The organism is Butyricicoccus faecihominis (assembly GCF_014648015.1).
Lineage (GTDB): Bacteria > Bacillota > Clostridia > Oscillospirales > Butyricicoccaceae > Agathobaculum > Agathobaculum butyriciproducens.
The window spans coordinates 203,816-261,486 of record NZ_BMQH01000002.1 but is presented as its reverse complement, the minus strand read 5'-3'; the positions used below and the strand labels follow the sequence as shown (position 1 = coordinate 261,486).

Below are 57,671 nucleotides of genomic sequence, written 5' to 3'. Positions count from 1 at the left end.
CGATTCGGACATTGCAGATAGTGCCGGTCCTGCGTCTTGGAGGACCGAAGCGTATAGCCGCAATATGCGCACCGTGCTTTGCGTGCGAAAATACCAATTTTTCCATCACTGAACGGTCTGCTGCGCTCTGCTCGCCGCCGACATACCTTGTCCCACAGTTCCTGGTCAATAATCGGCTCGTGCGTACCACGCACAACATACCACTGATCTTTCGGACGCGGCTTACACTGCTTGGTTTTATACGACACACTGCCATACTTGCCCTGCACCATATTGCCGATGTAAATTTCATTTTCCAGCATATCCGCAATCGCAAAGTATTTCCACAAGGTGCTGTTTTTGCTCACCGCCTGCTTGTAGCGTAAGCCATGCTGTCGTTTGTACTCGGTGGGATTGGGAATCCCGCGTGTGTTCAAAATACGGGCGATCGAAGTTTTCCCATATCCCTGTGCAAATAGATTGAACACCTCACGGACTACTGCTGCCGCTTCTTCGTCTATCAGCAAATGCCCTTTGCGGTCAGGGTCTTTGCGGTAGCCGTACAGTGCAAACGCACCGATATGCAAACCGTTGACACGGCGGTTGGTCAGTACGCTGCGAATGTTATCCGACATATCTTCCAGATACCATTCGTTTACAAGACCGTTGATCTGACGTGATTTCTTGTTGCCCTTATTGTCCGTATCCGCATTATCTACAATGCTGACAAAACGGATACCCCAGATGGGAAACAGACCGTGGATATACTTTTCCACCAGTTCCAATTCACGGGTAAAACGTGACTGTGTTTTGCAGAGGATAATATCGAACTTGTGCTGTTCTGCGTCTTTCAGCAGCCGCTTAAACTGCGGCCGCCGCCTGTCTGCACCAGTATAATCATCATCACTGTAAATCTGATAAACTTCCCACCCCTGTTCTTCTGCATACTGCACCAGCATTGCTTTCTGATTCTGAATGCTGCCCGAATCATCGGTCGCACATAGCTTGTTTTTATCTTCCTCGGATAAACGGCAATAAATTGCTGCTTTTTTCATGTTCTATCCCTCATTCAGATAAGAACAAGCTGTTTCCTACTTTTATTGTAACGCATAACTGCACTTTTGTCATTGCCTTTTCTCCGTAATTTTCGTTTCTGTCCGTTCGATACGATTGATCATCTCTACCCATTTCTCTGTAAATCGTTTCCGGTCGCAGGTTTCCCCTCCATTCTGAAAAACGTGTGTGCAAACCGCTTTGATCTGCTGTTTTGCCATACGGCTTCACCCTTCCTTTCAGAATAGCCTATGTTGCTCTCTGCTAATGCAAAACCCGCCTGCTGCAAAACAGGCGGGTTTTCTCATTCTACTCTCAAATCCAATATTCGTTGCGGTCGCTGTCCATAATGAAATCATGTTCGTGCGAAACCTCGGTCACAACAGACGAGGGCGCATCCGCCCATGTGCGGAGATTGCCGCTGTAACCGGAAACATCCGGCGAGGTATCACGTCCGGTAATCTGGCAGATTGCCTTTGCGAACGTCAGACGAGATACATCACCGCTGAGACCGATATTCGTTCGCGCCGCGTAGGCCACCAGCGAGTTCAGTTGACCAGACGCAGCCCAGATACGCAGGTAGCCGTTCTTCGAGATCGTATAGTTGATCTCGTAATCGTCACCCTCGTCCATGCGAGTGGTATCAAATGCGGACGCAGGCAGAACGCCGATGGACACGAAATACTTTGCTTCTTCCGGAATATCGTACTTGTATTTCGGAACGGTAGTCGTGCCGCGCGGCAGCCAAGTGTTGCCGCCGTTAGCAATCAGACGATATACAACCGTGCAGGCTTCCTGCAGGGATACGCGGTCGTTGGGACGCCATAAGCCGTCCGCGTAGCCACCGAACAGCTGATAGTGAATATCCGTCAGCACCGGCGTACCGGACGAAGCAGACGAAACGACTTCAATCTCCGGCGAACGGCCCGAAGCGGAACCGTTGTCACCCGTGGCCGCGGCAAGGTTCGTGTACGTCTTGCCGCCCGCATCGGTCTTAAACTCAACCGTGATTTTCACCACGCGCTTTTCGTTCGGCGCAATGTCACCGAGCTCCAGAGTAAACACTTTGTTCCGGAAACTCCATTTGCTGTTCAGAACGCCGTCCACATAGACGTTGTTCTTCAAAACCGGCGTTACCAGTGTGGTGTCCAGCGTATCTTTGAGAATAACCCGTTTCCACATCTGGTTGGAATCGTTGCCAACCGTGATGGTAAAAGTGGCACGTTTACGGTCTGCTGAAACGCCGGAGCCTACATTCACCACAGTTTTATCAACCTCTTTGGTTACATAAAACGCTGCGGCATCGTCCGGCTGTTCTGCCGTGTCAGGAATCGTTACACCCTTATCCATTGCAGTGCCATGACCGTTATCGCCATCAAGCGAAGCAGTGTTGGTAATCGTTGTACCAGCCGCACTTTCAAGCACCTGCACGTCAAAAGTGATTTCAGCCGATTCGCCCGGTTCGAGATCACCTACGAGCACAGACAGCGCGTTGCCGCTGAGATTGTAAAGTGCGAACTCATTGTTGAGATACACGCCACCGACCAGCTTCACGCCGGTCGGGAGCGTATCGGTCATTACGACATTCTTCCATGCGGCAGTTGCCTTGTTGCCATTCTTTGCGATAACGGTGTAGGTGAAAGTATCGCCTACATTGGCAGTCGTAACGCTTGCAGACTTGTTGACAATCGGAGCAGCTTCGCCCTCGTCAATCTGAACGCCGCCGTCCGGCATGGGCGTTTCCTTGCCGTTATCATCGAGGATAGCGGTATTGACAATGAACTTGCCCTGCGAACCATCATCTACGATTACATCGAAGCTAAGAACGGTCTGTGCGCCTGCTGCGATAGCATCCGGCGTGAACGTAATTGTTTTCATCGTAGCATTGTACGAATAATTGACCGTTGCCGAACCATTCTCCTGCACGTTTCCTGCAAAACTTACGCCGTCAGGCAAAACGTCAATCACTTTCATGTTCTCCCAGTCTGCGGTAGCTGCTGCACTGTTTTCCAGGCGAATGGAGTAAGTGATCGTATCACCAACTGCTGCGGTGGTCTTGTTTGCGGTCTTGCTGCTCGCATGACCATCTGCCGTACCATCTTCAATATCCACACCGTTATCTGTACCGCTCTTGTCCGGCGTATTGCTGCCGCTGACGAGGGCGGTATTTTCAATGTGCATACCGTAGGCATCGCTGTTGACGGTTACATCAAAACAAATCGCCTTGGTCTGGTTCGGCGCAATCTCACCGAGCGATACGGTCAGGGTCTTGCCGGTATTGTCGTACTGATATTCTGCGGAGTAGCCGTCTACGGTTACATTGCCGCGGAAAGTCAGTCCGTTCGGAATGGTATCGGTCATAACCGCGTCACGGATATTCACATCCGCGCCGGTCGCATTCGCCGCGTTTACAGTGTAGGTGATCGTATCACCGACCTTTGCGGTGGTCTTGTCTGCGGACTTGGAAACGGTCAGCAGCGCGTCACCGTCCGCGATTGCTACGCCATCGTCCTTGTCCTGCACCGGGTCTGCATTGTCAGAGGTCAGCGTTGCAAGGTTCTGAATGGTGGTGTTGTACGCGGATTCGTTCACCGTTGTGGTAAAGCCGATGATCTGCTTTGCGTCCGGCTCAATCGTGCCGACATTGACGGTCAGCAGGCGGGTATTTTCATCGTAGGTGTAATCGTTGGTATTCTTGCCGTTCAGCGTGACAGAACCGTATTCAAAGGTCAGTCCAGCCGGAAGAACATCGGTGATAACGCCGTTCTCAACCGGAACAGTTGCGATATCGTCATTCTTTACGGTCAGCGTGTACGCGATCTTATCGCCAACGCGGGCAGAGGACTTGTTCGCAGACTTGTCGATCTGCGGCTTTGCCTTGCCGTCACCAACGGTTACGCCGTTGTCCTTGCCGCTGGTGTCCGGCGTGTTGTCGGACTTCATAACAGCGGTGTTGTAAATGGTCTTGCCATAAGCGGCGGTGTTGACTACTGCGACGAAAGTTACCGTTGCACTTTCTTCCACGCCGAGATCACCAACCTTGACGGTCAGAACGCGGGACGCTTCATCATAGCTGTAATCGTTGGTCAGCTTGCCGTTCAGCGTAACCGAGCCATACTGAATATCCAGTCCGTTCGGAATGGTATCGGCCAGCACAGCGCCCTTGATTGCCACACTTGCGAACTCGCCGTTTGCCAGCTTGATGGTGTAAGTCACCTTATCGCCAACATTGGCAGCGAACTTGTCCGCAGTCTTGGTGACTTCCGGCTTGGTCTTGCCGTCACCGATCTCAACGCCCTTGTCCTTACCCTCGGTGTCCTTGATATTATCGCCGGAGAGGACAGCGGTGTTGTGTACGGTCTTGCCGTAAGCCGACTTGCCCACGGTCACGGCGAAAGTTACAGTGCAGGCAGCGTTCGGCTTCAAATTGCCGATCTGCACAGACAGCTTGCGGCCGGTGTTGTCGTAGCTGTACGGATAGGACTTGCCATCCACCTGCACACTGCCGTCTACGAAGTCAAACTCAGCCGGAATGGTATCTGCCATTTTAGCGTTTTCGATCTCGTAAACAGCACCGTCACCGTTGCCAACCTTGACGGTATAGGTGATCTTGTCACCGACATTTGCGGTTTCCTTATCCGCAGTCTTGGTCACATACGGCGCGGTATCGCCCTTTTTGACATACACGCCATCGTCCTTGTCCTCGTAAATGTTGGTTTTCTTGCCGTCCGCAGCGGTCACATAACCGTTCGTACCCTTGGCAACAGCGGTGTTGTAAATCGTCTGATTGTACATATCGCCGTTGATCTTTGCCTTGAAAGTGACGGTTACGGTCTTGCCAGCAGCAATATCACCGAGGTTTACGGTCAGCGTACCGTTCTTGACGGTATGGGTAGCCGCTACATTGTTCACATAGACGCTGCCCTCGATAAAGGTCATGCCGGACGGGATTTTATCGGTCAGCACGACGCTTTTCCATGCGGAGCTTGCTTTCTTATCGTTCGCCAGCTTGATCGTGTAGGTGATCTCGTCACCTACCTTTGCGTCCTTGACGCTTGCCGTCTTTTCGATAGATGGGAGCGCGTCACCGGTGCTGTACCGGTAAGTGATCGTGCGGATATAGCCGCGATACTCATACGCCGGAATGGACTTGGGCGCGGATTCTGCCTTGCCTGCTGTAGTGACGGACTTAGCGATTTCCTTGCCGTTCGTATCCACGAATTTTTCAACGATGATGTTGTACTTGCCATCGTTGTACTTCGCGTCATGCCATTCTTCGGCGGTATGGGATACCGTAGCTTCCATGAGGTCTGTATAGCCCCAGAACGATTCTGCAAGATCGTTGTACGGATTCTTGACATTCAATGCTTTCAGCTTTTCGCGGGTAACAATACGGTTGATCATGCTGTTTACCAGCGTTACGGTTTCGGTTCGGGTGATCTCCTTGTCGGGATGGAAAGTGCCGTCCGGGTATCCCTGAATCCAGCCTGCTTCACTGGCAGCATTGATATAGCTATATGCCCAGTGACCTTTCTCTACATCGGAGAAAACCTTGCCACTGGTGTATTTGAGGTTCTGGAAACGCGCCGCCAGTACAGCAAACTCCGCACGACTAATGGGCGCGTTCGGTGCAAAGCTATCCTTGGACTTGCCCTCCAGCAGACCGATATTGTACAGCGTTTCGACAGGCTCATAGAACCAGTTCTTTGCGTTTACATCCTTGAAAGTGCCGTTTGACATACGCCGCGTAAAGCTGGGATAATCACCGTCATACAGGCGGTAGAAGATCATAGCCGCTTCGGCGCGTGTCAGATCACCGTTCGGGTGTACGCCCTTGTCGGGATAACCGATGATGTAGGTCAAGTCCTTATGCGAATACACATACTCAACACTTTCGGTATAATCCGCGTAGGTGTAGTTTGTGATCGTCTGCGGGGACTTTTCCTCGTGCGTGACGCTGTATGTCTGCTTTGGGACAATCTCCTTGCCGTTTTCTGCATCAAGATATTTTGCCGTCACCGAGGACAGCGTGCTTGCAGACTTCGTACTTGCGGCAAACGAACTTGGGATAATCGTTGCCGCCATCGCCAGCGACAGTCCCGCTGAGGTGATTCGCTTTATAATCGACATTGTTTCACTCCATTTCCATTAAGCTCAACTGCCCCGGCAGCACACCATCCTGCAGCCACCAGTGCAGCACTTCTTCCCCGCTCTGCCAGACAGCAGGCAGTTTTCTGTGTCGGCGTTCCGCAAGCATACGTTCAAATGCGTGCAGATACGCCCGCTCGTAGGTCGGATACCGGCCAAACTCAAACTGCCGTCCGGCACGACCTGCCAACGGACAGCCAATGCAACCGACCCGATGAAAACCGCGCTCGTACAGCGGATTGACCGGGATATGCTCGGAACGAATGTAGTCCCACACTTCTCTGTCCGTCCAGTCCACGATTGGATTGCAAATGCGCTTTGCCTGCAAGCGGCAGTTCTCGAACAGCCGCCGTGTATCGTCGTTATCGTTGCTGATCGTGATTCTGCGGCTTATGTCGGCGGATTGTTTTTCGTAAATACCGCGGTTCTTGCGGCGCTTGGCGCTTTCCGCCCAGCGGACGCCTGTTGTTATCATGCGACCTTTGCCGCCCTGCTCTTTGAGCACGGAACAGCAGTATCGCACAACGCGCGTCGGCGGCATGAGTTTTTGCGGTATCAATCTCCACATGGTCACTCGAGCACCCTTGAACATTGGCAGGTTGACGGTACACTTGATACTCTCGTTCTCCAGCCGCCGGAAAGTTTCGCGCACATGGTAGACGGTTTCCGGCGCGTCAACCGAGGTATGATTATGCTGTACCTCGTACCGGATACCGGCCGCCCGCGCCAGCGCAAGACAAACATCGCTGTCCTTGCCGCCCGAAGTGGTTATAACGAGCGGTGCATGGTAGTAGGTTTCGCTCATTTCAGCGGCCAGCCGCAGACGAGCGATTGCCTGCTGTTCTTTATTCATTGCGTCCCATCAGCTTAAAATAGGCTTTCGGGCGTTTCGGCAGTTTCGTCCAGAAAATACAGCGACCGTACAGATCGTGAACAAAACTCTCACGGCCTAAGTAAAGCTGTACGTCCATTTTGCCGTTCGGATACAGGCACAGAACCCGATGGCCGCGTTCCGGCAGTATCTTATTTGCATTTTTCCATTCCATAGATGACCTCCAAAGGAAACCGGAGGAATTCATGCGATTCTTCCGGTTTGTGATTATTCTGTTGTCCGGATTTTTACACTATCATATATATCATCACCTCGCATTTCTCTGTCAGCCTATTTGTCCTCACCCCCGGCCGCCGGGAAACATCAGGCGGCCGGCGGCGTACCGACCTCACAGGCATTGCACCTATCTCGTTGTCCGATCTCATAGCCTGCGACGCTTTTAACGCTCGGACTGTGACTGATCGGGAGTATCATTATCATCTGTGCGGGTCGTCGCCTTGTCGGGAGCCGCCCGACAGTTCGCGGCTTTACACCGCAGCTCTCCGCACAGAATTTGTACCTGATGTTTGATGTTCAGTTGCCAAGGAGCAGTGAGAGAAAATACTTATTCCTCTCACTAATTCCCCCGCTGTAACGGCCAGTGGAAACCGTCTTTTTCAGTCTTTTGAAAAATATTTTTTCATATTGCGCAAAATACGGTCTCTCCGCTTTCGTACCATTGTGTGCGAAATACCAAGCCGCTGTGCATACTCACGTACAGAAATGCCTTTATAGAACAATGTGTTGATCAACTGACGGTCCGAATCTTCTAACATATCCAACACGGCAGGCACCTTGAGCAATTCCCGTTCAAACGCATTGCTTTCTTCCTGTTCCATGAACCATTTCTCAGCACCGGGCGCGGTCTCACGAATCAGCTTTTCAAGTGATACACCTTCTTCTTCAAACTGTTCCAGCGAAAGTTCGTGCTGCGCCGGAATATCCTCACCAACATATCTTGCACGTCGGTCTACCTGTGCGTATGTAGCAAATATCTCGTCTGAAACCTCTACATCCTGTCCGAACACGGTAATGATGTTTGCAACTACGTTGCCGTCCTTATCTTTAACCCGCTTATAGTTGCGGTTTTTCTGCCAATTTTTCATTTTCAAGCTCCAATCTCAAAGTTTTTGTTTGAGATTGGAACTTATGGATAGCGGGCAATGCAGGCTTGCCAGGAATCTATAAATGAGCGAAATACCCTGCACTTTTTGATTTTAGGGCAAAAAAATAAAGCCTTTCGCATAGCTATTAAGCTATAAAAATGGCTTTGCTTCATAAAACATTTTACAAATCAAAACGCTACTGACAACACCCTTGATTAGGATTGCAGTAGCGTACTGATCAAATTTTACAGATTTGAATTTTTTATTTCAATATTTGTACATCCGCCCACATATTATCGCTCACGAAGGCATTCTGAAACTTCCGGCTGATACGATTCAAACAGACAAGTAGTGCCCATAGAAGCGGTTGCTGCAACAATTGCCAGTGCAGTAATAATCTGACCACCATGCACAATACACCAGTTGATATACCTTTCTTCATGTAGTACAAATGAGCACATTACCAAAATTACAATATTCAGAATTGCCGAAACGATCAATTCTAAACCGTACGCACAGATTTCCAATTGTTCATCCGATACAATAATTCCCTTCTTTTTGAGATAATTACAATAAGAATCGACAAACTTCTTCATAAAAATACTCTATTCTCGCTTATTCACTTCACTATACCTGATATTCCTTATTATATCGAGCCCTTGATGTATTTCAATGTCCTTGCAGAGTTTAGTCATGTTTTTGCAGTAATTAGTTGAAAAGATAGTATAACTATTATAAAATAATAGTATTAATCGCTTCTAATTGGTATCCATACTACTTAGAATAATAGTATCGCTATACCTGAGGTGATTATAAATGACAGGTCTTGGAGAAATTATTCAAGCCAAACGAAAAGAGTTAGGGTTGACGCAAGAGCGTCTTGCTGAGAAAATCGGAAAAACCGCCGGATATATCGGCCAAATTGAACGCGGACTCAGTTATCCATCTTATCCGGTTTTATTACAGTTAATTGAAACATTAGAACTTGATGTACAATCTTTATTCTGCACATCAACACTCGAAGAAAGCGCAAAACTGAAGCAAGAATACGCACAACTCTATTCCAAACTCTCAAAGAAACAGCAACAATTAGCCCTTGGAATGTTAAAACTTATTTCGAGATGTGATTTTTAACAGGAGTATTTATGCGAATTGCAATTTGTGATGATGAAGATCAGGAACGGCTCAATATCGAAGCATTAGTCAAGCGATATGCCCCCGAATTATCTATTGTCCTTTTTTCCTCAGCAGACGAACTGCTGGCAGCAGCGAAGACGACATTTTTCCCATTGATTTTCCTGGATATTGAAATGGATGATACAAATGGCTTTGATGCTGCAGAAGAACTTATGTCAGGAAGCGCAAAACCACTTATTGTTTTTGTAACCAAGAGCACCGAATATACGATTCGTGGTTATGACGTGGCTTTTCATTATCTTGTAAAACCTCTTAATGAGGCAAAGTTCCACGAAGTTCTAAAGCGCGCTTTGCGTCTGATTATTCCGCAGTATTTTACATTCTCCTCGAACGGCGAATTGTATCGTATCCCTGTACAAGAAATTCTGTATTTCGAGTCTCGTAATTATATGCTTTTCGTTCATACACAGCAGCAGATTTACAAAGCTCGCTTGAGCCTGAAAGAGGTCGAACCCCAATTATCATCAGCCAATTTTCTTCGTATTCATGCCAGTTTCTTAATCAATCTGCATCATGTAATTCACATAACAAAAGACGATATAGAAATGCAGGACCATCAACTCATCAAAATCAGTAGAAACCGAAAGAAAGATGTCATTGCAGCTTTTACAAAGTTTGCGAGGGAAAACATATGACTTTGCTAATTGAAGCCCTCAGTGGTGTATTAGACACTTTTCTACTCTATCTTTTTGCATCCGGATTTTACTCAAAATATCGCAGCACTAAGTACAAAGGACATTTATACTTACTTGTGGGTATTTTTATTATCGTGATGAGCTGTATCCATATGCCGGGCATACTTCGTATCGTGCTGAGCTGGAGCATTATCAGTGTATCAACATATGCGATTTTTGAATCCACTGTTCGCAAGGCACTTTTAACTTCAACAGCATTTATAACCCTCAGTGTGTTGGTTGACGTAATATGTGAATATCCTTTTTATCTCTCCGGCATTTCACGAACGGTTATCCTCGGACAGGGGTTAGCACGCTGCATATTTATCATCTTTGCAAAGCTGATAAACTTACTGCTCATTCTTTTTATTGTCACACTGTTCGGCAAAAAAGGTTTACTTGATATTCCATTCACAGAATTGCTCCCACTCACGACCTGCCAGCTCGTCAGTGTATTTATCTGCATTGTATCATTGGAATTGGTCGGAACCGTATCGCACTTTCTTTTAATATTATTAACACTTTCTATTGCCGGAATTTTGTACATCAACATTGTATTCTTCGTATATATGCGATCTATTCGTACAAATTACGAAAACGAGCAGCAGCGGCGTTTGGCTGAACAGCAACTCGAAACTCAGCTGTCTTATTACGAACAGATGAAATCCGCTAACGAGCAAACGCGAAGCCTGTGGCATGATATAAAAAAGCAATTAACTGCTGTTACTGCATTAGTCAAGGACAGTGATGTATCACAAGCAGAGTTATATCTCGAAACCATTACCAAATCATTTAATTCGCTTAGCAAAATCGTTGATGTAGACCATCCGGTTATTAACGCAATTTTGAATGATGCACTGGGAAAATCCTCGCTTGCCGGTATTACTTTAAAAATCGACGTTTTTGTTTCCCCTCAGCTTGCCCTGTCCCCGCTGGTTTTAAGTGTTATTCTCGGAAATACATTGGATAACGCAATTCGCGCATGCAGCGGTGTATCTGCCGATACGCCTAAAATCGTAAGTTTAACTTTAAGACAAAAGGACAGTATTCTGTATTACCGCATTTCCAATCCCTATGACCCAGAATTTTCTTCTAAGAAACGCGAGGGTATTCATGGTTATGGGCTGAAAAACGTCAGTTCCACAGTAGAACAAATCGGCGGCACAATGCAAATCAATCAGGAGAATAATCAATATACTGTAGAGATTATTTTGAATTTGTAAAATCATGGACGACAGTTTTAAAAGCTGTCGTCCTTTCTTTGTGCATTTTACTGCACCAGACCTACCAAACTCTGCACTCCTATTGCGTGCTTTTCTGCACGATGTATAATACAGATACACAAATCGTTTAAGGAGGTAGTTCATATGAAAAAGCGTTTTCGCATCCCGATTATCGGCCTGATTTGCTGCCTGTTGCTGGGTACGATTGCTTTCGCAGTCAATGGCCGCAAGATCACTGCAACCTATGGAGGTATCACCATTTACCTGAACGGCCAGAAACAGGTAGCTACCGATGTAAATGGCAAGGTGGTAGAACCGTTGATCTATCAGGGTACGACTTATGTGCCGATACGTGCCGTCAGCGAATGGCTGGGTAAGACGGTTACATGGCAGGGCAGCACAAGTTCGGTTTTCATCAACGATTCTGTCTTTTCGGACAACGAAGTTGCAGCTGCTGAAAATGTAATCAGCGAGTTCTTTACACTGTTCGGCGATAAGCAATATCAGAAGATGGCTGCGTTGTGTACCGGCGATGCCGCAGGTTTTGATTACAGCTCCGGCGTATTCGGTATGAAAGAGGCAAAGTTGAAATCCTGCACCTACAACGGTGATTACTCCGCAAGAGAAAAGAAACTCGTTTTTGAGTGTTCTTTTGCAATGAAACCCGCCGCAAACTCGGTGTATGACCCTAATCAAACCAACACAACCTGCTTGATTTATGTCAAAAAAGTCGGCAGCCAGTTCTTGATTGATGAATTTGCAAGCGGTTTCTAAACCATCATTCATACACCAGATAATAAAAGGAAGAAATGGTTGTCACACCAACTCGGCGACAATCATCGAGAGTGCACTTGCATATGGAGGGATAAAATACGATGATGAATAAGTTTCAAAAAATGATGAGCGGCACACTCGCGGGCTGCCTGATGGCGTCCGCGCTGATGATGAGCGCAGGCGCAGCAAATGTGCAGACCTATATACCATCGGGTACGGTGCAGGCAGCTGCACAGAATACGGCGCAGACCCGCACCGCCGTAAAAATCAATCCGCAGAGCGCGGACATCTATGCAGAGGGCATTCCGGCTGCCTTCCCGAGCGAGGACGGCAAGACGGTTTACACGGCGCTGAGCTACAACGGCTCGACCTACATGCCGCTGCGCACGGTTGGCCGCTGGATGGGCAAAAATATCTCGTGGGACGGTGCATCGCGCACGGTGTTCCTGTCGGGTACTACGGAAAAGTCGTATCCGTGTGCGGATGACGATGCGTACCACAAGGAAGGCGTGAAATATGTCGGTGCGACCAGTCATGCTACGCTCGATAAGGGCGTAAAGGTCCTCGTGGACGGCAAACAGCAGACCTTCAAAAACCAGAAGGGCGTGACCATTTATCCGCTGTTTTACCAGAATTCCATCTATCTGCCGCTGCGCAACATCGGTGAGCTGACCGGCATGGACGTAACGTGGTACAGTGCCAAGGCGGAGAATGACGTGAACGCCATCTTCCTGCGCATGCCGCTGAGTGACAGCAAGCGTGCCGAAATGGAAACCTACGCGACAAATCTCATGAAGCAGCTGCTTGATATGCGGACGGATACGCAGAAGATCAAGAATTGTGCGTCTGCGGTGAAAAACGGCGGCTATACCGACTATGTAGTTACCGATAAGGCAACCGCCATGGCGGCGCTGGACTCCATCAAGCGCAAAGCGCAGACCATCCGCAGCGGCATGACCGAGCAGGAGAATCCGATCCGCTACTACAACAGCAGCCTGATGAACGAACTGGATTTCCTCATCGATAACGCGAACGCCGTGATGGACCGCGTGAAGAACGGGCGGGTCGTGCTCGGCAGCAGCAATCCGGATACGAGCGTGGTCGATCAGACCGCTGTCATGTTCGGCGCTGATAATACTATGCTGGACTGCGAACGCATGGTTCGTATGCTGCGGCAGAACATGGATAGACTTTTTTAATGCAAACCAAGACCATAAAAAGCTGAGGATTACCTCAGCTTTTTATCTATCCGACAATTTTCCAATTCCCATCTACCAGTTTCAGCGCAAGTTCAAACTGCGAAATTTGCGTCATTTTCATAACATTATCCAGTATGCTACTGTCACAGTTACCATTACAGTATCGCTATGCCTGTTCAACACTATGCTTTTAAGCTGGCTGACTATATATGTAAGCATGGAATCATTGCTAACATAGTAAGATAGTCCTTTAGGTTGCCGTCGGCTATAATATGAAAAAGATAATCAAGAAATCCATAACACGCAACGAATAATAATCAATATACCGTAGCGATTATTTTAAAAATGTAAAACAACAGACAACAGCTTTCCAAAACGCCATTCGTCATCTGTGTATTTTACTGCAAAAATCATACTGAACTCTGCATTTTCAGTACAAATTCCACTTTTAATGGTATAATGCAAATATGAAATAAACAATTTATATACTCGATTATCTTTCACAATAACTGTAAAGCATTTTATAGTCTTACCCTCTATATTTGTGATAAATTATAATGGCTATTGCAGGAGAAAAGTAATGAAAAAGAACCTTGCCATTTCATGTATTCTATTAGCTGTAGTAACTATATTCAGTCTGTATTTTTATCAAGAGCGCGAAACCAAAAGTTTACCTGCTTCCATTGAACCATACACCGAAACCGCAGTAATCTTATCAGATTATATTGATTTTGAAAAAAGCATTTATATCGGTCACAAATCCGACCATGAGATATTATATAAAAATTACGCTGATAACTATATCAGGTCGGTTGACTTAAATACCCAAGAGCAACAGGAACTTATTAAATTGGACACGCAAACAAACGGCACCATGACAACCTTTGATTATAAGGATAATTGGTTTGTCTGGTCCGAGAGCCAAGACGCCGAACTGCGTGTAGGAAGTTCTATTGGTGAAAATTGGGCTGTATACGCGGCTGACCTGCGTACAGGAGAAATCATATTCGTAGACGGCGAAAACGATTTCTTCCCTAAAACACGGAATTTTGACCCGCACCCGTGGTCGCTTTCGGTAAATGGCAGCTTTGTTGTTTACGCCAGCTATACAGCTAATGAAGATGGTATTTACCCTGCAATAAAAATTTATGATTTGAACAATCATAAATTGGAAATTGCAGATACAGCAGATTCCATGCAAACCACTTTTGGTTCACCGTCTGTGAATGACAAAAATGTTGTTTATCTAAAATATGATTCTAATGGCAGTTCCCTTTGGACATATGACATAGAAAAACATAAACGTATGTGTATCGAGCCGCCCGAACCGTTGCAGGAAATATGCATCACAAACTCTTTTATCGTAGGCGTTTCGGAGTGGCAGCCGCAAAAATCAGAATCATTATACTGTTATGACTTCGCTCATAAGAAATGGTCAAAACAGATAGACGCCACCACGAAATTATATCCAAACAATATTGACAGCACCTTAGAATTTGCTGAACTGCAATCTTCAAACGATTTTATAACATGGCGTCCGATTACTGGAAATGCACTTTATGTGTGGGATATAACAACCAATAAAGTATTGGATTTGTCCGAAAATGTTTCTGGGTTAATTGATTATGTATTATATCCTTTTGATGAAGATTATCTGGTTTGGTGTGAAACAAATACACAAACGCAAGAAACTAAGTATCCATGTATAAAAATATCAAGTTCATCATAAAATTTCTGCGCTCGCCACCGCGAGAATAGAAGGCTCGTCTCAGAATCGAAACATTCTGCGACGAGCCTTTTTTCCCTTCGGTATTCGATTTTCACACTTCGTTACTTGCTACTTTTCCCCGTACAAACGCATACATCACCCGACGATTTTCCAATTCCCATCCACCCGTTTCAGCACAAGCTCAAACTGCGAAATCTGCGTCATTTGTGTAACGCTGTCCAGATATTCCACCGCCACGGTTGCCGTTACGGTATCGCCGTTCTTATTCAGCACCGTGCTTTTAAGCTGGCTGAACGTATAGTCCGCGCACTTTACCGACGGCATAGAACCACCACTGACATAGTAAGACAGCTCTTTTTCCGTAGCCGTCGGATACAGCGTGAAAAAGGTAATCAGGAAATCCGTAATATCCTCGCTTTCCACCGCAGAAACCGTTCCGTCGAGTTCTGTGTCTTTGGGCATATATGCAGATTTTGCAGGCTTTCCGGTGATCGTCGGCGCTTGCGTAATAACCATATCTCCGTTTTCGTCCTTGTAAACCGCTGTTTTGTACACGCTGGATACAGTGTCTTTTTTCTTGCCGTCCGAAATCGTCTGCGCCACTGTGAACACGACTGCAAAATCGTTTTCACTGCCATTCTGCTCCACAGACCAGATCTGAATGTCCTGCACGGATGAAGAAACCGCAACGTCACTTTTCACGGTGTCAGCCGTTAAACGCTGCAGGTCCTCGGTCAGATAGCCAGTCAGCGCATCGGTACGCTGTGCCACAGAATCCTTGTTATTACTCCATGAATAGTACGTTTTCGCAAAGTTCCGCACAAACGCTTCTACGCCGCTGGTATCCTCCACACGGCGCTCAACGATCTCCTTTTCGTGAACGGTATGTGTATCAATCGCAGTAAAGTTCTTATACACTGCAAACACAAATCCGCAGATGAACAGCAGCCACATTGCAATCACAGCAGGTTTGCGGCTGTTCACCGTGTAAACGCGCAGTTTCTTTGGTTTCTGCTGTTTTTCTGTCTTTTTCTGAAACATAATTCGTTCTCCTTTGTCTTATTTCTGTGCAACCACAGCGCCGCCCCAGCCCCAACCGCCGAAGCCATAGTAGGCCGTCCAGCCCTCTACGGTATCAATGACAGTGCCGCCGATGTTGGAAATAATCTGGCCCTTGCCAATGTAAATGCCGACATGACCCGCATTTCGTCCGCAGGTGTCGTTCGTTCGGGACTGGTACACCGCCGGGTCATTATAAACCATCGCGCCGAGAGGAATATTCTTGCTGGACTTTCCGACCGTATACAGCGCACGATTTTTGCCCGCACAACAATGCCGGTCGATGGATACACCCGCTTTTCGGTAAACTTCTTCCGCCCATGTTTCACAATAGCCGCCGACGGCAGAAATGCCGTACTTTTCTGAATTTCGTGCCACCTCGACAATGCGATTCTGTGCGTCCGTTCCGAGCGCGTCACCGCCGGTTTGCGTCAGGTATTGCTTTACCAGCTTGACATAGAACATATTGCCGTAGTTATACCGCCAGCCGCCGTTGATTGGCGTGGAAATCTCGTTTTTATAGGTGACTTTCACGCCGCCGGAGTGCTGTCGGGAAAACTCCTGTGCCAGTTCAAAGGTGTACCGCTTGCCGTTTTTCGCAACAAAATCCAGGAAACCGCTACCGTAATTGTACGCTTGAATAATGGCGTCCATATCACAGCCGAGCTTGTCCGCCTTTGCGACCAGTTCCGAGAAATACTTGCAGCCCTGCTTAATACTGTCCTCTGTCCCGAGCGTATTCACCGGCAATCCGGCAGATTCCGAGGACTGCATAACATCTTCCAGCTTGCCTTCGCTTTCCACCTGAATAATGGCAAGCAGGACATAGACATAGTCGCTGATACCGTTCTGCCGCGCGTATTTCTCAACCATGGGCTGGTGCGCGAGCACTTCCGGCGAGAGATTTACGCCGATGTACAAACCCGAGCCACTTCCGCCGCTATCCTCATCCGAAGCGATAATCAGAAACATCGACAGAAGTAAAGCAATCAGCAGTCCGAAGCCCAGGGCACCTGCCATTGCCGCCTTTTTCATCACTTGCGCTCACCTCGGCTCTCCGAACGCCGCTGTTTGCGCGTGATTTTTCTGGTTTTCCGCTGTTTGAACTCCGCACCAAAGGTTTCTTCGTCCAGTCCTTTTGGCATTGTATATCGTGTTTTCGGCTTGTCCGGCACCATCGGACGTTCTGCCGGACGGTCCGGCTTGCGGTCTGCAACCGTAGTCTGCGGCTTATCCTTGACCGTCGGACGATCTTCCCGCTGTCTGGGTGTCGGTTCAATCCGTTCCGACCGAGGCCGATTCTGCGGTGCAGACGGCTTTTCCTGTTCATGCTGTTCTTGTCTGGACAGTTTCGTCGTTGTCGGACGTTCCGGCCGTTCTGTTTTTGGTGCAACAGGTGTGCTTGTCTGCTTTTGCAGTTCATTGTTCTGCCGTTTTGGGATAGTCGGACGCTCCCGCTGTACAGGATTGCTGCTCTCTGTTCTCGGTTTCTCCGTATTACCCTCATTGCGTTCTCTTTTTCGCTGAGATAACTGCTCACGGTGGCTTGCAGTGGTAGTTCTACGAGATTCCATCTGTGCAGCACGCGCTTCTCGACGTTTCTGCATGGTTTCCCGTACACTTTTCCGTGCAGATTCAATATTGCTGTGAACCGCGTACTCTGCATTGGTCGGTACGTCCTTGACCTTTTGCACGGTTTTCGCCGCCTTATCCCGCACGCGGGACGGCGTATCCGCAATCTTGCCTGCCGTTTCACCAACCCGCTGACCAAGATTCTTCTTCTCCGGCTGAACATTTTCGCGGTTTGAACTTTCACGGTTAGCAGAGGTTGAAGCTGTTCTCTGTGTACTCTGCACGGCACGGCGCTGTGCAGAACGCTTTCCTACGCCAACACCTGCCGCAAACGGCAGTGCCTTGCGAACCGCCCTCGAGATCGTCCGACGCGGCCGGTTTGTCATGGCTCGACCGACACGACCCGTGCCCTCATCACGCAGACCGATCATGCCGAGCAGTTTGTCGCGCTCCATATACACGCCCGCGAACACAATCACCTGCAGCAGTACGACCACCACGAACGGCTTGCCGTTAGCAATCGTGTAGGCCAGCGAGGACAGCACCAGCACAAACGTGGTCAGCAGCGTTGTTCCGACGCGCAGCATGATTGTGTTAAACAGCGAAATCACCGCTCTCCTGCTCGTGCCGGAAAACGCCGGAATCATGCTGATCAGCAGGCTCACCGGCAGGAACATCGCGCTGATGATAAACAAAATCTGTGACAGGAGCATACTGCCTGTGAGCATAATCGCAAACGCCGACACAATCAGATTAAAAATCAGAAAGAACACGGATAAACCAAACCGACTTGTTACCTCGGTTACAGTCAAATTGCCGTTATCGTAATCTTCCAGTTCCGACTTCACGACTTCTTCCCTATCTTTGCCGCGGTTTTCATCCGGCGAAGTGCCGAGCAGGCTGTGTACCCGTTCTTCTCCGATATTCTCCACATCCGAATCGCCAAACTGCATGATAAGCCACGGCTGCTTGACTTGGATACCGAACAAACAGTCCCGAATCGCAGAAACGCCCGTGTTCTCGCCTGCCGCGTCCGGCGCAAGAATTTTCGCGCTCACATCGACAATACCGTTGCTGATGTCGCTCGAAAACTCGTTGACACCGGTAATCGCTGACGGCGCATAAGCAATCAGCCCAACCGACACCACAAACACAACGCCGAAATTCAGCGCCGCATGAAACGCTTTTGTCGTTTCACGTTTGACCAGTCCAACATAGGTGCAGTACACACCGACCAGCAGCGTGACAATCGCCATCATGCCTGGAAACAGGCCCGTGCTGTCAAACCCGCTGGCTGACACACCCGCAATCAACTGAATATTTTTGCCAATCTCGCTTGCTGCACTGCTGATAAAATCCAAATCGTATGCCTGCTGAATCAGGTATCCTACGGCATTTGAAATGTACAAATTCAGCGTCCACAGGAAGTTCGTAAACAGGTAAATTGCGTACTGCGCCGTTTTCCCGATACCATCCAACCAGTTCCACGGCAGCCAATCCCACGAAGAATCAACATAAAAGTCAAGCTGGTAGTTGTCGATTGGATACCTGCTGAACTCGTGCGCCGTATCAATGGTTTCGTCCAGCAATCCAGCGGCGTGCGCCTGCACCGTGAACAGATTGAGAAATAGAAAAGCCATCACAACCGTAATAAAGGCTGTAATGGCTAATTTCTGAACTTTTAAGGCATTTGTCACACGTTACACCTCGTTCCCTGTAACCGGCGGGCGCGTATCGAACGCATGGAACAGATAATCGAACATGACATGGAACTTGATAACGCCGACGCGACCGTAAAGGTCTTGGAAAAGGCACTGACCGTTTTCCAGATTGCGAAGCCGCTTCTGGTTATTTTCGTCCTCGGAATCCAATCCGAAAAATTCGAGTGTTTTCTTGATCTCGTTCATATCCGTGCTTCTAAACGCAAACTTCATGCCGATGTTGTTCTTGATATTCTCGTCTGCCACATCACCGGCGTTCTGGGTGACGAAGTAAACGGCGGCGTTCATCGAACGGCCAGCGCGAACCAGCTTGTTTGCCAGCGTTTTGCCCTGTGCCACATTAAGGAACGCCCATGCTTCATCAAGTCCAACCATCTTGAAGATACTGCGGTCTGAATGAATGAAATCCAGTGCAAAGGTAGAAATGACGATCAGCATAGAGATCGACAGCATTTCGATGGTGGTATAGTCCGCAGGCGCGGTGTCCTTATCCGGCAGAACCAGATCGGCAACCTGAATGATATTCAGCTGCTTTTCAAGGCTGATCGTCTGCTGCACCTTGCCATTCGAGAACAGCAAGTGAGCAAAGTCATAGTCCGTGAACGATTCGATATGCTCGGCAATCGCAAGCGCGGTTTCCGAGCCATCGTCCCGCAGCGCATCAATGACACGGAGCAGACCGCGCATTTCGCTGTTTGTGACAGCACGCACCGCCCGGCGCAGGACAGGAAACAGCTTGCCGTCACGCGAGGAAATACCCGTGAGGAAAGTCAGCACATCAAGCGCAAGGCTTTCTGCGTCCTTGGTTTTCCGCATGATGATATACGGGTCAAGCATACCCTTGTTTTCCTCGTCCGAGGTCAGATTTACAATGTTGATCTCGTCCGCGATCTCCGGCAGCTTCTCTTTCCAAAGACCGCGTTCAGATTTCGGGTCAAGGATAAGAGCCTGTGCGCCGTTCAGAACAGCGTAGTAAGTAAGCAGGTTGAACGACAGCGATTTACCGCCGCCCAGAGAACCGAGGAACGCACCGGACAGCGCATTGGTAACAGAACCCTTAACGCCCTGTGCCGCTCTTGCAGGCTGAACATAGACATTCTGGTCGGTATCGACATTGTAGCCGAGATAGATACCATCGCGCTCACCGAGCATTTGCGTTGCACCGAAACCCAGACCGGCAAGAAAATCACTGGTGACATACTGCACATAATCGTTCATATACCGCTTACTTGCCGGAATAAATTCGTTATGTAGTCCCATCATATCACCGATTGGACGAACCAGCTTGATACTTGCGTCATCGTAAAAGTCACGCACCTGATTGCAGCGGCGTTTGAGTTCTTCCGTATCCGGCGCGGTAACACGCACCACATAGGACAGCTTGTACATACTTTCCTTGCTCTGATCGAGAACGGTTTCCAGTTCGTCCACGCTGTCCAGGGCTTCCGCCACCTGATTGGTGGTTTCCGAGTTATTTTCCCACGCATGGTTATCGAGGTCTTTCAACTCCTTTTTCTTGTTGCGAACCGTATGCAAAGCAGCTTTATTCGCGATAATCTCAACATTCATTGAGGTATCAATCGCAAAGTCAAACTGCTGTTCCTGGTAGTAGAAAATCTCACTGGACGGGAAATCCAGTTCACCGACCACATCTGAAATCGTAAAGTACGCGACGTAGCTTTCCGAATCCTCGGACTTCATGTGTAAATACCGCTGTTTTTCCTCAATCAGACAACGGGCAGGCTTGATAAGATCGTACTTTTTAACCAGCGTATCACGCTTACGCTTTTTGAGCGGCAGCGTAAACTCGAAATCCTCATACGCCGTGCCGATCCTGCCGTAGATATGCTCCAGCAGATAGCCGAAGTCATTCTTATTTAGCCGACGCACCTTGAAGCGGCGGGACAGCTTATTTTCCATCAACTTTTCCATGCGGATATACCGACGAATTTCATCGTTCGGCATGGAAACAAAATCACCCATGAACGAATGACCAATAGCATTTGCCGCGTCATGCAGCAGGTTCTTTGCGGTCTTTCCCATTTCCTTGACAGAGAGTTCTTTATCCGTCACGACCAGCTTAAAGCCGAGAAAGAAGCGGTAATCGACCTGTGTATCACCGAGAGAAGCAACGAGATTTTCCGTCTGCTCGTCAATCTCGGCGCAGGCGATCTCTTTCAGCCGCCCGGTCACACTTTTCTTGGAACGCTCCTGCGCGGCGCGGATACTGCTTTCTGTGCTAATCTGCAAAGCGTGAATCTTGCCATCACGGTTCTGCGCGATCAACTGCCGGAAAGCATCATGCACCGCGTCTTTCTGTTCCAGTGACAGGAACGAATAATTGAACGGAATCAGTTCGTAATAGGCAAAACACTCGCCCTCAATGTTCCAAACAAGGTTATTTTCGATATATTTAATGGGGTACGGCACGGATAATCTCACTCCTCACTACGGTAATATCCGCGTTCTCGCGGTGCTTTTTCAGCCGGACAGGCTTTCCGGCAAAGGTGACTTTCAGCCGCAGCGCATAAGCAATCACCGAGCGCAGAAAACTGTACGGTTTCTTGCCGTCAAACGTCTTTTTACTCATAAACCACGTCACGCCGAACGGAATACAGCACAAAATCAGCGGGTTATGAATAAACGCCAACGGCGGTACTTTACGGAACGCGAACACCAGCACACCACTTGCCGCTAGCCAGAGCAGTTGGGTCACAGTGACCGGTGTCGGCAGTTTAGCGTCACCGAACGAGTATATTACCTGTTCGACTTTCCATACACTGCTGTAACTTCTTAGTTTTTTCAAATTGCAGCTCCTTTTCACTTTTCTACATTATATAAGGCAATACAACATAATTGAACAAGAGCGATTTACGAGTAAATTTTGCGTACTGACGCGGCGCGGTTTTGCGGTAATACTTGATGTATTACCGTGAAATCGCAACAAAGTCAGGACACAAAATTTCCGTAAAGCACCGCAGCTTTAATTGTGTTGTATTGCCTATGGGTATAGGGGGAGAGGAACGAGTTCCAGCCGCAGGCGTCTTTCCTCTCCCCCTGCACGGTTGATGTATAACTCCCTGTCGGCAGTTACACACAGCCGTGCTTCACCCCCTCACCATTCTCGCAGCGGCCCTCCTTTTATCGAATCAGTTCAAATACGCCGTCTTTGGTTTCCACAAAGTCGCCCTCCATCGAGAGATCACGCCCGTACTGTGCACTGTCAAAATACCGGCGCAGTGTTTCATCCGAAATCAGACCATCATCTAACATCTGTTCCGCTACATCGGCTGTTGTGTCACAGCCGCTCCACAGGATAATATCGTCCGCGTGCTCGCAGAAATCCTCCACGCCGCTGTAATAACTGAGCAGTGAACCCATGTTATCCCGAATGTAGTCCGGCAGGTCCTCCACCAGTTCACACAGGCGGTTGATCTCCTCGATAGGCGTATACTCACCGATCTCGAACGGCAATTCAAAATCGTGGATGGCATATTCCTCGTACTGCTCATTCAGACCGATACGCTCTCTCACTTCGTCCATGTCGATAGGAGGTTCAAACCACGCGCCAACGAGTTCGCCCTCGTTATATTTGCCGAGATTTGCAATATAAACGCGCATTTCTTCCATAATTTCACCTCATTCCATAAGAAAAGGCTGACTTTCCAGCCAGTCTTACGCACCGAGAATCTGATTGAACAGACTCAGCAGAACATCCTTCACACCTGCCGCGTTGAACACCAGACCAACCGACAGCATGGCCACCACGAGAAAACCAATCAGCTTCGTAAACTCACGCTTGAAGCCGAGATACAGGCCAATCACCACGATAGCAACCAACACCAGCGGCTGGGCGTTCGACAACAGCCAGTTATACAGATTTACGCCAAAATTCATTAGTTATCCTCCATCTGAATCATTTCATTAACAGTTCTCATCTTCTGCTGGATGATTTTTCGGTGCTTGTCCCGCAGTTCCGTGTTATCCAGAATATCCTTTACATGGGACGTTCCGCACTTTTCGTCAATCAGCAGGAGCATTTTCGCCGTCGGCGCGACCTGATGAGAAAACCAATTCAGCGTCCGTTCCAGCGTATACGGCTCAGGCGCAGTCGTCAGTTTAAGTGTGTTCCGGTGTTTGCCGATAAAGGTTTCCCACATCGGGTTCAGCGGCCATTCCTCACGCGGTTTGCCGCTTTCCTTATCCACAAAGCGCACATAGCGGTTGATAATGCCGAACGCCGTTTGTTCCGGATTCTCGTTCGACACAAGATCATACACGGCGTTGTCCGCCCGCTCATTTTTCAGCCGGATTTCAAAGCGGTTCTGAATGTCCGCCTGTTCGAGCGGCGTACCGTTTTTCACCAGCTGCTCATAGGCTTTCTCATAAAGGCAAAAGTATAAGTCAGACTGCATCGAGCCGATGTACAGCGTTGCGCCCATGTGGGCGCTGTCCTGCTCCTGCCGACTTACCAGCCCGCCCGAGCGAAACGCCCGAAAACTGCGGAACACCGAAACGCATTCCTCCTTGCGGCATTTGCTGATGAGAAGCGGAATGTCCAGCATACCCACCAGATCATTTACTGCGAGGTCTACCCGTTTGAACACCGCCTTTTCTTTCATGCACTTGCGGAAAAATTCGTACCAAGTCCGTTTTTGTCCGTCCAGATACGCTTCAAACTGCCGACAGCCTTTGCCGCGCAGTTCGAGCAGCACGCCCATTTCTTCCAGCGGTGAGGTCAGCACCATCACGTCACCAATCCGGTAAGTGCTCGTGTAGCCGTACATTCCACGCGGCTCCTGCACCAGATATTTCATTTTCAGTCGAAGAACATCTTCAATGACGTGCTTTACATCCATTGTTGGAAAGCGGATACGCACATAATCGAACAGCAGTGTCAGCGGCTCAGGGTGCAGCCGAATGAGCGCGTCTTTCAGTCGTTTGCGTACCTTTTGCGGTACGGACAGATTCTCCCGCTCCAATCGGCGGTAATACTCCTCCGTCAGTCCGGCTTCAAGCGCCATATCCTGTTCGGATATGCCAATTTGCATCCGTCTTGCCCGAAACTCCATTATCCAAGTCTTATTTTGCAATTTTACCTCCGTTTCTGATTGATTTTGTACAAAGTTTTGCGTAGTTCGCCTATCTTGTCCGATTTGTACCCCCCTGTTAGATAAAGGGGGTTCCGACGTTCGGGCGCGGCTAACGCCGCGCCCAACGCACCGTTCCGTGCCGTCGGCTTTCGCGCTGCACGCCGCCGCACGGACGGCGCGAGGGCACAAAAAAGCCGTTCCTATTTTCAAGAACGGCTTACAACTGCTTATTTCTTCAATTTTCGATACTGTGTCTGCACGCAGCACATCACCCGGTCTGAGATATACGGCCGGTCACGTTCGGCATAGAATGTCAGCGGCTCGGCAAGCGCACTTGCTGCATCTTCCCATGAGAAATCACACCGAAGCTGAGCACCGCAGATTGCCTGTGCTGCGTGAACCTGCCGAACGAATTGGGTATTCATCGGCTGGGCGCGAAGCTGGGACAGCAACGCTTTCGACTCTACATCCATCGGGTAATCACGCACATTGGACAGCAGTCCCGCGCCAAAATCAAACATCGGGCAGTAATCAAACGCTTCTCCGCGGCGCAGAACGGCGATATTGTTCAGATGGCGATCCTCATTGCCGAACAGCATATCCGCTTCAAACAGCGCTGTCAGATAGACGCCGAATCGGTCAAGCCCGGTCAGGCGTTCGGTCTGCTCGATCAGCCACCCGATCTTCGCCTGCATATTCGGAAGCCGTTTCACCTGCGTCTGCCAATCCGAGCCTACGCCTTTACGCAGTAAATCGGCAAAGGTCAGAATGGATTCTCCTGACTGCAAAAAATTCGCACTGGAACAGCCGTTGCGGGTACGGCCGTGCACCTCTAGCCGCTCCATGCGGTAGGTCACATAGCGGAATCCCAGTTCGGCAAGATTGGTCTGTGCCAGCAGAACGGAGGTCACGGTTTCCGCCAAGCCCTCATAGCCGAACATATCCAACTTGAACCAGCGTCCATTCTCCTTCCATTTCTCCTGATTGCCCTTTGACGAAGTTTCCGCAATACGGTTTCCCGTTGTCAGCTTGATTGCCATGCTCATCCCTCCACGATCACAAGGCGGCAGTTGTCCTCTGCCATGCGACCCTCGGTCTTGCGGATGATTTCCAGAGGGTCATACGTTTCCAGTCCCAGTTCCGCTAAATAATAGCGCAGACCATCCCGTTGACGCGGTACACAGCGGCTTTCTAAAAACTGCTGCAAATCGTCCCAAGTCGGGTTTTGGTTGACACCAAATGCCGTCCGTAACACATCCGCTGTGTGATTTTCGATTGCCAGCGTGCGCGTTGTTCTGTCTGCACAGATTTTCGTACAGAGCGTATCCCCATCGTAGAAATGCAGGACAAGCAGTTCATGTCCGCGCTGACGAGCGGCATCCATAAATTCCGCATAGCCGCACGGTACGGCACGCCGTATCGTGATGGATTCACCATCAAACTGCAGCACGACTTCGCGCGATCCTTCGTCAATCCTCAGTTCGTTAATCCACGCAGACGGCAGTGCCACACGGTAGTTTTTCGCATCCGCGCCAGCCGTTCCGCCTGCCTTGTTGATCAAAATCTTTGCCTTGCGCTGTTCCATCGACACCTATCACCTCTTGCTATTATTATATCCATTGGACACCAATATAGCAAGTTTTATTGTTCACTCTTTACACGGTTACACCTCCCGATCTCCTTCAAAAAGTCATACCCTTTCGGCACGATTGGAGTATAAAACTCCGTAATCATTCCCTTTCCGGTATCGGCATAACCTCTGCCCTTGATATTCTTGAAAAAGAACTCCTTTTTCGTTTCGCCAAACATCATGCTGTATCCGAGTTCGGACATTCTGCCGAGCGCGACACGGAAATTAAACTGGTCGCGGATACCGTCACCAAGGTATTTAGCATCTGGGCGCTGACAGGCGAGAATCAGGAAGAATCCCGCCTGCCGCCCCAGCATGACAATCTGCCGCAGCTTATTCAACACATCTTCGCGCTCCCTGCTGGTCAGCATTTCCATGAACGCAACGTACTCATCAAACACGAGAAACTGCGGTGAAAGTCCGAGATACGCATAGTTTTCTCCGGTTTTGTAATTCTCCATGTGCTTCATATCCGCACTGCGTTCGTGCATAGCCGTGCAGAAATCGGTGATACACTGCACGATCTCCTCTTTGCGGCTGCACACGTTCGGCAGGACAGTAGACAAATCCGCTAAATCCGCGTTTTTCGGGTCGAGAATGTACAAAACCGCACTGGTTTGCAGCAATGCCCGAATCAGCGTCAGGATAAAATACGTTTTGCCGCCGCCTGTGCCGCCTGCGATGAGCATATGCGGCAGGCTGTCAAACTCCCAATAGGTGTTCTGCATGAGCTGCATTTTGCCGTGCTCCACGCGAACCTCAGAGATGGGGATACGGTTAGAGATCATGTCATATAGCAGCGTGTACTCCACAAATCCGTCCAGCAGTTCTCTGCTGACCAGTTCACAATACAGGCCGCTTTCCAGCTTGTTTTCCAAGTGCAGCAGCGGTTCTTGAAACTTTCCGAGCGTAATCTCCGCCGTGATATGCAAAAGCCCGTTTTCCATGCGGTAATACATTCGCGGAAAACGGGCAATCTTCGGTTTTGAACTTGCAGGCAGGTCCTTAAAAAATCCCTCGGACTGTTTGGTGTCGCTCTGCTCATACCACTGGTTTTCCAGTACCATGCGCGCCAGCTTTTGCCGATGGCGCATTTCATTCAGCTTGTCCGGAAACCGGCGGTACAGCAGCCACGCCGTCACGGTACACACTTTTACACCCATGGTCGCGCTGAACAGCAGGTAAGCCACGGACGGACTGCGCCAGTCTGTGCGGATATTCAGCAGTACAAATGTCACGGCAAACACCGCGAACAGCAGGAAAAACACCGTTCGGAACACCAAATCTTTATCGCTCGGGCGAATCCGCCTGCCGCGCTTTCTCCACAGCCTGTGCATTACGGTTTCTTATCCGCCGGAACATCCTTGTGCGGCTGGCTGTTCTGCGCGGGCGTTTTGAGCACCAGATCGTCCGCCTTGATGTACCAGTCTACTTCTGCTCTGTTGCCGAACGTCACATGAGCGATAGCGCCGAACATCGGATTGACCAGCTTCACTTCTGCGTTGTACGCGAAATCGCGCACCGGAACGCTCGCCGGAACACTGACCTGAATCATACGGCCCTGCTTGTCGCTTTTCAGATCGTAGGTGCGCTCCTTGACCACCTCGGACGGCGTGCCGTCTGCGTTCTCCTCGAACACCTCGCGGCGCATTGCCGAAAAACGCAGCGTGCCGAGCGTTGCTTCATTTTCACCGAAAAAACCATTGCTGAATCTCATAAATCGTACCGTCCTTTCCTGTTTACGCCTTTTCCATATCTTCCGCGTGCAGAATGTAGTCCACGAACGCGCGACCGTTGATAACATAGCCCTCAGCCGTCACCGACGGGTTCTTGAGCTTGACCGGCTCCATGTACGCGAACTGCTTCTGGCCTGCCGCACCGTCGATCACGACCTCAATATCATCCGCACGCTGCACATCGCTGAACAGCTTGTAGCGGCGGTACAGCACCTTAGTCTGGGTGCCGTTGCGGCGGGTATCGCCGCGCTTTACCTCGGCCGGACCGCCAAATTCCAGATTGCCGAGCGATTTCGCCATGTTCGGGATAACAAATTTCAATTCCATAAAAAGACCTCCAAATTCTAATTCATTACTTCCGCGATACCCGCCATCACATATTCTGCGCACGGCAGGGCAATCGAGTTGCCGAGTGCGCGATAACGGGCATGATCGCTGATTTCTTCATTCTTGCAGCCGTATTTTGTCCAGTTTTCGGGCAGACCCATCAGCCGCTCACATTCCAGCGGTGTCAGCACACGCAGGAATCCGTCCTGCTCCTCACCCTCGTACCAAAACGAAAACGGTGCTGTTACACTGGCAAGCAGAGTTGGGAACGGTTCTCCTCCTCGTCCGAAGCTGGCGCAGAATCCTTTCTGATCTCCGACCTGTGCCATAGTTCGCATCCGCCGGAGGGAAAACGGTCTGACAATGGGTACCTGCCGCCCTGTTTGAGCAGCAGGTACTCCACCTCTTTGGGTGGCGGACAGCCCGCCCGGACCGCCAATCGCAGAAAACGGGAGCACAGTCCGGGGCTTAAATAATACTTCTCCGGCACGCTGGCCTGCAAAATCCGCCACGACGAACACACGCTTGCGCCGCTGTGCGAGGGCGGGTTCTCCCCAATACTGGGCGTCCAGCAGTCGCCAAGCGGTATCAGCGCGTCCCCCTCGCACCATTCCGGCGTGCGCCCATCCACGAGGAGGCACTGGAACCTCGGCACCTGTGAACGCACGGAGCATGGCTGCAAAATCCAGCCGGTCATTTGAAGAAAACGCTCCCGCGACGTTTTCCCAAATACAGAAAGCTGGATACCGACCATTGGTTGCATATCTCATCTCCTCGATAATTCGCATGGCCTGATAGAACAGGCTGGATTTTTTGCCCGCGAAACCGTTTCTCGTGCCAATCTGCGACAAGTCCTGACAGGGCGAACCGAATGTGATCACATCGACCGGCGGTATCTCTGCACCGCTGATCTTTGTAATGTCGCCCAGGTGCAGCATATCCGGGAAATGTCGTCTGGTGATGGAGATCGGGCGTGCTTCGATCTCGCTCGCCCACACAGGTTCCATGCCGCAGTGTACCGCCGCCAGCGGAAACACGCCGATTCCATCAAACAGACTGCCGAGTTTAAGTGCGGTCACACGCATACCTCGTGCGGCCCATCGTGCCGTGGATACGACAGTTGCCGGTGCGGATTTTCTTGCCGCGCACACGGGCAAGGCAGTCGCAGTGCTCGTCCGGGTCCAAGTGTGCGCCGCAGTGCGGACAGGTGTTGTAGTACATGAGTATCCCTCCTGCTATTACATGAATTGTCATACTATCTGTACGCTGAACGGCGGCGGTCTGGCAAACAAACAATAGATTTTATATTGAGTAAGCATGATCTTCTCCTTTTTCGGGTAATGAAAAAGCCGTCCTTCTTTGAGAACGGCTTTCGCTTTACCAGTTTTTGGCGTAATATGGTTTGTATTTTAGGAAACAGCTTGTCCTGCTTTATTTTTGTCATTTTACGGTAATTTTGTTGTTCTTGTCACACCGCAGCATGAAAAGGCTTGTACAAATTCCCCTCAAAAGTTGTTCTTATCCCATCGTACCAGAGCAAAAAGCCAGAACAACCTATGACAACCTTCTCCGCCTGATCGACGACCCGGATGTTCGCGAGCCGCTCAAATTCCTGCGGGAACGGGAAGTCGTGCATTTTCAGCGGTTCGGAGATGCGCTGCGCGTTGTGCAGGATAATCTGGATGCCAAGAATTACTACGCCTACAATCCGTCCATCGACATCCGGCCCAAAGAGAAATAACGCATTTGCAAGGAGATGGTCCCTGACCGTCTCCTTTTTTGTGCAAATACTGTATCAATCCGGGGTATTGTGCAAAACAAATTTGAACACTTTACTGTGTAAAGTGACTTTTCTTTTCCGTGCATTTCTGCTATAATGTTATTAAGTAGCGCATATTATATATTTGCCTGATCACTATCGGACAGGCCTTCGCATAAATTTCAGTAAGTAGGGGAACAAGCATGAAAGAACAGAAATTGGTCATCACCGGTATGGGCGCTGTTACGCCGATCGGTATTGGTGTGGACGCATACTGGTCCGCACTGGTGGAGGGACAATGCGGTGTAGGAAAAATTACCCGCTTTGATGCATCCGAACTGCCCGTGCAGATCGCGGCAGAGCTGAAGGACTTCGATCCCGCTGCCTACATGCCGAAAACGCTGGCCCGCACGATGGACCCGTTCATGCAGTTTGCCTTTGTTGCGGCCGAGGAGGCTCTCAAGGACAGTGAGCTGTCCATCGAGAGCGAAAGCGACCGTATCGGCATCGTCATGGGCACTGCAATGGACGGCGTTACCACCGTTGCACAGACGCAAGCTGCGTTCGACGCAGGCAAGCGCGTCGGCCCTCGCTTTGTACCGATGACCATCGGCAACATCGCTGCTGCCCAGATCTCGATTGCACACGGCATTCACGGCCCAAGTCTGACGCTCAACACGGCATGCTCGGCAGGCGGCGACGCCATCATGACCGCAGCGATGCTGCTCCGCTCCGGCGAGGCAGACGCGGTTCTGGCAGTCGGCGGCGAGAGCATTCTGTGCCCGATCGTCGTTTCCGGTCTGTCGCAGGCCAAGGCGCTTTCCCGCCGAAACGACGACCCCGAGCAGGCGTGCCGCCCGTTCGACATTGACCGCGACGGCTTCGTTATCGGTGAGGGCGGCGGCGCCCTCCTGATCGAGACCGAGGAGCACGCACTCGCCCGCGGCGCAAAAATCCACGCCGTACTCGCCGGTTACGCGAACACCTCGGATGCACACCATGTTACCGCGCCCTGCCCGGACGGCGAAGGCGCTTCCCGCTGCATGAAGCTGGCGCTCAAGAAGGCCGGCATGCAGCCGTCCGACATTGGCTATATCAACGCGCACGGCACGTCCACGCCGCTCGGCGACAAGGCCGAAACGCTGGCGGTCAAGACCGTGTTCGGCGGCCGCGAAAGCGCACCGCCGATGAGCTCCACCAAGTCCGCGACCGGCCACCTCATGGGCGCCGGCGGCCTGACCGAAGCCATCGCCTGCATCAAGGCCATCGAGGAAGGCGTTCTTCCGCCTACCCTGCACCTGGCAAAACCCGATCCGGAATGCGATCTGGATTATGTGCCGAATACCGCGCGCAAGGCGGAAATCAACGCTGCAATGAGCAATTCGCTCGGCTTCGGCGGACAGAATTCCAGCCTGATTGTTGCCAAATACGAGAGATAATTCCTATCAAGAATACGCAGTTAGTGATTATGTATCCTTAAAATTGCGAATCTTTATCCTATTGCAAATAAAAATAACAGGGACATCGGCTCGCAGCCTGTGTCCCTGTAAGATTTTTCTTCTTGCAATTTCGTGATTATGTGGTATTATAATATTCGTTAAATGGTTTTTAACTCTATATACAACCATCCCCTGAGGTAATTATGAATTGCTAATTCCCCATACAAATTATTAAGAGGTGATCCCTTGAGTCACGAATACACCTATGATATTTCCATGTTCCGCGACACATTTGAAACCCGTTTCACCTATCTGAACGGTTTTCTGCGCAATGTTTCGCGTTTCGGCAGCCGACCGGCACTCTTTGACCCGCATTCCGGCCGCCGCTGGACCTACCGCGAACTGAACGCCGAAGCCAACCGTCTGGCGCATGCGCTGCGCGCAGACGGCGTCGGCAAGAACGATGTTGTCATGTTCACCCTGCTCAATTCGCCGGAGTTTGTTTTCTGCTATCTGGCGGCGCACAAGATTGGTGCGATCGCGTGTCCGGTCAACTACCGGCAGGGCGCAGGCGAGATTGCACTCGTCATTGATGACAGCACGCCCAAGGCTTTCATCTACGACGCCGAGTTCGGAGAGCTGTCCGACGGTGCGCTCGACCTGTGCGAGAGCAAGCCTGCCATCAAGATCGTTGTCGGCGCGGACGATGCCGTACCTGCCGGTCAGGTGCGCTATGCGGATTACGTTTCCGATCAGCCGGAGAACGACCCGCCGATCGACTTCGACCCGCACATCTACGACGAGACCACCCGTCTGTACACCTCCGGCACAACCAACCGTCCGAAGGGCGTGCCGATCAACAATATCAACGAGGTGCTTTCCGCGCATGACGTTATGATGCACTTCCCTCTCGGTCCGACCGACCGCACGATGAACATGACCCCGTGGTTCCACCGCGGCGGCATCCACTCCGGCGGCCCGTGCCCGACCCTGTATGCGGGCGGCGAAGTTGTCATCCTGCGCGATTTTGCGCCCAGACGCTGTCTGGAGTACACCGAGAAGTACAAAATCTCGTTCCTCATCGGTGTGCCGACCATCATCGCCATGCTGGCCCGCACACAGGAGCGCACGCCGTTCGACCTGTCCGCACTGCACGGCATCGTCACCATGGGCGCGCCGTTTGAAAAGAGCGCATGCGAGAAGTACATGAAGCTGCTCACGCCGAACATTTTCAACGGCTACGGCACGACGGAATCCTTCTGGAACACATTTCTGCGCCCGTTCGACCTGCCGGATAACGCAGGCTCGGCCGGCCGCTCGTGTACGGACGACGAGGTCCGCATCGTAAAGCTGCGCGAGGACGGCTCCCATTCCGAGCCGGACGACCTGGTCCCGCACGACAACGTGGCCGAGGGCGAGATCATCATCTCCTCTCCGGCAAAGAGCGCATTCTGCTACTACAACAACCCGGAAATGACCGAACAGAAGTTCTACAAGGGATTTCTGTACACCGGCGATGTCGGCACATGGGACGAGAACGAGTTCGTCACCGTGCGCGGCCGCAAGGACGATATGATCGTTTCCGCAGGCGAAAACATCTATCCGCCGCAGATCGAGGCCGTGCTGAACGACCATCCCAAGGTCGCAGAGAGCGCCGTTATCGGTGCGCCGGACAAGCTGCGCGGCGAAGTTGTTGCGGCATATGTTGTGCCGAGCGACCCCTCCCTCACCGTTGAGGAGCTGAAGGAGTACTGCACGAACAGTCCCGTGCTGTCCTCGTACAAGTGGCCGCGCATCTACAACATTGTCGATTCCCTGCCGCACACCGCGACCGGCAAAATCATGCACCGCGCCCTGCGCAAGCAAAAATAACCCAGACAGCACAAAAGGAGAATGGATTCGTTCCATTCTCCTTTTTACATCTACAACACGTTTACAGTAATCCTTGCAGCGACAGCGCAGCCGCCAGCGCCAGCAAAATGGCGATCAGCGTTTTCAGCACGCGCAGGAATCGTTCTCTTGTGACAAACCGCCGCCAGCCTGTCGGCTTCGGGTCCGGAGGAAGCATTTCGTCCGGTGTCGGCTTATGGTCGAGCAGCCTCACGTCGCAATCCTTGCATTTACGAACATTCTCGACGTATTCCGCGCCGCATTTCGGGCACCAAGGCATAATTCGTTACTCCTTCCAGATGAAAATCGGCAGCGGCGGATCATTTTTGCGGTTCATCCACTCACAGCCGAGCACGGTATAGGTTCGGTCATCGAGTTCCCGCAAGTGAGCCAGAATCGCGTCGCGCTCCTCATAGCCGTTTTCCTTGCCGTAATAGAGCGCAAGCGCCATCAATCCACCTTTTTTGAGCAGCTTCAGACCCGCATCAACAGCAGGCAGTGAAGTCTCTGCGGTGGTGAATTTTGTCGGGTCTCCGCCGGGCAGACGGCCGAAATTGAACACGATGCAGTCCACGGTCTCCGGTTCGGCGTAGTGCGCCATGTTAGCATGGCTGTCAAGGTAAACCTCGGCGCTGAGGTGCTCCTTCGCCAGCAGCTCACGGGTCTGCCGGACGGCATCCTCCTGCACATCAAAGGCAAGTACACGGCCGTTTTCGCCTGTCAGACGGCACAGCAGTGCTGTGTCTCTGCCCTTGCCCGCAGTCGCATCAATACAAAAATCGCCTTCCCGAACCTGCCGCCGGAGCACATTATGTACAACCGAAAGTGTGTTCATGCTCTGCCCTCCTCAAAAGCGGCCGCCGCCGAGCGCGCGCGCGATTTCGTCCCGCGCAGCCATGAGCGGCGCACGCAGCTCTGCCACGCGCTGGTCGGTCATGCGGCTGACCGGCGCGGACAGCGAAATCGCGTAGGACGCGCGTCCGCGGTAGTCCGGAATGGCGGCCGCAATGCAGCGCACGCCAAGCTCGTTCTCCTCATTGTCGAGCGCGTAACCAAGCTGACGCACCTTGTCGATCTCACGGAAAAACGCGTCCTCATCGACGATGGTGTGCTCGGTCCACGCATGCACATCGCTGTGCTGCCACACATCGCGCACCTCTGCGGTGTCCCATGTGGCAAGAATTGCTTTTCCGACGCCCGTACAGTACAGCGGCAGGCGCATGCCGATGCGCGAGAACATGCGGATGGCAGACGAGCCGTTATCCACTTTATGGATGTACACAATATCCTTGTCGTCGCGCATGACAAGGTGAACCGTCTCATCCGTGCACTGCTCGAGCCGTTCAAGCGACGCGCGTGCTCTCTCAACAATATCCAGATTATCCACAATATAGCTGCTCATCTCGCACAGGCGCATACCGGCGCGGTAGACGCTGGTTTCCGCGTCGCGCTGCACATAGCCGCGCGCACACATGCTGGTCAGCAGACGGTGAACCGTGCTTTTGTGCAGGCCGGTTTCCGCAGACAGGCCGCCGATGCTCATGCCGTTGCGGCTGCGGCACAGAGTTTCCAGCAAATCGAATGCGCGGTCGAGCGATTGAACGGTCGATTGCTCCGCCATGAAAACGCTTCCCTTCGTTCCGTATTATAAAACACATCTCCATTATACAGCAAAGCTGCACAAAAAACAAGGGATTATTTTGGTGTGGTCGCCAAATTTGGATTGGTCACTTGCGAAGCGAACGGAATTTGCGCTGACACCGCGCGGGCGCAACGCAAGGCGAGTTGCCCGTCGGGCAAGAAAGCGTTCCCTGTGGGATAACAGTGCCGCGCAGCTTTTCAACACGTTATACCGCCTGTCATCTGCGAATAAAGCTGCTGATAAACGCTATCTTGCAGGGAGCGAAATTTCTCCTTTACAAAGCAAAACCACAGTCAAAGCGACTGTGGTCTGCATAGAATTCAGCAATTATACGTTGAAACGGAACAGAACAACATCGCCGTCCTGCATCACATACTCCTTGCCCTCGGAGCGAACCAGACCCTTTTCGCGGGCAGCAGCCAGCGAGCCAAGCTCGATGAGATCCTTATAGTTGATAACCTCAGCGCGAATGAAGCCGCGCTCGAAGTCGGTGTGAATCTTGCCGGCAGCCTGCGGCGCCTTTGTGCCCTTCTCGATGGTCCACGCGCGGACCTCCTGCTCACCGGCGGTAAGGTAGCTCATCAGGCCGAGCAGGTCGTAGCAGACCTTGATCAGACGGTCCAGACCGGACTCGTGCAGGCCGAGTTCGGACAGGAACATCTCCTTCTCCTCTGCGTCCATGCCGGCGATATCCTCCTCCAGCTTTGCGCAGATCGGCAGAACCATCGCGCCTTCTGCGTCTGCAATGGCCTGTACCGCCTTGAGGCGCTCGTTCTCGGTATCGTTGCCGGTAAAGCCTTCCTCGTCCATGTTTGCCGCGTAGATGACCTTCTTCGCAGACAGCAGGTCGCTCTCACCGATGACGCGGTCAATGTCCTCGTCCTCGCCAAAGCCCTCGAAGGTGCGGGCGGTCTTGCCCTCCTCCAGATGCGCCTTCAGGCTCTCGAGGATCTCCACGTCACGGAGCAGCTTCTTGTCTGCCTTCGCAGCCTTGCGGGTGCGTTCGAGACGGCGCTCGAGGTGCTCGATGTCCGCAAGGATCAGCTCGAGGTTGATGGTCTCGATGTCACGGGCCGGATCGACCGAGCCTTCAACGTGCACGATGTTCTCGTTGTCGAAGCAGCGGACAACGTGAACGATGGCGTCAACCTCGCGGATGTGGGACAGGAACTTGTTGCCCAGACCCTCGCCCTTGCTTGCGCCGCGCACCAGACCGGCGATGTCCACGAACTCGACCACCGCAGGCGTGGTCTTCTTTGCGTGATAGAGATCGGTCAGCGGCTGCAGACGCTCATCCGGTACAGCGACCATGCCGACGTTCGGGTCGATGGTGCAGAACGGATAGTTTGCGCTTTCCGCGCCCGCCTGCGTAATTGCGTTGAACAAGGTAGACTTGCCGACGTTTGGCAGTCCGACGATGCCGAGTTTCATAATGTAATTCCTCCAACTTTATAAGGGGATTTTCTGCTCCCCGTTTTCTGCATAAAAATAGTATACCGCTTTCGCTGGAATTTTGCAATGTTTTGCGCTATACTAAAGATACCAATTTGTCTGCAAGAGGTGAAAAGCCATGCCTTCTTATGTCACTTACCATATTTTTGCGGCTACCGTACAGCGCGTAACCAGTGATTCGGTCGCCCATATCGCGTCCTCCTACCCGGCAGCCTACCGATGGGGCTCGCAGGGACCGGACCCGCTGGCGCTCTATCACGCGCCGTTCCCGTCCGCGCTGCGCAGACTGGCGAACCGCGTCTGCACCGAGCCGCCCGCGCCGCTGTTCGAGTCACTGTGCAAAGCCGCCGTCGCGTCGCACAACACGGCTGCACTCGCGTATGTATTTGGATTCTGCACGCACTATGCACTCAGCCGCGTAACCTATTCGTTTGTTTCCGCACAGGCGGACAGGCTGTCGCAGTTCATGCCGGGCTACTCTGCCGAGGCACGCCGCCATTTAGTCGAGAGCGACATCGACGGTGTGATGATCGCGGATTTTGTCTCGGACACGCCCGCCGAGTACGAGGCGTACCGTCAGCTGGAGCCGGATGCGCCCGAGTCCCCTCTCGCGGCGAAAATTCTGGCGCAGGCCCTGCGGGAGACGTACGGCGTGCACATCACGCCTGCCGCCGTCTACCACTCGATGAACGATATGCGCCGCATGCACCATCTTGCGCATCAGGGCGCCTCTGCGCTCAGCCGTCTGCAGCGGTTCGAGCACCTGATCGGCAAATCCGGTTTTGCGTCCTCGCTTATCCGTCCGACAGAGCCGCTCTCGGCGGACTGCACCAATCAGGAGCACCGTCCGTGGACATCCCGCACCGGCGAGCGAACGGATTCGTTCTACGATCTGTTTGATGCCGCCGTGCCGCTGGCGGTCTCGCTGCAGCGTGCCGCTCTCGACCGCTATTATCAGCAGAAGCCGCTCGATCCGCGCTTTTTCCCCACGGATTTTACGGGCACACCCATCAAAAAATAAAAATTTGATAACTTAGCGACAGGTTTCGTATGACTTCGCTCCCTGAAATGGGTATTCTTGGTGCTGTTACCAAACTGTAACCATTGAAAGGAGTGAATATGGCGCACATCATTCCGCCATACTACCATCATGCGAAACCTGTTATCTTTTGTTTTGGGCGTGATTTCACGCCTGCTCTACCTGCTTCTGCGGCTCATCCTGCTGCTCGACCGCACGATCTGCCGCGTATATGACCTGCCGATCTGGAGCCGGTTCGCCGGCGTTCTGCGGCAGGCAGGCCGCCGCCGTTCGGTCTGTGCGCTGAGCGTATTCGGACTGCTGTTCCTGCTGCCCGCTCTGCTGCTGACCCGGCCGGGCACGCTGCTGCTTGCGGACGGTCAACCGCTCGGTGTCATCGAGGACAGCGCAACGCTGCTGAACGCAGTAAACGCGGTTGAATCCAGCGCATCTGCCGTTTCCGGCACGGATTATTACCTGCCGCTGCGCCTGCAGGCCAAACCGGTGCGGACAGCCGCTCCGCTGCTGACGCAGGAGGAACTCGAGCGCAATCTCATTACTGCCAGCGGTGAGTTGGACACGCTTGCCATTATTTCGGTGAACGGCAAACAGACCGCCATTGCCGCCGATACGGACGGCGCGCAGGCCGCGCTCGACCGGATCAAGGCCGCGTACACGACAGCGGCAGACGAAAACGTACACTTCCTGCAGACCGTCCGCGTGGACAAGGCCGTTGCGCCAGCCGCGCTTGCAGAGACCGATTCCGCGCTGTATGATACCCTGTCGCAATGCCTTGACGTGACTGCGACCCGCGCCGTCACCTACACCGAGCAGATTCCGTTCGACACCGTGACGCAGGAGAACGAAAATCAAGACCAGACCTACCGTGAGACCGTTCGGCAGGGCTGTGCAGGCACAGCGCAGGTCACCGCCGAGATTGAAACCGTGGACGGTGAGGAGCGCACGCGCACCATCCTTGCGCGCACCGTGCTCCGGCAGGCCACCGACGAAATTGTCGAGGTCGGCACGCGCAATATCGGCATCGGCACCGGAGAATTTGCCGTGCCGCTGAACAGCTACACGTTCACCTCGGCATTCAAGTACCGCTGGGGCCGCCTGCACGGCGGCGTAGACCTCGCCGTGGACGAAGGCACGCCGGTCTATGCCGCGGATAACGGCAAGGTCATCGTTGCAGAGGACTCCGGCAACGGCTACGGCAGCTATATCATCCTCGACCACCGGAACGGCTTCAAGACGCTGTACGGGCATAATTCACAGCTGCTCGTGTCGGTCGGCGATGTGGTCAGCAAGGGCGATAAAATCGCGCTTTCCGGCAATACCGGCAACTCCACCGGCCCGCATCTGCATTTTGAGGTGCAGGTGAATGATGAAAAGGTCGATCCCCAGCAGTATGTCAGCCTCGAATGACCGCCGCAATCATTTTCCATTCTCAATCAAAAAGAGATTGGCACAAGCCAATCTCTTTTTGATTACTCCATCGCCTCGACTTCATCAATCTTGGTGAGGTACTTATTCTGATAGAATTTGAGCTTCTCCGCGAACTGCGGGGTCTCCTTATATGCCTGCTTGACGTAGGCGTGCGTATCAAACTCGGCTGCGCCCTCGGCCAGCTGAATGGTATAAATGGCGATATTCGAGCAGTGGTCGCTGATCTTCTCAAGGTCATGCACAATATCCAGGAAGTGGATACCGGTCTGCATGGTGCACTCGTTCCGGCCCAGACGCTCGATGTGGCGGCTCTTGAGACGCTCCTTCATCGTATCCACGACTTCTTCCAGCGGCTCGACCATACGGGCGGTCGAAACAGCCTGATTGTCATAGCCGTCAACGGTCATGTCGAGCACCTCGGCAACCGCTTCGCACATGGTGCGCAGCTCCTGCATCGCACTCGGCGAGAAGGACAGACCGGCCTCACGGAACTCGTCGGCACGCTCGAAGATGTTCTGCGCATAGTCGCCGATCTTCTCAAAATCGGACAGCGAGTGCATCATCTCGGCCATCTGGCGGCGCTGATCAACCGAACGGATGTTGTGGATGGTGGTCAGGTAACGGCCAATCTCAACCTCTGCACGGTCGAGGAAGGCCTCGTGCTCGTGAAAGATCTCCTCGTTTGCAGCCGCGCCGCCGAACAGCGGGTCGGTTGCCAGATGGAAATTCTGCTTGGCAGTGTCGCCCATATCGGCAATGCAGCGCTGCGCCTGATCGAGTGCCAGGGACGGCGTGGTCAGGAAGCGAGGCTCCAGCTTTGCCAGCGGGTCTTCCTGCGTCTCCTCGGCAGGCACGCTTGCCGTTGCCAGCTTGACCAGCAGACCGGTGAACGGCAGGAACAGCACCGTACAGGTGAGATTGAACAGCGTATGGAAGTTTGCGATGCCGCCCTTGTCGATTGCGTTATCCCAGAAAGAGAAACCAACCGTGTACTGAATCGCATAAATGCCGACCAGGAACAGGATGGAGCCGATCAGGTTGAAGTAGAAGTGTACCATCGCGGTACGGCGGGCATTCTTGGAGCCGCCCACCGAGGACAGGAATGCGGTGATACAGGTACCGATGTTCTGACCGAGGATGATCGGGATAGCAGCCGAATAGGTGATCGCACCCGTGGTGGACAGCGCCTGCAGAATACCAACCGATGCGGAGGACGACTGGATGATCGCGGTAACGCCCGCACCGACCAGCACGCCGAGCACCGGATTGGAGATAGCAGCGAACAGATCCGCGAACTGCGGCAGATCAGCCAGCGGTGCAACCGCGCCCTCCATGACCGACATGCCGATGAACAGAATACCGAAACCGGTGAAGATATCCGCGATATCGCGGGTACGGCGCTTTTTTGCAATCATCATAATGATTACGCCGACAAGTACGATGATATATGCCAGATTCTTCGGCTTGAGCAGATCCATGAACAGGCTGCCGCTGCCCTCGCCGCCGGACAGACGCAGGATCTGCGCGGTAATCGTGGTACCGATGTTGGCACCGAGGATAACGCCCACCGACTGCTTGAGCGTCATGATACCGGCGTTTACAAAGCCGACAACCATAACGGTCGTTGCGGACGAAGATTGAATGACCATGGTAACGACCATGCCCATCAGCAGAGCAGTAACGACATTGCCCGTCATTTTTTCAAGCGTTTTCTCCAGTTTAGAGCCTGCTGCGCGCTCCAAACCTTTTCCCATTGTCGTCATACCGTAGATGAACAGCGCAAGACCGCCGATCATCTGCACGATTGACAGCACATCAAAATCCATATGCTTCCTCCCGTTTTGTTACATAATCATTTTCATTATTTCTTCACAATTCGCATACATTTTAATTATATTGTTTTTACATGGTACTGTCAATAAAAATTGCGTTAATACTCAGGCTTTACACACATTTAACATTGGTTTGCCTACCCGGCAGGGGCACAAGAGGGTAGACACCTGCGGTTTCCACCCTCTGATTTTCACCCCTTTCCCTTTGGGATAGCACGGCGAAATTTGCAGAACTGAGACTATAAAGGAACGGCAGAGGATTTTTTCTTCCGTAGGGGCGGACCAATGTGTCCGCCCATTCCCCTACCTCTATGCAATGCCAGATACATTACTGCTACACATATGGTTTACTCTACGCAGGCGCGACACAAGGTGAATTGCCCGAAGGGCAAGAGAAGGTCCTCTGGAGGATACCCGTGTCGCGCAACTCGTTGGCTCGTTATTACGGACGGCACCTACGAATATAATCCATTAATATCATTTAACAACTATCCGTAGGGCGGGGTGCCCTCACCCCGCCGTTCCCCAATAACCCCCTTATGTTAAACCCAACCGGAGACATTGTTTCATCTGTACGTTCATTTTCCATTCTCCATTTTCAATCCTCAATTACTCCACAGAACGCAAAAAGGACCCCAAAGGGGTCCTTTCAGCTTGTCGAAAAAGCAATATTCGATTTTTATGCTTCGTGCGGCAGCACGCATTCAATCGAATTTGCTTTGCAAATTCATAAATTCCGGGAGCATGTATCTCGGAATTTATACAAGGGAAGAAAAAATGTGTCCGCAGGACGCGGTTTTTCTTCGAGATTCGCTCGAAAGCGTGGTTTCGAGCGAGAGGCTGTTCGGAAAACAAAGTTTTTCGACAGCCTCAAAGGACCCCAAACGGGTCCTTTTCTGTATGCGTAAGGCTCTTACTTAATGTTATCAAACAGTCCGGTAAAATCAAACGTTGCAAAGTAGTCCTTCGGGGTCTCTGCGCGGCGGATCATCTCTACCGAGCCGTCCTCGCAAAGCAGCAGCTCTGCGGAACGCAGCTTTGCGTTATAGTTATAGCCCATCGAGAAGCCGTGCGCGCCGGTATCGTGGATATAAACGTAATCGCCGATGTCAATCTGCGGCAGATTGCGGTCAACGGCAAACTTGTCGTTATTTTCGCACAGACCGCCGGTCACATCGTAGGTATGATCGCACAGCGCGTTTTCCTTGCCGAGCACGGTGATATGGTGGTATGCGCCGTACATCGCCGGACGCATGAGGTTTGCCGCGCAGGCGTCCAGACCGGCATACTCCTTATAGGTATGCTTCTGGTGGATGCACTGGGCAACCAGAGCGCCGTAAGGGCCAAGGATAAAGCGGCCCATCTCGGTGTAGATGGCAACATCGTCCATGCCGGCCGGAACAAGAACCTCGTCGTAAGCCTGATGTACGCCTTCACCGATGGCCATGATGTCGTTCGGCTCCTGCGACGGACGGTACGGAATGCCTACGCCGCCGGACAGGTTGATGAACGCGATATGCACGCCGGTCTCCTTCTGCACGTCAACCGCCAGTTGGAACAGGATGCGTGCCAGTGCCGGATAGTACGCATTGGCAACCGTGTTGGAGGCAAGGAATGCGTGAATACCGAAATGCTTAACACCCTTTTGCTTCATGTACTTGAACGCTTCGACCAGCTGCTCGCGGGTCATGCCGTACTTAGCCTCCTGCGGGGTATCCATGATGGAGTTGTTCAGCACGAAGTCACCGCCCGGATTGAAGCGGCAGGACATGGTCTCCTTCCAGTCGCCTACTACCTTGTCGTAGAAATCGAGGTGGGTAATATCATCGAAGTTGATGATGGTGTTCAGGTCGGATGCGAGCTTGTAGTCCTCTGCCGGCGTGACGTTGGAGGAGAACATGATGTCATGCTCCTTTACGCCGCACACATCGCTGAGCTGCAGCTCAGGCAGGCTGGAGCAATCACAGCCAAAGCCTTCCTCATGCAGAATCTGAATGAGACGCGGGGTCGGCGTCGCCTTTACAGCGAAGTATTCCTTGTAGCCCGGGTTCCACGCAAATGCTTCCTTTACCTTGCGGGCGTTCTCACGGATCGCCTTCTCATCGTAAATGTGAAACGGAGTCGGATAGGTTTTGGTGATCTCCTGCACTTGCTGGAGCGTCAAAAAGGGTTTCTTTTCCATTGGTATTTGCCTTTCCTTTACTGGGGTATTCAATCAGTATTCTTACCGAGAATTCGCTCAAATCGACGACGCATATCGTTTTCCATGCGCTGGGTCTCGATCTCGTCGATATCAACGATACGGTCGTCCTTGATGATGACCACCATGCCCTCGCACAGCATTGCCGGTGCATCGGCACGGTCGAAATTCACCATTTCGCCGTTTACTTCAACGACTACGGAATCGCCTTCAAAACGGTCTACAATTCCGGTCTGCTTTGTCATAGCAGTCTCCTCCTCGCCTCATTGATTCCGGGCGGTACCACATCGGGTATTCCCTTTACTTACATTACTTACTCTTAAGGCAATATCGCATAATTAAACAAGAGCGATTTGCGAATAAATTTTGCGGTGCTGCCTTAACTTCCGCTTTTGCAGATTACTCTACGCAGTGATGGTAGGAATCGAACTCATCGGTCACTGCCTTGGTCGGTGCCGGCGTCAGCAGGCTGACAACAACGATAGCAAGCAGACCGAACACAAAGCCCGGCACGATCTCATACAGATCGAAGATGCCGCCGGACAGCTGCGCCCATACCAGATCGACCACGCCGCCGACGATAATGCCGGCATACGCGCCCTGCTTGTTCGTGCGTCTCCAGAACAGCGAACACAGAACCAGCGGACCGAAGGCAGAGCCGAAGCCGCCCCATGCGTAGGATACCAGACCAAGGATGGTGCTGTTCTGGTTGGTTGCGATCAGAACAGCGATAATTGCTACCGCCATAACGCAGCCGCGGGAGACCCACATCAGCTCCTTCTCGCTTGCGTTCTTGCGGATCTTGTTGTGGTAAAAGTCCTCCGTGATAGCGGATGCGGTAACCAACAGCTGGCTGTCCGCAGTGGACATGATGGCTGCCAGAATAGCCGACAGGAAGATACCGGCGATGAATACCGGGAAGATCTTCGCTACCATGTTAATGTAGATGGTTTCCTGATTGCCGTCATTGAGCAGCAGTCCGTCGCCGAGGAACATACGGCCGGAAACGCCAATCATGATAGCTGCGGTCAGCGAGATAAGCACCCATACCGTAGCAATGCGTCGGGATTTCTTGATCGCCTGCGGAGACGAAATGCCCATGAAGCGCACGAGGATATGCGGCTGACCGAAGTAGCCGAGACCCCATGCAAGCAGCGAGATGATGCCCATTGCAGTATACGGCACGCCGGTCGCACCGTCAACAAGCATATTCAGGAAATTCGGATTGAACGCTTCCACCTGCGAGAAGAACTCGGTCGGGCCGCCCATCGAGAAGATAGCAATGGTCGGAACCGCGAGCACGCAGAAGAACATCAGGATGCCCTGGAAGAAGTCGGTCCAGCAAACAGCGAAAAAGCCGCCTGCAAACGTGTACGAAATAACGACTACTGCACCGACCAGCAGCGACACTATGTACGGAATGCCGAATACGGACGAGAACAGCTTCGCGCAGGATACAAAGCCGGACGCAGTGTAAAACAGGAAAAACACCAGAATGAACACCGCTGCAACAACCGAAATCCAACCGCTTTCATCGTGGAAACGGTTTTTGAAGAACTGCGGCAGCGTAATCGCATCACCTGCGGTTTTGGTGTACTGGCGCAGACGCTTTGCAACGAGCAGCCAGTTAAGGTAAGTGCCGATGGCCAGGCCAATGGCAATCCAGCCTGCGGAAATACCGGACAGGTACGCCGCACCCGGCAGACCCATCAGCAGCCAGCCGGACATATCGGATGCCTGCGCACTCATGGAGGTTACCCACGAGCCAAGCTGTCGGCCGCCCAGAAAATACTCATTTGTCGTGCGGTTTTTGCCGACGAAATACATGCCTATGCAGAGCATAAAGATCAGGTAACAGCAGAATGCCGCTATTGTGATTATGCTGTCGAAAGTCATATGTTTTACCCTCCTAAAATTTCACTTTAATTATACACGGAAACGTGCAATTTTGCAAGATTTCACGAAGGAAATTGCATCTTTAGCGAAAAATATACACTTTGCACAATTTTCCGCCAAGAAAAATGACAGCAGTTATCACAAACGCACCCAACATATCCTCATTCTGCAATATCGAACGAGTTCTCCTGCATGAGAAGGCGTCCGGCGGTGCGGTCGATGCCAATGGCGCCGAGCGGCGCGGTAATCAGGATGGCGAGCACCGCAACCGAAAGCACCAGCTGTCCGCACGGCAGACCCATCGACAGCGGCACCGAGCCGATGGCCGCCTGCACGGTTGCCTTCGGCAGATAGGCGATGACGCAGAACAGGCGCTCCTTCCGGTTCAGCCCGGTACCGAGCATGCACAGGCTCACGCCGACCGCGCGGAACACGAGCGCAAGTGCGATCATGAGCACAGCGGCTGCACCGGCCTGTACTGCGCAGCGGATATCCACAGCCGCGCCGACCAGCACGAAAAGAATCGCCTCGGCAGCAATCCAAAGCTTGCCGAACTTGGCAGACAGGCGTTTGGTGACTTTTTCCGAACTTTTGATCTTGAGGACGCACGCCATGCTCATAACGGCCAGCAGTCCGGACACGGACACGATGCCTTTGAGCCATGTCTCTACCGCCATCAGCAGGAACGACAGCCCGAGAATCAGAATAACCTTCGTGCTGTTGCGGACGTAACAGCCATGCCGGTACGCGGTTTCAAGGAACAGGTGCAGCAGCAGACCGACAGCCGCGCCGAGCACCACGCCGAGCACAATGGAAATTGGGATGTTCACGAAATCCATCATGTTGGCACTGCCGCCCTGTGCCATGCCGACAAAGGTCGAGAACAGCACGATCACATAAATATCGTCACAGGACGCGCCCGCCAGTATCATCTGCGGAATGCCCTGCCCTGTTCCCCGCTTTTCTTCCATCAGCTGTACCATTCTCGGCACAACCACCGCCGGAGATACCGCGCCGAGCACGGCACCCATGACGGCCGCTTCTATCCGGTTGATGCCCAGAATGTGCGGCGCGAGCAGAAAAAACGCCAGAATCTCACAGCTTGCAGGCACGCACGCCATCATGACCGCCGGACGTCCCACCCGCTTGAGGTCGGACAAATCGAGCGACAGACCCGCTTTAATTAAAATAATGATGAGCGCCATCTGCCGCAGGTCGGACGAGATGGACAAAATGGAATCGTCCAGCCAGTTCAGCACATACGGGCCTATCAGAATGCCCGTAAGCAGCATGCCGATGATGCGCGGCAGACCAATCCGGCTGCACAGTGCCGCCGCAGCCAGACCGAGCAGAAATGCAAGCGCGAGTGAAGTAAGCATAGTTTTTTCCTCCCAGAAACGCAGAAAAGCCGATGGCATCTGCGTAAATTTAACGCAGAAGTCATCAGCTTTAAGTCTAAAAAAAGTCTAAAAAAGCGGTTTAGGACGTTTGTCCAAGGGAGAACCTCATTCCCCTGTTGCAGTTTCCATTATACTGTATAGGAGCCGTCTTGTAAAGCGAAATTTACAGCGCCATCGCTCTCGCCAGCTTGCTGGTCGGCTCAACCACGAGGTCAAGCTGCTGCGCCAGCTCTGCGGCAAGCGCGTGGAAGGTATCCTCGCTGCCTGCGACATACTCAAGTTCGATCTCGCACAGCGGCGCCGATTTACCGTTATGACGCAGTTCGCCTTCGTCAAGCGCCATTTCGCACACGGTATCGCCCTCCTGCAGCAGAACCGCACACCGGCGGAATGAAACCGTGCAGATTTCCTGCAGGTCGGCTGCCAGCGCCCGCTCGCACAGGGCTTTCGGTGCACCAAGTTCGGGCAGTCGGCGCAGACCGTCAAGCAGAGAGACCGCCTCGCACTGGTACTCCTCGTGGGCGCGCATGCCGTCCGGCGTATCCGTGTTGCGCAGCTTCATGCAGCACACGCTGCGGTCGTTCTCGCGCCGCAGACGCAGTGCCGCCTGATGTTCCTTCAGCAGTCCGTCCGCCGTGTCAAAATAGCTGGATTCCATGTTGATGGTTCGGCTCTGGCTGCCAATCCGCGAGGAAGCCCATAGCAGCGCCTGACCGAGCAGCTTTTCGTCGGCACGCCACTTGTATTCCTTCTCCATCGTTTTATCCATTATCGCACCTGTCCATTTCCGTAAATGATATACTTGGTGGTGGTGAGCGCGGTCAGACCCATCGGACCGCGTGCGTGCAGCTTCTGGGTCGAAATGCCGATTTCAGCGCCGAAGCCGAACTCAAAGCCGTCGGTAAAGCGCGTAGACGCATTGACATAGACAGCCGCCGCGTCCACTTCCTCCAAAAATCGCTGCGACGCATCATAATCGCGGGTGACGATACACTCCGAGTGACCGGTGTTAAAGCGGTTGATGTGGTCAATGGCCTCATCGAGCGAATCGACCACCTTGCACGAAATCTCGTAGCCGAGGTATTCTCTGCCGTAATCCTCATCGGTCGCGGGCGCAATGCTGTCACCGAGGATGTCCATCGTGCGCGGACAGCCGTGAATTGCCACATGATCGGGTGCAAGGCCCTCTGCTGCCATCGGCAGAAATTTCTCCGCAACGTCCTTGTGGACGAGCAGGCTTTCCGCCGCATTGCATACGCTCGGGCGCTGGCACTTGGCGTTGACGAGAATATTCTTCGCCATTTCAAGGTCGGCAGCCGCATCAACGTAAACGTGGCAGTTGCCCGTGCCGGTCTCGATGACGGGCACGGTCGCGTTCATGACAACCGAGCGGATCAGTCCTGCGCCGCCGCGCGGAATCAGCACATCGAGATAGCCGTTCAGCTTCATCATCTGGGTTGCGGTGTCGCGGCTGGTGTCCTCCACCAGATTGATGGCGTTCTCCGGCAGACCCTCGGCCGCCAGTGCCTCGCGCATCAACTTTGTCAGGCACATGGAGGACTGGAACGCCTCCTTGCCGCCGCGCAGAATGCACGCCGAACCGGCCTTGAAGCACAGCACAGCCGCATCCACGGTGACATTCGGGCGAGCCTCGTAGATAATGCCGATCACGCCCATCGGCACGCGCTTCTGACCGATGTTCAGGCCGTTCGGACGCTTATGCATCCAGAGCACCTCACCGACCGGGTCGGGCAGCGCCGCCACCTGACGGCAGCCTTCGGCAATGCCCGCAATGCGCTTTTCGTCCAGCATCAGACGGTCGATCAGGCCGTCGTTCAAACCTGCCGCTCTGCCGTTTTCAATGTCAATCCTGTTTGCCGCGATGATCTCGTCCGCATGTGCCATCAGCGTGTCCGCAATGGCGAGAATGCCGCGGTTTTTGTCGTTCGTGCCGAGCTTCGCCACCGCGTACTTGGAGCGGCGTGCGTCCTCGGCGATCTGCATAAGCGTTCTCATTATATATTCACCTCATAATCTGCACAATTTATCTCGTAGGGCGTGACGACCTCGGCACGCCGCTGTAAACCATCCGCAATTCGTTAGAAACGGCGCGCCGAGTCGTCGCGCCCTACGGTATACGTTAGCGTTCGCGTTGGAACAGGGTTCCAACCTCTTTACCGTCCACAATATCGTACAAAAGTCCCTGCTTATCGCCGTTGGCGACCATCATGGGAATGCCTGCGTCCATGCAAAGCTCTGCGGCGGTGATTTTGGTCGCCATGCCGCCCGTGCCGTGCGCGGAACCGGCGCCGCCCGCCATGCGGCGGATTTTTGCGTCGATTTTGCCGACGTGGTTAATCAGCTTGGCCTGCGGGTTGGTGCGCGGGTTGGAGTCGTACAGGCCGTCGATATCCGAGAAGATAACCAGCAGATCGGCATCGCACATGCGTGCCACGACTGCGGACAGCGTATCGTTATCACCGAAGTTCTCGATGTGCTTCAGCTCGGCGGTTGCAACCGTGTCGTTTTCGTTGATGATGGGCACAACGCCGATCTTGGTCAGCGCGGTAAACGTGTTATGGATGTTGGTGCGCTGGTCGTCATCGACGATATTCTCGCGCGTCAGCAGGATCTGCGCCACGTTAATGCCATATTCCAGAAACATCTTGTCGTAAATGTGCATCAGCTCGCACTGCCCGACAGCCGCTGCCGCCTGCTTGACCGACAGCTCCTTCGGTCTCTCCGCCAGACCGAGCTTTGCCGTGCCGACCGCCACCGCACCCGAGGATACGAGCACCATCTCGAAGCCGCGGTTCTGCAGGTCGCTGATCGTGCGTACCAGACGCTCGATACGGCGGATATTCGGCTTGCCGTTGTCATAAGTCAGCGTCGAGGAGCCGACCTTGACGACAATGCGCCGGACCTCGTTCATGTTCAGCATAAAAATGACCTCCAAAAGATAACGTGGAAGCCTTTTCCCGGACTTCCGCCAATATACACATTGTATCACACTAAAACGCGAGAGACAAGCCGAACACAAATCTTTTACACTTTATACACATTGTGAAAATTTTATACGGAGATTTTTATCGTTTGCACAGAATTTTTATTTCAAAACCTGTCATATTGTGCTATACTATATCTTATCTTCTTATGCCCAAATTCGACAGTACCGCTTTTCAGCGGCGCTGTCCGCATATATATTATAATGAAAGGAAGGGACCCGTTATGGCAAACCGCATGGTTCTTCATATTGCCGGTCAAAAATACAATCTGGTCTCCGACGAGAGCGCGGACTATATGAATGAGGTAGCCGAGCTGGCACGCCAGACCGTGGCGCACTGCGGCGGCTCGCCGTCGTTCGCATCCACACGCGCGCTGGCACTGGCAACGATCACGCTGGCAGATGATTACATCAAGGCCAAGTCTGCCGCCGAAGCCGCTGAGGCAAAATGCCGTGCCCTCGAAGCCGAGCTTGCCGCACTGCGCGACCGGCAGACGCAGAATAACGGCAAGCACCCGAATCACAACCGCAAATGAGGAATAAAGTAGAACTTCTTGCTCCCGCCGGTTCGCCGGAGGGCATTCGCGCCGCTGTGCAGTCCGGTGCAGGCGCGGTCTATATGGGCTTCGGCATGTTCAACGCACGCCGCAACGCACAGGGCTTTTCGCATGACGAGATGGCAGACGCCATCGCCTACTGCCGCGCACGCGACGTAAAAACCAATATTACGCTCAACATTCTTGCGGGCGACCGCGAGCTTGAGGATGCACTCGAGGACGCAAAGTTCCTGTACGAGGCAGGCGCGGACGCGCTCATCATTCAGGATCTGGGACTGGCGCGGCTCATCCACGCACACGCGCCGGATTTCGCGCTGCACGCCTCCACACAGATGACCATTCACACGCTCGACGCAGCAAAGCAGGCGCGCGACATCGGCTTTTCGCGCGTGGTGCTCAGCCGGGAATGCTCCCGTGAGGAGATCAAACTCATCACCGAGCAGGCCGGTGTCGAGACCGAGGTGTTCGTGCACGGTGCGCTGTGCATGTGCTACTCGGGGCAGTGCTATCTGTCCGCCGTGATCGGTCAGCGCTCGGGCAACCGCGGTCTGTGTGCACAGCCGTGCCGCCTGCCGTACAGCGGCGGCTATCCGCTGTCGCTCAAGGATCTCATGCTCGCCGGACACGTTGCCGAGCTTTCCGACTGGGGTGTGTCCTCGCTCAAGATCGAGGGCCGCATGAAGCGTCCGGAGTACGCCGCTATTGTAACCAAGGTCTACTCCGACCTGCTCCGCGAGCACCGCAGGCCGACCGCCGAGGAGCGTGACATTCTGCGCCGCGTGTTCTCGCGCGACGGCTTCACCGACGGCTACTACACCGGCAAACTGGGCAACAGCATGTTCGGCACCAAGACCGATGTGCCGATGAACGAGGTAAAGAAACTCTATGACGAGGCTGCGCATCGCTTTGCCGAGGGCAAGGAGGCACCGCTCGTGCCGGTTTCGCTCTGCTTTACCGCCCGCAAGGACACCGGCGCGGTGCTCAGTGCAGACGGCGTTTCGGTCGCCATGCCGGTAGAGCAGGCGCAGAACCGCCCGACCACACCGGAGATGATCGAAAAATCGCTCAGAAAGACCGGCGGCACGCCGTTTTATATTGAGAATATGCGTATCGAGGTGCAGGACGGTCTGATGATCCCGGCGTCCGTGATGAACGGCATGCGCCGCGATGCACTCGACCTTCTGCTGGCAAAACGCGGCGTTGCGCCCTCCCGCGACTGGCTGCACGGCAGCGTGCTGCCGCGCGACGACGAGGCCGCTGCCCGCGAGGGCTTCCGCGGCTACACCGCAGCCGTGCGCACCAAGGCGCAGGCAGACGCGCTGCGCGAGCTTGGTCTGGAGACCGTTTACGTCCCGCTTGAAGTTGCAGCGCAGACCGGACTGCCCGCCATCCTGCCGCGCGTGTTCTCGGACAACGAGCAGCCGCAGATCGAGATGCTGCTCGGTGAAGCCATGAGCCGAGGAACCGACACGGTTCTCGCCGGAAACATCGGTCACATCCCGCTTGCAAAGAGATTGGGCTTTACCGTGCACGGCGATTTCGGTCTGAACGCCTACAACAGCAAAACGCTGAGCGCACTGGCTGAAATGGGCGTTTCCCGCCAGACGCTTTCGTTCGAGGCTCGTCTGGCGCAGATTCGAGATATGCGTGGTCCGCTCGAGACCGACCTGATCGTCTACGGCCGTCTGCCGCTGATGATCTTTGAAAACTGCGCCATTCGCCGTCAGCACGGCGGCAAGTGCTCGTGCCAGAACGGCGTGACGTACCTCACCGACCGCCGCAAGGAGCGTTTCCCGCTGCTGAACGAATTCGGCTGCCGCAACACGCTGCTGAACAGCCGTCCGCTCTGTCTGCGTGAGGATTTTGCCCGCCTGGGCGTACAGACCGCGCGTCTGCAGTTCACCATCGAATCGCCCGAGGAATGTGCACGGATTGCCCGCGCGTTCCTGTCCGGCGCACCGCTGGACGGCGAATTTACCAACGGATTATATAAAAGAGGAGTCGAATAATGGAGATCGTTTTAGCATCCGCTTCGCCGCGGCGCAGGGAGCTTCTGAGCCTTATCACCGAACACTTTACGGTCTGCCCTGCCGATGCGGACGAAACCCTGCGGGATGCGCCGCTCGGTGAGGAAGTCACCCGTCTTTCCCGCCTCAAGGCCGAGGCTGTGCAGGCGCAGCACCCGAACGCCGTGTGCATCGGCTCGGATACCATGGTCACGATCGACGGACTGCGCCTCGGCAAGCCGAAGGACGCGGACGAGGCCGCTTCCATGCTCCGCCGTCTGCGCGGACGCACCCACGAGGTGCTGACCGGACTTGCCGTGCTCACGCCGGACGGCGGGGCGCACACGCTGCACACCTGCACGCGCGTCACCTTCCGCGATTTTACGGAGGACGAGCTTGCCGCCTACCTTGCCACCGGAGAGCCGCTCGACAAGGCCGGCGCCTACGGCATTCAGGGCCACGGCGCACTGCTCATCAAGGGCATCGAGGGCGACTATTACAGCGTCATGGGTCTGCCTGTGGCTCCGCTTTATACCATTCTGCGCGATATTCATGCGGTGTAAGCCGCATTTACCTGCTGAAATTCCACATTTCAGTGCAACATTATGAAAGGAAGATTCGTTTTGCGACGACGTCATAAAGTCGGCTCTCCGCTCCTGATCGGTGCGGCAGTCGTCATTCTGCTGTGCATTCTCTCCGCGGTGTACAGCGGCATCAGCGGCAATTCCTCGCCGATCACGAGAGCCGCCGGTGCGGTTGTCCGGCCGTTTCAGCGGTTCGGCACCGGTGTCGGACACTTTTTCAACAAGGGACTGGATTATTTCACCGAGTTTGATGCACTCAAGGCCGAGAATGAGCAGCTCAAGCAGCAGATCAGCGACAATGCACAGCTTGTGCGCGACGCACAGATCGCGCTCGAGGAAAACAACCAGCTGCGCTCTCAGCTTGGGCAGCCGGAGAACACCCGCACCACCACGACGGTCAGCGCCGAGGTCATCGCCCGCAGTCCGGGCGACTGGGCGGATACGCTGACACTGGACAAGGGCAGCTCGAGCGGCGTCAACAAGGACGATCTCGTAACGACCGTGGACGGCATGCTCGGCTTTGTCAGCGAGGTGACCGACAACACCTGCGAGGTGACTTCCATCACCGACCCGAAAATGCAGTGCGGCGCGCTTGTCACCCGCACGCGCGAGACCGCCATCGCGGAAGGCGACTATAACCTGATGACACGCGGTGCACTTCGCCTGTCCTATCTGCGCGAGGACTCCAAGGTGGTCGTCGGCGATACGGTCGAGACCTCGGGACGCGGCGGTGTATTCCCCAAGGGCATCCTCATCGGCACGGTGGAAAGCGTGCAGCCGGAGGAAAGCGGCCTGTCGTACTACGCGGTCATCAAGCCGTTTGTCAGCGTGGACAGCGTTTCCTCGGTTTCCATCATCACCGAATATACGGACACAGCGGAGTAAGCCATGCAGAGAGAACATATTTCCATCCCGAAGCTGATCGTGTATGTGCTGTTTTCGGTGATTATCTTCGCGCTGCAGACCGGCACGTTTGGCGGCATGCGCATTTTCGGCTCTGCGGTCGATCTGCTGCCCGCACTCGTCACGGCAGCCGCGCTGCTCGGCGGCCCGGCGGAGGCGGCTGTTACCGGCGTAACGGTCGGCATCTGCTATGACCTCAGCTTCACCGGCGTAGACGGTCTCTATCCCCTGTTTTTCCTGCTGTTCGGCTATGCCGCCGGAAAGCTCTGCCAGAGACTGCTCACCCGCAATTATATTTCCATGCTCATCCTTACGGCGTTTGAGTGTGTGCTGCTCGGTCTGCTGCGGTATCTCTTCTCGCTGATGCATGCAGGCGCGTCCTTCCTGATCGTCCTTCGGCAGCTTGCCGTCGGTACGGTGCTGACCTGCCTGTTCTGCTTTATCGTTTACCTGCCGCTGCGCAGGCTCAGCAGCAAATCCCGCAAGCGCAGCCGCTGACCCTTTGCGGAAAGGAGCACTTCCCCATGTTAAATAAACCTCAACTGCTTCGCCGTCTGCTCGCGCTGTGCGGACTGCTGCTGCTGTGCAGCGGTGTGGCGCTCTCGCAGTTATTCCAGCTGCAGATTTTGAGCGGCGAAAAGTATGTCCGCCGCTCGGCGGAGTTTCTCACCACCACGTCTACGGTTTCCGCAGCCCGCGGTGAGATCCTCGACCGCTACGGCAGGCCGCTCGTTACCAACAACACCGGCTTTTCGCTCGTGCTCATCTACTCGTCCTTCTGGGACGGCAACGACAAGCGGTTTGATACCCTGCTCGATCTGACGCACCGTATCCAGACCGCAGCCGTGGACGCGACCGCCAAGCAGAATGCCGCAAAGACGGCTGCTGCCACCGATACCTCGAGTGACACCTCTGCGGATGCCGCAGACAGTACGGATACGTCCTCGGACACCCCGACCGACACCGCGCAGGCGGTTTCTGCGGACACGGCGGCGATTCCGTCCATCAACGACCGGCTGCCGATCACGCAGTCCGCGCCGTTTACCTACAACAGCTCATCGCTGACCGAATTGTCGGGTTATATGAAGGACAGCGCCAAGTCGCTCGGTCTGGATGCGGTTACGGCGGCCGTAGACGCTGCCAAGCAGGCGAGCGAGACCGACCCCAAGACCGACGAGAACGGCAACACCATTGATCAGTCGGCGCAGGTGGATGCGACCAAGCTGGTCTCCCCGACCGAGTTTATCAATGCTATGCGCGCCTATATGGAGAAAAACCTCGGCATGCCGACCGATCTCTCGCTTGCGGACGCCCGCACGATGGTCGGCATCTATTACAGTATGCGCACGGTCGGCTTCAGCAATCAGGCGACCTACACGCTCGCGGACAATGTGCCGATGGACCTGATCGCCTATATCAAGGAGCACAGCGCGGATTTTCAGGGCATTGAAATCCAGAGCGAAGCCGTCCGCCAGTACGACACCGCCACCGCCGCGCACCTGCTCGGCACGATCGGCTCCCTGACCTCCGACGAGTGGAATTCCGACAAAAACGGCGGTCCTTACAAGGACAAGACAGGCTACCAGATGAGCGATCTCATCGGCAAATCCGGTCTGGAGAGCGCACTCGAGTCCTATCTGCACGGCACGGCAGGCTCCCGCACGGTGGAGACCGACCTTGGCGGTTCGGCTATTGCCGAGCAGACCACCGCTACGGCTCCCAAACCGGGCGACAATGTTATCACCACGATTGACCTTGACCTGCAGGAAGTCGCCGAGAAATCGCTGGAAAGCAATCTGTCTGCCTACGGCAAGGGCGGCGCGGCTGTTGCGCTCGACCCGAACACGGGCGAGGTGCTCGCGATGGCGTCCTACCCGACCTACGATCTGGCAAACTACAACAAAAACTACGCCTCCATCCAGGCGGACAGCCGCCATCCGGAGGTAAACCGTGCAACCTCAGGTGTGTACCCGCCGGGCTCCACTTTTAAGATGGTGACCGCCATCGCGGGTTTGGAGGAAGGCATCATCTCCGGTGACACCTACGTTACCTGTACCGGCACCTACGAGTACGGCGGACAGACCTTCCGCTGCAACAACCACGACACACCCATGACGCTCAACGTCACGGATGCGCTCAAATACTCGTGCAATACGTTCTTCTACACGGTCGGTCAGAAGCTGACCGGTGAGCACCTCGAACAGTGGACTAAGAAGTTCGGTCTCGGCACGGCGACCGGCATCGAGGTCGGTGAAACCACCGGTCAGGCGGCAGGCCCGACCTACCGTGAGCAGCAGCGCAAGGCCGACCCGGCGATCCGCGAATGGCAGGGCGGCGATGATCTGAACGCAGCGATCGGTCAGTCGGATAACGGCTTTACGCCACTGCAGCTGGCAAACTATGTTTCCGCGATTGTAAACGGCGGCACGCTGTACAAGCCGACGCTCGTCAAAAGCATCAAAAGCTACGATTACAGCAGCTTTATGAAAACCGATGAATCCGAGGTGCGCGGCAAGATCGACATTTCGGATGCCACGCGTGAGCTTGTCATGCAGGGCATGAGCGAGGTTACCGACGAGGGCGGTACCGCAGGCAGCGTTTTCGCGGACTACCCCATCAAGGTCGGCGGCAAGACCGGTACGGCCGAGATGTTCGAGAACGGCGAGTCATTCGACAACGGTCTGTTCATCGCGTTTGCACCCTTTGACAACCCGCAGATCGTTATCTGCGTGGTCGGTGAAGGCGCAGGCCACGGCGCTTACGTTGCGCCGATTGTGCGTGATATGCTTGATGAGTATTTCTCTGTCGGCAAGTCGGACCGCGCAGCCTCCCGTCAGGCGGAGAACACCCTGATTCGATAAAACAATTGTAAGCGAAACTGCAGTTTCGCGGCAGCCTAAGCCCGGCAAATGTGATTTTGCCGGGTTTTCTGCGTTCAAACCAGGCGGCTTTCCAAGTTTTCAACAAAAAAATCTCGAGGAACGCTTGTAAACCGCCCGCTGTTAGTTTATAATACACTTGTAGGCGAATCTGCAGATTTATGCAGTATTGCCTTAAATAAGGTTTTCTTTCGGAGGCGGTATGTTGAAGGTGATTCTTGTTGCGTCCGGTAAGGGCGGCACAGGAAAAACCTCCCTTACAGCGGGCGTAGGCGCGGCTCTCGCGCAGCTTGGCAGCAAAGTGCTGCTGATTGACGGCGACTGCGGTCTGCGCAATCTGGATATCGTGCTCGGCATGTCCGACCGGGTGGTCTACTCGTTTGCCGATGTGGCAGGCGGCGCAGTCCCCCTCGCGGATGCCATGGCGTGTCATCCGGATATGAAAACGCTGTACTTACTCACTGCACCGGTGGCGCTTCCCGCTCTCAGCGAGCGCGGCATGGAGCAGCTGGCTGTGCAGGCCGAGGAGGCCGGGTTCGACTACCTGCTGATCGACGGTCCCGCCGGACTGCCGGCTGAGCTTTCCTTTCTGGCGCATATTGCCACGCAGGCGATCATCGTCACCTCGACCGACCGCGTGTGTGTCCGCGGCGCAGAACGCTGCGCCCGCAAGCTGGAGGAGGAATACTGCATACAGCGCATCCGCATGGTGCTTAACCGCGTGCGTCCGCAGCTCATCAGCCACGGCAAATCCGGCAACATCGACGACGCGATGGACGAAGCGGGACTTCCCCTGCTCGGTCTCGTACCCGAGGATGTGGACCTCATTTCGTGCAGCAACAGCGGCAGGAGCATTCATGCCGTCAAGCACACGGGCGCGGCTCGCGCCTTTATGAATATCGCCCGGCGGCTCAACGGCGAGCGTATTCCACTTAAATTGTAAGTAATCTCAACATGAATATACAGGAAAGGGGTTATTCCTGATGAATATAGCACTGATCGCACATGACCGCAAAAAAGAACTGATGGTACAATTTTGCATGGCATACTGCGGTATTCTTGCAAAGCATAATATCTGTGCCACCGGCACCACCGGCAAGTTTGTTGAAGAAGCTACCGGTCTGAAAATCGACAAGTGCCTTGCGGGTATGCAGGGCGGCGAGGAGCAGATCTCCGCGCGCGTAGCCTACAACGAGATCGACCTCGTGCTGTTTTTCCGTGATCCGATGTCCAACGCACAGTACGAACCGGACGTTCATGCGATTTCCCGCCTGTGTGACATGCACAATATCCCGATTGCAACCAACTCGGCAACCGCCGAGATGCTCATCCTCGGTCTGGATCGCGGTGATCTGGATTGGCGTAATATTGTCAACCCGAAGAACAAAAAATAAACATAGCATTCGTTGCACCGGATCGGGTACGCCAATTCGGTGCATACGTCTGTCTTGAGGAGAATCAAAATAGTTATGGAAAAAGTAAAACCCAGAACCTTATCCGGCTTTATGGAGCTGCTTCCGGCACCGCAGGTGCAGATGGAGCGCATCATGCAGGTACTGCGCGAAACCTATGCGCTGTACGGCTTCTATCCGCTGGATACCCCGCTGATCGAGTCCTCCGAGGTACTGCTTGCCAAGGGCGGCGGCGAGACTGAAAAGCAGATCTACCGC

At 53.3% G+C, this 57,671-nt stretch carries 54 protein-coding genes and 1 riboswitch (2 of these 55 running past the window's edge); of the genes, 20 read left to right on the top strand and 34 right to left on the bottom strand.

The genetic code is table 11. The features are described 5' to 3' along the window. The 7 genes from IEY11_RS02885 to IEY11_RS02855 form a co-directional block, all read right to left on the bottom strand. Positions 1–1,034, bottom strand: the 5' portion of a protein-coding gene (locus IEY11_RS02885) for a recombinase family protein (protein ID WP_188885712.1). The gene continues 523 nt to the left of window position 1, outside the view; 1,034 of the gene's 1,557 nt are visible here — the first part of the coding sequence; it begins with the start codon at positions 1,032–1,034; its stop codon lies beyond the left edge, outside the window. A gap of 69 nt (positions 1,035–1,103) precedes the next feature. After that, positions 1,104–1,253, bottom strand: coding sequence for a hypothetical protein (locus tag IEY11_RS02880; protein ID WP_188885711.1), 150 nt, complete (start codon positions 1,251–1,253; stop codon positions 1,104–1,106). Positions 1,254–1,347: 94 nt separating this feature from the next. Further along, positions 1,348–6,162 (bottom strand): S-layer homology domain-containing protein, encoded by a 4,815-nt coding sequence (locus tag IEY11_RS02875; protein ID WP_188885710.1) that lies wholly within the window; start codon positions 6,160–6,162, stop codon positions 1,348–1,350. 4 nt (positions 6,163–6,166) lie between these two features. Beyond that, a complete protein-coding gene (locus tag IEY11_RS02870; protein WP_243183932.1) occupies positions 6,167–7,033 on the bottom strand; it encodes a phosphoadenosine phosphosulfate reductase family protein in 867 nt (288 codons plus the stop codon). Continuing rightward, entirely contained in the window at positions 7,026–7,226 is a 201-nt protein-coding gene (locus IEY11_RS02865) for a hypothetical protein (protein ID WP_118478674.1), read from the bottom strand. The genes IEY11_RS02870 and IEY11_RS02865 overlap by 8 nt, the downstream gene beginning before the upstream one ends. 442 nt (positions 7,227–7,668) lie before the next feature. Continuing rightward, positions 7,669–8,157 carry an RNA polymerase subunit sigma-70 gene (locus IEY11_RS02860; protein WP_188885709.1) on the bottom strand — a complete coding sequence of 163 codons (489 nt, stop codon included), beginning with the start codon at positions 8,155–8,157 and terminating at the stop codon, positions 7,669–7,671. Between the two features lie 293 nt (positions 8,158–8,450). Further along, the gene (locus IEY11_RS02855; RefSeq protein ID WP_118667919.1) at positions 8,451–8,753 is read right to left on the bottom strand and encodes a cyclic lactone autoinducer peptide; all 303 of its coding nucleotides are present in this window, start codon (positions 8,751–8,753) and stop codon (positions 8,451–8,453) included. Between the two features lie 220 nt (positions 8,754–8,973). Between IEY11_RS02855 and IEY11_RS02850 the strand changes: the two genes are divergently transcribed. The 6 genes from IEY11_RS02850 to IEY11_RS02825 all read left to right on the top strand — a co-directional run bounded on the left by IEY11_RS02850 (position 8,974) and on the right by IEY11_RS02825 (position 14,953). Continuing rightward, positions 8,974–9,291 carry a helix-turn-helix domain-containing protein gene (locus tag IEY11_RS02850; RefSeq protein WP_117491601.1) on the top strand — a complete coding sequence of 106 codons (318 nt, stop codon included), beginning with the start codon at positions 8,974–8,976 and terminating at the stop codon, positions 9,289–9,291. 11 nt (positions 9,292–9,302) lie between these two features. Then, positions 9,303–9,989, top strand: a complete 687-nt coding sequence (locus IEY11_RS02845) for a LytR/AlgR family response regulator transcription factor (protein ID WP_118667910.1) — start codon at positions 9,303–9,305, stop codon at positions 9,987–9,989. Next, positions 9,986–11,251 (top strand): sensor histidine kinase, encoded by a 1,266-nt coding sequence (locus IEY11_RS02840; RefSeq protein WP_118667911.1) that lies wholly within the window; start codon positions 9,986–9,988, stop codon positions 11,249–11,251. The genes IEY11_RS02845 and IEY11_RS02840 overlap by 4 nt, the downstream gene beginning before the upstream one ends. Positions 11,252–11,395: 144 nt before the next feature. Beyond that, positions 11,396–12,025 carry a copper amine oxidase N-terminal domain-containing protein gene (locus IEY11_RS02835; protein WP_118667912.1) on the top strand — a complete coding sequence of 210 codons (630 nt, stop codon included), beginning with the start codon at positions 11,396–11,398 and terminating at the stop codon, positions 12,023–12,025. 101 nt (positions 12,026–12,126) lie between these two features. Continuing rightward, on the top strand, positions 12,127–13,224 hold the full coding sequence (locus IEY11_RS02830; protein ID WP_188885708.1) for a stalk domain-containing protein: 1,098 nt from the start codon (positions 12,127–12,129) through the stop codon (positions 13,222–13,224). Between the two features lie 580 nt (positions 13,225–13,804). Continuing rightward, positions 13,805–14,953 (top strand): TolB-like translocation protein, encoded by a 1,149-nt coding sequence (locus tag IEY11_RS02825; RefSeq protein WP_188885707.1) that lies wholly within the window; start codon positions 13,805–13,807, stop codon positions 14,951–14,953. A 135-nt stretch (positions 14,954–15,088) separates the two neighbouring features. On the opposite strand, the gene IEY11_RS02820 is transcribed toward IEY11_RS02825, so the two are convergent. The 15 genes from IEY11_RS02820 to IEY11_RS02750 all read right to left on the bottom strand — a co-directional run bounded on the left by IEY11_RS02820 (position 15,089) and on the right by IEY11_RS02750 (position 29,312). Continuing rightward, positions 15,089–15,994 carry a conjugal transfer protein gene (locus IEY11_RS02820; protein WP_188885706.1) on the bottom strand — a complete coding sequence of 302 codons (906 nt, stop codon included), beginning with the start codon at positions 15,992–15,994 and terminating at the stop codon, positions 15,089–15,091. 18 nt (positions 15,995–16,012) lie between these two features. Then, positions 16,013–17,047 carry a lysozyme family protein gene (locus tag IEY11_RS15185; RefSeq protein WP_188885705.1) on the bottom strand — a complete coding sequence of 345 codons (1,035 nt, stop codon included), beginning with the start codon at positions 17,045–17,047 and terminating at the stop codon, positions 16,013–16,015. Further along, entirely contained in the window at positions 17,047–19,281 is a 2,235-nt protein-coding gene (locus tag IEY11_RS02810) for a CD3337/EF1877 family mobilome membrane protein (RefSeq protein WP_194461853.1), read from the bottom strand. The genes IEY11_RS15185 and IEY11_RS02810 overlap by 1 nt, the downstream gene beginning before the upstream one ends. A gap of 3 nt (positions 19,282–19,284) precedes the next feature. Then, positions 19,285–21,735, bottom strand: coding sequence for a conjugal transfer ATPase TcpF (gene tcpF / locus IEY11_RS02805; RefSeq protein WP_188885703.1), 2,451 nt, complete (start codon positions 21,733–21,735; stop codon positions 19,285–19,287). Further along, positions 21,719–22,111 carry a conjugal transfer protein gene (locus IEY11_RS02800; protein ID WP_188885702.1) on the bottom strand — a complete coding sequence of 131 codons (393 nt, stop codon included), beginning with the start codon at positions 22,109–22,111 and terminating at the stop codon, positions 21,719–21,721. Before IEY11_RS02800 ends, tcpF begins: the two co-directional genes overlap by 17 nt. 335 nt (positions 22,112–22,446) lie before the next feature. Further along, the gene (locus tag IEY11_RS02795) at positions 22,447–22,938 is read right to left on the bottom strand and encodes an antirestriction protein ArdA (RefSeq protein ID WP_456236990.1); all 492 of its coding nucleotides are present in this window, start codon (positions 22,936–22,938) and stop codon (positions 22,447–22,449) included. A 42-nt stretch (positions 22,939–22,980) separates the two neighbouring features. Beyond that, positions 22,981–23,202: a hypothetical protein gene (locus tag IEY11_RS02790; RefSeq protein ID WP_117491625.1), complete on the bottom strand. Its 222-nt coding sequence runs from the start codon at positions 23,200–23,202 to the stop codon at positions 22,981–22,983. Continuing rightward, complete coding sequence (locus IEY11_RS02785) at positions 23,202–24,356, bottom strand: replication initiation factor domain-containing protein (RefSeq protein WP_243183931.1); 1,155 nt, start codon at positions 24,354–24,356, stop codon at positions 23,202–23,204. The genes IEY11_RS02790 and IEY11_RS02785 overlap by 1 nt, the downstream gene beginning before the upstream one ends. 269 nt (positions 24,357–24,625) lie before the next feature. After that, positions 24,626–25,438, bottom strand: a complete 813-nt coding sequence (locus IEY11_RS02780) for a hypothetical protein (protein WP_188885700.1) — start codon at positions 25,436–25,438, stop codon at positions 24,626–24,628. A gap of 2 nt (positions 25,439–25,440) precedes the next feature. Then, a complete protein-coding gene (locus IEY11_RS02775) occupies positions 25,441–25,983 on the bottom strand; it encodes an AbrB/MazE/SpoVT family DNA-binding domain-containing protein (RefSeq protein ID WP_188885699.1) in 543 nt (180 codons plus the stop codon). 56 nt (positions 25,984–26,039) lie between these two features. After that, entirely contained in the window at positions 26,040–27,365 is a 1,326-nt protein-coding gene (locus tag IEY11_RS02770) for an FtsK/SpoIIIE domain-containing protein (protein WP_188885698.1), read from the bottom strand. After that, entirely contained in the window at positions 27,365–27,745 is a 381-nt protein-coding gene (locus IEY11_RS02765) for a YdcP family protein (RefSeq protein ID WP_188885697.1), read from the bottom strand. Before IEY11_RS02765 ends, IEY11_RS02770 begins: the two co-directional genes overlap by 1 nt. A 22-nt stretch (positions 27,746–27,767) precedes the next feature. Beyond that, positions 27,768–28,091, bottom strand: a complete 324-nt coding sequence (locus tag IEY11_RS02760; RefSeq protein ID WP_116704820.1) for a YdcP family protein — start codon at positions 28,089–28,091, stop codon at positions 27,768–27,770. Positions 28,092–28,108: 17 nt separating this feature from the next. After that, positions 28,109–29,170: a DNA cytosine methyltransferase gene (locus IEY11_RS02755; protein ID WP_188885696.1), complete on the bottom strand. Its 1,062-nt coding sequence runs from the start codon at positions 29,168–29,170 to the stop codon at positions 28,109–28,111. After that, complete coding sequence (locus IEY11_RS02750) at positions 29,157–29,312, bottom strand: hypothetical protein (RefSeq protein WP_188885695.1); 156 nt, start codon at positions 29,310–29,312, stop codon at positions 29,157–29,159. Before IEY11_RS02750 ends, IEY11_RS02755 begins: the two co-directional genes overlap by 14 nt. Positions 29,313–29,571: 259 nt before the next feature. Between IEY11_RS02750 and IEY11_RS02745 the strand changes: the two genes are divergently transcribed. The 3 genes from IEY11_RS02745 (at position 29,572) to IEY11_RS02735 (ending at position 33,161) form a co-directional block, all read left to right on the top strand. Next, positions 29,572–29,832: a manganese catalase family protein gene (locus tag IEY11_RS02745; protein WP_367399550.1), complete on the top strand. Its 261-nt coding sequence runs from the start codon at positions 29,572–29,574 to the stop codon at positions 29,830–29,832. A gap of 221 nt (positions 29,833–30,053) precedes the next feature. After that, positions 30,054–31,289 (top strand): beta-ketoacyl-ACP synthase II, encoded by a 1,236-nt coding sequence (fabF, locus tag IEY11_RS02740; protein ID WP_188885694.1) that lies wholly within the window; start codon positions 30,054–30,056, stop codon positions 31,287–31,289. Positions 31,290–31,535: 246 nt separating this feature from the next. Continuing rightward, positions 31,536–33,161: a class I adenylate-forming enzyme family protein gene (locus IEY11_RS02735; protein ID WP_201309111.1), complete on the top strand. Its 1,626-nt coding sequence runs from the start codon at positions 31,536–31,538 to the stop codon at positions 33,159–33,161. A 61-nt stretch (positions 33,162–33,222) separates the two neighbouring features. On the opposite strand, the gene IEY11_RS02730 is transcribed toward IEY11_RS02735, so the two are convergent. From IEY11_RS02730 to ychF, 4 genes are all read right to left on the bottom strand, one after another. Next, complete coding sequence (locus tag IEY11_RS02730) at positions 33,223–33,459, bottom strand: hypothetical protein (protein WP_118360196.1); 237 nt, start codon at positions 33,457–33,459, stop codon at positions 33,223–33,225. Positions 33,460–33,465: 6 nt separating this feature from the next. Next, on the bottom strand, positions 33,466–34,014 hold the full coding sequence (locus IEY11_RS02725; RefSeq protein WP_188885693.1) for a class I SAM-dependent methyltransferase: 549 nt from the start codon (positions 34,012–34,014) through the stop codon (positions 33,466–33,468). 12 nt (positions 34,015–34,026) lie between these two features. Then, a complete protein-coding gene (locus tag IEY11_RS02720; protein WP_118478628.1) occupies positions 34,027–34,800 on the bottom strand; it encodes an IclR family transcriptional regulator in 774 nt (257 codons plus the stop codon). A 348-nt stretch (positions 34,801–35,148) separates the two neighbouring features. Further along, on the bottom strand, positions 35,149–36,252 hold the full coding sequence (gene ychF, locus IEY11_RS02715; RefSeq protein ID WP_118647278.1) for a redox-regulated ATPase YchF: 1,104 nt from the start codon (positions 36,250–36,252) through the stop codon (positions 35,149–35,151). 139 nt (positions 36,253–36,391) lie between these two features. On the opposite strand from ychF, the gene IEY11_RS02710 reads away from it, so the two are divergent. Both IEY11_RS02710 and IEY11_RS02705 read left to right on the top strand, forming a co-directional pair. Beyond that, on the top strand, positions 36,392–37,294 hold the full coding sequence (locus IEY11_RS02710) for a hypothetical protein (RefSeq protein ID WP_188885692.1): 903 nt from the start codon (positions 36,392–36,394) through the stop codon (positions 37,292–37,294). A 129-nt stretch (positions 37,295–37,423) separates the two neighbouring features. After that, positions 37,424–38,719, top strand: coding sequence for a M23 family metallopeptidase (locus tag IEY11_RS02705; RefSeq protein ID WP_188885691.1), 1,296 nt, complete (start codon positions 37,424–37,426; stop codon positions 38,717–38,719). A 62-nt stretch (positions 38,720–38,781) separates the two neighbouring features. Here the strand turns inward: IEY11_RS02705 and IEY11_RS02700 are convergent, their stop codons facing one another. From IEY11_RS02700 to proB, 8 genes are all read right to left on the bottom strand, one after another. Continuing rightward, complete coding sequence (locus tag IEY11_RS02700; protein WP_118563965.1) at positions 38,782–40,566, bottom strand: Na/Pi cotransporter family protein; 1,785 nt, start codon at positions 40,564–40,566, stop codon at positions 38,782–38,784. A 919-nt stretch (positions 40,567–41,485) separates the two neighbouring features. Beyond that, entirely contained in the window at positions 41,486–42,754 is a 1,269-nt protein-coding gene (locus tag IEY11_RS02695) for a diaminopimelate decarboxylase (RefSeq protein WP_188885690.1), read from the bottom strand. A 29-nt stretch (positions 42,755–42,783) separates the two neighbouring features. Further along, the gene (locus IEY11_RS02690; protein WP_118360203.1) at positions 42,784–43,017 is read right to left on the bottom strand and encodes a DUF3006 domain-containing protein; all 234 of its coding nucleotides are present in this window, start codon (positions 43,015–43,017) and stop codon (positions 42,784–42,786) included. A 154-nt stretch (positions 43,018–43,171) separates the two neighbouring features. Next, positions 43,172–44,668 carry a sodium/proline symporter PutP gene (gene putP / locus IEY11_RS02685; RefSeq protein WP_117490978.1) on the bottom strand — a complete coding sequence of 499 codons (1,497 nt, stop codon included), beginning with the start codon at positions 44,666–44,668 and terminating at the stop codon, positions 43,172–43,174. A 161-nt stretch (positions 44,669–44,829) separates the two neighbouring features. Beyond that, positions 44,830–46,047 carry a cation:proton antiporter gene (locus IEY11_RS02680; protein ID WP_188885689.1) on the bottom strand — a complete coding sequence of 406 codons (1,218 nt, stop codon included), beginning with the start codon at positions 46,045–46,047 and terminating at the stop codon, positions 44,830–44,832. A gap of 48 nt (positions 46,048–46,095) precedes the next feature. Further along, a riboswitch (Fluoride riboswitch) is annotated at positions 46,096–46,190 on the bottom strand. 41 nt (positions 46,191–46,231) lie between these two features. Next, on the bottom strand, positions 46,232–46,837 hold the full coding sequence (locus IEY11_RS02675) for a CYTH domain-containing protein (protein ID WP_188885688.1): 606 nt from the start codon (positions 46,835–46,837) through the stop codon (positions 46,232–46,234). After that, on the bottom strand, positions 46,837–48,084 hold the full coding sequence (locus tag IEY11_RS02670; RefSeq protein WP_188885687.1) for a glutamate-5-semialdehyde dehydrogenase: 1,248 nt from the start codon (positions 48,082–48,084) through the stop codon (positions 46,837–46,839). The genes IEY11_RS02675 and IEY11_RS02670 overlap by 1 nt, the downstream gene beginning before the upstream one ends. 124 nt (positions 48,085–48,208) lie before the next feature. Next, positions 48,209–49,009 (bottom strand): glutamate 5-kinase, encoded by an 801-nt coding sequence (gene proB / locus IEY11_RS02665; protein ID WP_118563969.1) that lies wholly within the window; start codon positions 49,007–49,009, stop codon positions 48,209–48,211. A 287-nt stretch (positions 49,010–49,296) separates the two neighbouring features. Here proB and IEY11_RS02660 point away from each other — a divergent pair, with 287 nt between their 5' ends. The 9 genes from IEY11_RS02660 to hisS all read left to right on the top strand — a co-directional run. Further along, positions 49,297–49,608: a cell division protein ZapA gene (locus IEY11_RS02660; RefSeq protein WP_188885686.1), complete on the top strand. Its 312-nt coding sequence runs from the start codon at positions 49,297–49,299 to the stop codon at positions 49,606–49,608. Continuing rightward, positions 49,605–51,638 carry a U32 family peptidase gene (locus tag IEY11_RS02655; RefSeq protein ID WP_188885685.1) on the top strand — a complete coding sequence of 678 codons (2,034 nt, stop codon included), beginning with the start codon at positions 49,605–49,607 and terminating at the stop codon, positions 51,636–51,638. The genes IEY11_RS02660 and IEY11_RS02655 overlap by 4 nt, the downstream gene beginning before the upstream one ends. Continuing rightward, the gene (locus IEY11_RS02650; RefSeq protein WP_188885684.1) at positions 51,638–52,198 is read left to right on the top strand and encodes a Maf family protein; all 561 of its coding nucleotides are present in this window, start codon (positions 51,638–51,640) and stop codon (positions 52,196–52,198) included. Before IEY11_RS02655 ends, IEY11_RS02650 begins: the two co-directional genes overlap by 1 nt. 60 nt (positions 52,199–52,258) lie before the next feature. Further along, positions 52,259–53,104 (top strand): rod shape-determining protein MreC, encoded by an 846-nt coding sequence (mreC, locus tag IEY11_RS02645; protein WP_188885683.1) that lies wholly within the window; start codon positions 52,259–52,261, stop codon positions 53,102–53,104. A gap of 3 nt (positions 53,105–53,107) precedes the next feature. Further along, the gene (mreD, locus tag IEY11_RS02640; RefSeq protein ID WP_188885682.1) at positions 53,108–53,620 is read left to right on the top strand and encodes a rod shape-determining protein MreD; all 513 of its coding nucleotides are present in this window, start codon (positions 53,108–53,110) and stop codon (positions 53,618–53,620) included. Positions 53,621–53,646: 26 nt separating this feature from the next. Further along, a complete protein-coding gene (locus IEY11_RS02635) occupies positions 53,647–55,983 on the top strand; it encodes a penicillin-binding transpeptidase domain-containing protein (protein WP_188885681.1) in 2,337 nt (778 codons plus the stop codon). Between the two features lie 220 nt (positions 55,984–56,203). Continuing rightward, positions 56,204–56,944, top strand: a complete 741-nt coding sequence (locus tag IEY11_RS02630; protein WP_117490997.1) for a nucleotide-binding protein — start codon at positions 56,204–56,206, stop codon at positions 56,942–56,944. 40 nt (positions 56,945–56,984) lie between these two features. Beyond that, the gene (locus IEY11_RS02625) at positions 56,985–57,395 is read left to right on the top strand and encodes a methylglyoxal synthase (protein ID WP_110437294.1); all 411 of its coding nucleotides are present in this window, start codon (positions 56,985–56,987) and stop codon (positions 57,393–57,395) included. A gap of 75 nt (positions 57,396–57,470) precedes the next feature. Next, on the top strand, positions 57,471–57,671 hold the beginning of the coding sequence (gene hisS, locus IEY11_RS02620) for a histidine--tRNA ligase (protein WP_119190966.1). It continues 1,158 nt past the right edge of the window; the window shows 201 of its 1,359 coding nt (coding positions 1–201); its start codon is at positions 57,471–57,473; its stop codon lies off the right edge, out of view.

Excerpts from the sequence above, each read along its gene's own strand:
- proB (WP_118563969.1), bottom strand. The coding sequence starts at position 49,009 with ATGCTGAACATGAACGAGGTCCGGCGCATTGTCGTCAAGGTCGGCTCC.
- IEY11_RS02635 (WP_188885681.1), top strand. The coding sequence starts at position 53,647 with ATGTTAAATAAACCTCAACTGCTTCGCCGTCTGCTCGCGCTGTGCGGA.
- mreD (WP_188885682.1), top strand. The coding sequence starts at position 53,108 with ATGCAGAGAGAACATATTTCCATCCCGAAGCTGATCGTGTATGTGCTG.
- IEY11_RS02825 (WP_188885707.1), top strand. The coding sequence starts at position 13,805 with ATGAAAAAGAACCTTGCCATTTCATGTATTCTATTAGCTGTAGTAACT.
- IEY11_RS02660 (WP_188885686.1), top strand. The coding sequence starts at position 49,297 with ATGGCAAACCGCATGGTTCTTCATATTGCCGGTCAAAAATACAATCTG.
- IEY11_RS02720 (WP_118478628.1), bottom strand. The coding sequence starts at position 34,800 with ATGGCGGAGCAATCGACCGTTCAATCGCTCGACCGCGCATTCGATTTG.
- IEY11_RS02690 (WP_118360203.1), bottom strand. The coding sequence starts at position 43,017 with ATGACAAAGCAGACCGGAATTGTAGACCGTTTTGAAGGCGATTCCGTA.
- IEY11_RS02730 (WP_118360196.1), bottom strand. The coding sequence starts at position 33,459 with ATGCCTTGGTGCCCGAAATGCGGCGCGGAATACGTCGAGAATGTTCGT.
- IEY11_RS02750 (WP_188885695.1), bottom strand. The coding sequence starts at position 29,312 with ATGTACTACAACACCTGTCCGCACTGCGGCGCACACTTGGACCCGGAC.
- IEY11_RS02760 (WP_116704820.1), bottom strand. The coding sequence starts at position 28,091 with ATGGAATTGAAATTTGTTATCCCGAACATGGCGAAATCGCTCGGCAAT.
- IEY11_RS02870 (WP_243183932.1), bottom strand. The coding sequence starts at position 7,033 with ATGAATAAAGAACAGCAGGCAATCGCTCGTCTGCGGCTGGCCGCTGAA.
- IEY11_RS15185 (WP_188885705.1), bottom strand. The coding sequence starts at position 17,047 with ATGAAAAAGGCGGCAATGGCAGGTGCCCTGGGCTTCGGACTGCTGATT.
- IEY11_RS02850 (WP_117491601.1), top strand. The coding sequence starts at position 8,974 with ATGACAGGTCTTGGAGAAATTATTCAAGCCAAACGAAAAGAGTTAGGG.
- IEY11_RS02770 (WP_188885698.1), bottom strand. The coding sequence starts at position 27,365 with ATGCACAGGCTGTGGAGAAAGCGCGGCAGGCGGATTCGCCCGAGCGAT.
- IEY11_RS02855 (WP_118667919.1), bottom strand. The coding sequence starts at position 8,753 with ATGAAGAAGTTTGTCGATTCTTATTGTAATTATCTCAAAAAGAAGGGA.
- IEY11_RS02845 (WP_118667910.1), top strand. The coding sequence starts at position 9,303 with ATGCGAATTGCAATTTGTGATGATGAAGATCAGGAACGGCTCAATATC.
- IEY11_RS02860 (WP_188885709.1), bottom strand. The coding sequence starts at position 8,157 with ATGAAAAATTGGCAGAAAAACCGCAACTATAAGCGGGTTAAAGATAAG.
- IEY11_RS02650 (WP_188885684.1), top strand. The coding sequence starts at position 51,638 with ATGGAGATCGTTTTAGCATCCGCTTCGCCGCGGCGCAGGGAGCTTCTG.
- IEY11_RS02725 (WP_188885693.1), bottom strand. The coding sequence starts at position 34,014 with ATGAACACACTTTCGGTTGTACATAATGTGCTCCGGCGGCAGGTTCGG.
- IEY11_RS02820 (WP_188885706.1), bottom strand. The coding sequence starts at position 15,994 with ATGTTTCAGAAAAAGACAGAAAAACAGCAGAAACCAAAGAAACTGCGC.
- IEY11_RS02655 (WP_188885685.1), top strand. The coding sequence starts at position 49,605 with ATGAGGAATAAAGTAGAACTTCTTGCTCCCGCCGGTTCGCCGGAGGGC.
- IEY11_RS02780 (WP_188885700.1), bottom strand. The coding sequence starts at position 25,438 with ATGGCAATCAAGCTGACAACGGGAAACCGTATTGCGGAAACTTCGTCA.
- IEY11_RS02630 (WP_117490997.1), top strand. The coding sequence starts at position 56,204 with ATGTTGAAGGTGATTCTTGTTGCGTCCGGTAAGGGCGGCACAGGAAAA.
- IEY11_RS02790 (WP_117491625.1), bottom strand. The coding sequence starts at position 23,202 with ATGAATTTTGGCGTAAATCTGTATAACTGGCTGTTGTCGAACGCCCAG.
- IEY11_RS02875 (WP_188885710.1), bottom strand. The coding sequence starts at position 6,162 with ATGTCGATTATAAAGCGAATCACCTCAGCGGGACTGTCGCTGGCGATG.
- IEY11_RS02675 (WP_188885688.1), bottom strand. The coding sequence starts at position 46,837 with ATGGATAAAACGATGGAGAAGGAATACAAGTGGCGTGCCGACGAAAAG.
- IEY11_RS02865 (WP_118478674.1), bottom strand. The coding sequence starts at position 7,226 with ATGGAATGGAAAAATGCAAATAAGATACTGCCGGAACGCGGCCATCGG.
- IEY11_RS02785 (WP_243183931.1), bottom strand. The coding sequence starts at position 24,356 with ATGCAAATTGGCATATCCGAACAGGATATGGCGCTTGAAGCCGGACTG.
- IEY11_RS02705 (WP_188885691.1), top strand. The coding sequence starts at position 37,424 with ATGCGAAACCTGTTATCTTTTGTTTTGGGCGTGATTTCACGCCTGCTC.
- fabF (WP_188885694.1), top strand. The coding sequence starts at position 30,054 with ATGAAAGAACAGAAATTGGTCATCACCGGTATGGGCGCTGTTACGCCG.
- IEY11_RS02670 (WP_188885687.1), bottom strand. The coding sequence starts at position 48,084 with ATGAGAACGCTTATGCAGATCGCCGAGGACGCACGCCGCTCCAAGTAC.
- IEY11_RS02880 (WP_188885711.1), bottom strand. The coding sequence starts at position 1,253 with ATGGCAAAACAGCAGATCAAAGCGGTTTGCACACACGTTTTTCAGAAT.
- IEY11_RS02775 (WP_188885699.1), bottom strand. The coding sequence starts at position 25,983 with ATGGAACAGCGCAAGGCAAAGATTTTGATCAACAAGGCAGGCGGAACG.
- IEY11_RS02765 (WP_188885697.1), bottom strand. The coding sequence starts at position 27,745 with ATGAGATTCAGCAATGGTTTTTTCGGTGAAAATGAAGCAACGCTCGGC.
- putP (WP_117490978.1), bottom strand. The coding sequence starts at position 44,668 with ATGACTTTCGACAGCATAATCACAATAGCGGCATTCTGCTGTTACCTG.
- ychF (WP_118647278.1), bottom strand. The coding sequence starts at position 36,252 with ATGAAACTCGGCATCGTCGGACTGCCAAACGTCGGCAAGTCTACCTTG.
- IEY11_RS02840 (WP_118667911.1), top strand. The coding sequence starts at position 9,986 with ATGACTTTGCTAATTGAAGCCCTCAGTGGTGTATTAGACACTTTTCTA.
- IEY11_RS02835 (WP_118667912.1), top strand. The coding sequence starts at position 11,396 with ATGAAAAAGCGTTTTCGCATCCCGATTATCGGCCTGATTTGCTGCCTG.
- IEY11_RS02830 (WP_188885708.1), top strand. The coding sequence starts at position 12,127 with ATGATGAATAAGTTTCAAAAAATGATGAGCGGCACACTCGCGGGCTGC.
- IEY11_RS02700 (WP_118563965.1), bottom strand. The coding sequence starts at position 40,566 with ATGGATTTTGATGTGCTGTCAATCGTGCAGATGATCGGCGGTCTTGCG.
- IEY11_RS02695 (WP_188885690.1), bottom strand. The coding sequence starts at position 42,754 with ATGGAAAAGAAACCCTTTTTGACGCTCCAGCAAGTGCAGGAGATCACC.
- IEY11_RS02680 (WP_188885689.1), bottom strand. The coding sequence starts at position 46,047 with ATGCTTACTTCACTCGCGCTTGCATTTCTGCTCGGTCTGGCTGCGGCG.
- IEY11_RS02710 (WP_188885692.1), top strand. The coding sequence starts at position 36,392 with ATGCCTTCTTATGTCACTTACCATATTTTTGCGGCTACCGTACAGCGC.
- IEY11_RS02625 (WP_110437294.1), top strand. The coding sequence starts at position 56,985 with ATGAATATAGCACTGATCGCACATGACCGCAAAAAAGAACTGATGGTA.
- IEY11_RS02745 (WP_367399550.1), top strand. The coding sequence starts at position 29,572 with ATGAAAAGGCTTGTACAAATTCCCCTCAAAAGTTGTTCTTATCCCATC.